At 48.4% G+C, this 57,671-nt stretch carries 53 protein-coding genes and 1 riboswitch; of the genes, 1 reads left to right on the plus strand and 52 read right to left on the minus strand.

The features are described 5' to 3' along the window. Window positions 1-120 precede the first annotated feature (120 nt). From FYJ34_RS01545 to FYJ34_RS01780, 49 genes are all read right to left on the minus strand, one after another. Window positions 121-579 carry an RrF2 family transcriptional regulator gene (locus FYJ34_RS01545; protein ID WP_154478755.1) on the minus strand — a complete coding sequence of 153 codons (459 nt, stop codon included), beginning with the start codon at window positions 577-579 and terminating at the stop codon, window positions 121-123. Window positions 580-765: 186 nt separating this feature from the next. Further along, entirely contained in the window at window positions 766-5,118 is a 4,353-nt protein-coding gene (locus FYJ34_RS01550) for a SpaA isopeptide-forming pilin-related protein (protein ID WP_154475635.1), read from the minus strand. A gap of 147 nt (window positions 5,119-5,265) precedes the next feature. Next, on the minus strand, window positions 5,266-6,009 hold the full coding sequence (locus tag FYJ34_RS01555) for a TraX family protein (RefSeq protein ID WP_154475637.1): 744 nt from the start codon (window positions 6,007-6,009) through the stop codon (window positions 5,266-5,268). A gap of 36 nt (window positions 6,010-6,045) precedes the next feature. After that, the gene (locus tag FYJ34_RS01560) at window positions 6,046-6,603 is read right to left on the minus strand and encodes an NUDIX domain-containing protein (protein ID WP_154475639.1); all 558 of its coding nucleotides are present in this window, start codon (window positions 6,601-6,603) and stop codon (window positions 6,046-6,048) included. Between the two features lie 191 nt (window positions 6,604-6,794). Beyond that, on the minus strand, window positions 6,795-8,348 hold the full coding sequence (gene rny, locus FYJ34_RS01565) for a ribonuclease Y (RefSeq protein ID WP_276960078.1): 1,554 nt from the start codon (window positions 8,346-8,348) through the stop codon (window positions 6,795-6,797). Between the two features lie 79 nt (window positions 8,349-8,427). Next, the gene (locus tag FYJ34_RS01570) at window positions 8,428-9,054 is read right to left on the minus strand and encodes a regulatory protein RecX (protein ID WP_154475641.1); all 627 of its coding nucleotides are present in this window, start codon (window positions 9,052-9,054) and stop codon (window positions 8,428-8,430) included. A 2-nt stretch (window positions 9,055-9,056) separates the two neighbouring features. Then, a complete protein-coding gene (gene recA, locus FYJ34_RS01575) occupies window positions 9,057-10,211 on the minus strand; it encodes a recombinase RecA (RefSeq protein ID WP_154475643.1) in 1,155 nt (384 codons plus the stop codon). 98 nt (window positions 10,212-10,309) lie between these two features. Beyond that, window positions 10,310-10,888, minus strand: coding sequence for an SMC-Scp complex subunit ScpB (gene scpB, locus FYJ34_RS01580; protein WP_154475645.1), 579 nt, complete (start codon window positions 10,886-10,888; stop codon window positions 10,310-10,312). A 16-nt stretch (window positions 10,889-10,904) separates the two neighbouring features. Then, window positions 10,905-11,657, minus strand: coding sequence for a segregation and condensation protein A (locus FYJ34_RS01585; protein ID WP_154475647.1), 753 nt, complete (start codon window positions 11,655-11,657; stop codon window positions 10,905-10,907). Continuing rightward, window positions 11,626-12,528, minus strand: coding sequence for a metallophosphoesterase (locus FYJ34_RS01590; protein ID WP_154475649.1), 903 nt, complete (start codon window positions 12,526-12,528; stop codon window positions 11,626-11,628). The genes FYJ34_RS01585 and FYJ34_RS01590 overlap by 32 nt, the downstream gene beginning before the upstream one ends. A 34-nt stretch (window positions 12,529-12,562) precedes the next feature. Beyond that, on the minus strand, window positions 12,563-14,578 hold the full coding sequence (recG, locus tag FYJ34_RS01595) for an ATP-dependent DNA helicase RecG (protein WP_154475651.1): 2,016 nt from the start codon (window positions 14,576-14,578) through the stop codon (window positions 12,563-12,565). A gap of 16 nt (window positions 14,579-14,594) precedes the next feature. Next, window positions 14,595-16,250 carry a DAK2 domain-containing protein gene (locus tag FYJ34_RS01600; RefSeq protein WP_330582493.1) on the minus strand — a complete coding sequence of 552 codons (1,656 nt, stop codon included), beginning with the start codon at window positions 16,248-16,250 and terminating at the stop codon, window positions 14,595-14,597. Window positions 16,251-16,263: 13 nt separating this feature from the next. Next, window positions 16,264-16,623 carry an Asp23/Gls24 family envelope stress response protein gene (locus tag FYJ34_RS01605; protein ID WP_154475653.1) on the minus strand — a complete coding sequence of 120 codons (360 nt, stop codon included), beginning with the start codon at window positions 16,621-16,623 and terminating at the stop codon, window positions 16,264-16,266. Between the two features lie 161 nt (window positions 16,624-16,784). Further along, on the minus strand, window positions 16,785-16,973 hold the full coding sequence (rpmB, locus tag FYJ34_RS01610; protein ID WP_154475655.1) for a 50S ribosomal protein L28: 189 nt from the start codon (window positions 16,971-16,973) through the stop codon (window positions 16,785-16,787). A gap of 126 nt (window positions 16,974-17,099) precedes the next feature. After that, entirely contained in the window at window positions 17,100-17,528 is a 429-nt protein-coding gene (locus tag FYJ34_RS01615; protein WP_154475657.1) for a GerW family sporulation protein, read from the minus strand. Continuing rightward, window positions 17,528-18,472 carry a DUF2953 domain-containing protein gene (locus FYJ34_RS01620; protein WP_154475659.1) on the minus strand — a complete coding sequence of 315 codons (945 nt, stop codon included), beginning with the start codon at window positions 18,470-18,472 and terminating at the stop codon, window positions 17,528-17,530. Before FYJ34_RS01620 ends, FYJ34_RS01615 begins: the two co-directional genes overlap by 1 nt. Before the next feature lie 10 nt (window positions 18,473-18,482). Further along, the gene (locus tag FYJ34_RS01625) at window positions 18,483-18,809 is read right to left on the minus strand and encodes a hypothetical protein (RefSeq protein WP_173017042.1); all 327 of its coding nucleotides are present in this window, start codon (window positions 18,807-18,809) and stop codon (window positions 18,483-18,485) included. A 19-nt stretch (window positions 18,810-18,828) separates the two neighbouring features. Then, window positions 18,829-20,160, minus strand: a complete 1,332-nt coding sequence (locus FYJ34_RS01630) for a peptidoglycan D,D-transpeptidase FtsI family protein (RefSeq protein ID WP_154478761.1) — start codon at window positions 20,158-20,160, stop codon at window positions 18,829-18,831. 52 nt (window positions 20,161-20,212) lie between these two features. Then, window positions 20,213-21,670, minus strand: coding sequence for an FtsW/RodA/SpoVE family cell cycle protein (locus FYJ34_RS01635; protein WP_154475663.1), 1,458 nt, complete (start codon window positions 21,668-21,670; stop codon window positions 20,213-20,215). A 9-nt stretch (window positions 21,671-21,679) separates the two neighbouring features. Further along, window positions 21,680-23,827, minus strand: coding sequence for a peptidase U32 family protein (locus FYJ34_RS01640; protein WP_154475665.1), 2,148 nt, complete (start codon window positions 23,825-23,827; stop codon window positions 21,680-21,682). Between the two features lie 78 nt (window positions 23,828-23,905). Beyond that, window positions 23,906-24,325: a cell division protein ZapA gene (gene zapA, locus FYJ34_RS01645; RefSeq protein ID WP_154475667.1), complete on the minus strand. Its 420-nt coding sequence runs from the start codon at window positions 24,323-24,325 to the stop codon at window positions 23,906-23,908. Window positions 24,326-24,416: 91 nt separating this feature from the next. After that, window positions 24,417-25,412, minus strand: a complete 996-nt coding sequence (gene ruvB, locus FYJ34_RS01650; RefSeq protein ID WP_154475669.1) for a Holliday junction branch migration DNA helicase RuvB — start codon at window positions 25,410-25,412, stop codon at window positions 24,417-24,419. A 14-nt stretch (window positions 25,413-25,426) separates the two neighbouring features. Further along, a complete protein-coding gene (gene ruvA, locus FYJ34_RS01655) occupies window positions 25,427-26,026 on the minus strand; it encodes a Holliday junction branch migration protein RuvA (protein WP_154475671.1) in 600 nt (199 codons plus the stop codon). 148 nt (window positions 26,027-26,174) lie between these two features. Then, entirely contained in the window at window positions 26,175-26,669 is a 495-nt protein-coding gene (locus FYJ34_RS01660; RefSeq protein ID WP_154475673.1) for a Gx transporter family protein, read from the minus strand. A gap of 22 nt (window positions 26,670-26,691) precedes the next feature. Beyond that, window positions 26,692-27,078, minus strand: coding sequence for a NusG domain II-containing protein (locus FYJ34_RS01665; protein WP_154475675.1), 387 nt, complete (start codon window positions 27,076-27,078; stop codon window positions 26,692-26,694). Window positions 27,079-27,282: 204 nt separating this feature from the next. Then, window positions 27,283-27,669: a hypothetical protein gene (locus tag FYJ34_RS13050; RefSeq protein WP_235899179.1), complete on the minus strand. Its 387-nt coding sequence runs from the start codon at window positions 27,667-27,669 to the stop codon at window positions 27,283-27,285. Between the two features lie 52 nt (window positions 27,670-27,721). Continuing rightward, window positions 27,722-28,186 carry a DUF2752 domain-containing protein gene (locus FYJ34_RS01675; RefSeq protein ID WP_330582495.1) on the minus strand — a complete coding sequence of 155 codons (465 nt, stop codon included), beginning with the start codon at window positions 28,184-28,186 and terminating at the stop codon, window positions 27,722-27,724. A gap of 3 nt (window positions 28,187-28,189) precedes the next feature. Beyond that, entirely contained in the window at window positions 28,190-29,008 is an 819-nt protein-coding gene (locus tag FYJ34_RS01680; protein WP_154475677.1) for an RnfABCDGE type electron transport complex subunit B, read from the minus strand. 12 nt (window positions 29,009-29,020) lie between these two features. Next, window positions 29,021-29,596, minus strand: coding sequence for an electron transport complex protein RnfA (locus FYJ34_RS01685; protein WP_154475679.1), 576 nt, complete (start codon window positions 29,594-29,596; stop codon window positions 29,021-29,023). Between the two features lie 13 nt (window positions 29,597-29,609). Beyond that, window positions 29,610-30,335, minus strand: a complete 726-nt coding sequence (gene rsxE / locus FYJ34_RS01690) for an electron transport complex subunit RsxE (protein WP_154475681.1) — start codon at window positions 30,333-30,335, stop codon at window positions 29,610-29,612. Window positions 30,336-30,341: 6 nt separating this feature from the next. After that, window positions 30,342-30,926 (minus strand): RnfABCDGE type electron transport complex subunit G, encoded by a 585-nt coding sequence (locus FYJ34_RS01695; RefSeq protein ID WP_154475683.1) that lies wholly within the window; start codon window positions 30,924-30,926, stop codon window positions 30,342-30,344. Continuing rightward, a complete protein-coding gene (locus tag FYJ34_RS01700) occupies window positions 30,926-31,876 on the minus strand; it encodes an RnfABCDGE type electron transport complex subunit D (protein ID WP_154475685.1) in 951 nt (316 codons plus the stop codon). Before FYJ34_RS01700 ends, FYJ34_RS01695 begins: the two co-directional genes overlap by 1 nt. Before the next feature lie 32 nt (window positions 31,877-31,908). Then, a complete protein-coding gene (gene rsxC, locus FYJ34_RS01705) occupies window positions 31,909-33,228 on the minus strand; it encodes an electron transport complex subunit RsxC (protein WP_154475687.1) in 1,320 nt (439 codons plus the stop codon). 347 nt (window positions 33,229-33,575) lie between these two features. Continuing rightward, the gene (gene rpsA / locus FYJ34_RS01710) at window positions 33,576-34,667 is read right to left on the minus strand and encodes a 30S ribosomal protein S1 (protein WP_154475689.1); all 1,092 of its coding nucleotides are present in this window, start codon (window positions 34,665-34,667) and stop codon (window positions 33,576-33,578) included. Continuing rightward, a complete protein-coding gene (gene ispH / locus FYJ34_RS01715; RefSeq protein WP_330582496.1) occupies window positions 34,648-35,505 on the minus strand; it encodes a 4-hydroxy-3-methylbut-2-enyl diphosphate reductase in 858 nt (285 codons plus the stop codon). The genes rpsA and ispH overlap by 20 nt, the downstream gene beginning before the upstream one ends. Next, window positions 35,495-37,405, minus strand: coding sequence for a (d)CMP kinase (cmk, locus tag FYJ34_RS14105; protein ID WP_154475693.1), 1,911 nt, complete (start codon window positions 37,403-37,405; stop codon window positions 35,495-35,497). Before cmk ends, ispH begins: the two co-directional genes overlap by 11 nt. A gap of 1 nt (window position 37,406) precedes the next feature. Further along, complete coding sequence (locus tag FYJ34_RS01725) at window positions 37,407-38,321, minus strand: MurR/RpiR family transcriptional regulator (RefSeq protein ID WP_154475695.1); 915 nt, start codon at window positions 38,319-38,321, stop codon at window positions 37,407-37,409. A gap of 11 nt (window positions 38,322-38,332) precedes the next feature. After that, window positions 38,333-39,748: an oxaloacetate decarboxylase subunit alpha gene (locus tag FYJ34_RS01730; protein WP_154475697.1), complete on the minus strand. Its 1,416-nt coding sequence runs from the start codon at window positions 39,746-39,748 to the stop codon at window positions 38,333-38,335. Window positions 39,749-39,774: 26 nt separating this feature from the next. Next, window positions 39,775-40,920: a sodium ion-translocating decarboxylase subunit beta gene (locus FYJ34_RS01735; protein WP_154475699.1), complete on the minus strand. Its 1,146-nt coding sequence runs from the start codon at window positions 40,918-40,920 to the stop codon at window positions 39,775-39,777. 24 nt (window positions 40,921-40,944) lie between these two features. Next, entirely contained in the window at window positions 40,945-41,328 is a 384-nt protein-coding gene (locus tag FYJ34_RS01740; protein WP_154475701.1) for a biotin/lipoyl-containing protein, read from the minus strand. A gap of 18 nt (window positions 41,329-41,346) precedes the next feature. Beyond that, window positions 41,347-42,135 (minus strand): OadG family transporter subunit, encoded by a 789-nt coding sequence (locus FYJ34_RS01745; RefSeq protein ID WP_154475703.1) that lies wholly within the window; start codon window positions 42,133-42,135, stop codon window positions 41,347-41,349. A gap of 13 nt (window positions 42,136-42,148) precedes the next feature. After that, window positions 42,149-43,585 (minus strand): acyl-CoA carboxylase subunit beta, encoded by a 1,437-nt coding sequence (locus FYJ34_RS01750; protein ID WP_154478767.1) that lies wholly within the window; start codon window positions 43,583-43,585, stop codon window positions 42,149-42,151. A 126-nt stretch (window positions 43,586-43,711) separates the two neighbouring features. Continuing rightward, entirely contained in the window at window positions 43,712-43,834 is a 123-nt protein-coding gene (locus FYJ34_RS13525) for a hypothetical protein (RefSeq protein WP_268878925.1), read from the minus strand. 78 nt (window positions 43,835-43,912) lie between these two features. Beyond that, entirely contained in the window at window positions 43,913-45,295 is a 1,383-nt protein-coding gene (locus tag FYJ34_RS01755; protein ID WP_154475705.1) for an NAD(P)/FAD-dependent oxidoreductase, read from the minus strand. 315 nt (window positions 45,296-45,610) lie between these two features. Further along, the gene (locus tag FYJ34_RS01760) at window positions 45,611-47,068 is read right to left on the minus strand and encodes a hypothetical protein (protein WP_154475707.1); all 1,458 of its coding nucleotides are present in this window, start codon (window positions 47,066-47,068) and stop codon (window positions 45,611-45,613) included. Window positions 47,069-47,095: 27 nt separating this feature from the next. Continuing rightward, the gene (locus tag FYJ34_RS01765) at window positions 47,096-48,385 is read right to left on the minus strand and encodes an MFS transporter (protein ID WP_154475709.1); all 1,290 of its coding nucleotides are present in this window, start codon (window positions 48,383-48,385) and stop codon (window positions 47,096-47,098) included. Between the two features lie 27 nt (window positions 48,386-48,412). Beyond that, window positions 48,413-49,288 (minus strand): shikimate dehydrogenase, encoded by an 876-nt coding sequence (aroE, locus tag FYJ34_RS01770; RefSeq protein WP_154475711.1) that lies wholly within the window; start codon window positions 49,286-49,288, stop codon window positions 48,413-48,415. Window positions 49,289-49,306: 18 nt separating this feature from the next. Then, entirely contained in the window at window positions 49,307-51,232 is a 1,926-nt protein-coding gene (locus FYJ34_RS01775; RefSeq protein ID WP_154475713.1) for an oxidoreductase, read from the minus strand. A gap of 55 nt (window positions 51,233-51,287) precedes the next feature. Beyond that, a complete protein-coding gene (locus FYJ34_RS01780) occupies window positions 51,288-52,124 on the minus strand; it encodes a sugar phosphate isomerase/epimerase family protein (RefSeq protein ID WP_154475715.1) in 837 nt (278 codons plus the stop codon). Between the two features lie 230 nt (window positions 52,125-52,354). Between FYJ34_RS01780 and FYJ34_RS01785 the strand changes: the two genes are divergently transcribed. After that, complete coding sequence (locus tag FYJ34_RS01785; RefSeq protein WP_154475717.1) at window positions 52,355-53,254, plus strand: LysR family transcriptional regulator; 900 nt, start codon at window positions 52,355-52,357, stop codon at window positions 53,252-53,254. Between the two features lie 85 nt (window positions 53,255-53,339). Here the strand turns inward: FYJ34_RS01785 and FYJ34_RS01790 are convergent, their stop codons facing one another. The 3 genes from FYJ34_RS01790 to FYJ34_RS01800 all read right to left on the minus strand — a co-directional run bounded on the left by FYJ34_RS01790 (window position 53,340) and on the right by FYJ34_RS01800 (window position 57,490). Beyond that, window positions 53,340-54,632, minus strand: coding sequence for a bifunctional folylpolyglutamate synthase/dihydrofolate synthase (locus tag FYJ34_RS01790; protein WP_154475719.1), 1,293 nt, complete (start codon window positions 54,630-54,632; stop codon window positions 53,340-53,342). Continuing rightward, the gene (locus FYJ34_RS01795; protein ID WP_154475721.1) at window positions 54,613-55,155 is read right to left on the minus strand and encodes a folate family ECF transporter S component; all 543 of its coding nucleotides are present in this window, start codon (window positions 55,153-55,155) and stop codon (window positions 54,613-54,615) included. The genes FYJ34_RS01790 and FYJ34_RS01795 overlap by 20 nt, the downstream gene beginning before the upstream one ends. Before the next feature lie 80 nt (window positions 55,156-55,235). Beyond that, a riboswitch (THF riboswitch) is annotated at window positions 55,236-55,338 on the minus strand. Window positions 55,339-55,483: 145 nt separating this feature from the next. Then, window positions 55,484-57,490, minus strand: coding sequence for a 2-isopropylmalate synthase (locus FYJ34_RS01800; RefSeq protein ID WP_154475723.1), 2,007 nt, complete (start codon window positions 57,488-57,490; stop codon window positions 55,484-55,486). Window positions 57,491-57,671 lie beyond the last annotated feature (181 nt).

Genomic DNA, 57,671 nt, shown 5'->3' on the forward strand with positions numbered 1-57,671 from the left:
TTTGCACTCTCCTTTTCACTGTTATGTTCTGCTGGTTTCTATGTCGCTGCACCCATATCCTGCAGCCGTCCAAAATCCTTTTCCTGTCTTTGTTTTTCTTCTGATCCCTGCCCGGACCTGTCAATTTACACATTGTGGTCCCGGAGAATTGCCCGCCGGATTTTTTACCCGGCTTTCCCATACCAGTTCGCTCAATTTGATCTCATCGACAGTTTCATTGATACTGTTATTGATCTTCTGCCAGACGTACTTGGTCACACAACTGTCTGCTCCCTGGCAGCCTTCTTCCTCGTGAAAGGCTCCGCACCGGACAGGCTCCAGATCTCCCTCCAGCGCCCGCAGCACATCTCCCACCGATACGGTATCCGCCTCTTTCGCCAGCACATAACCGCCTCCGGCTCCCCGGATGCTGGTCACCAGTCCCGCCTTTTTCAGAAGCGCCATCAATTGCTCCAGATATCGTTCGGAAATGTCCTGTCTTCCGGCAATGCTTCCTATGGATACCGGTTCCTCCTCTCCATAACGAGCCAGATCTATAATAGCTCGAAGGCCATATCTTCCTTTCGTGGAAAGTTTCATGCTTCTCACCTTCTTTTCAATTCCTACTTTTTTACTAGGGTTTGCATTCATAGAATACCACGCTCCCTCATCCCTGTCAACAACATCTGCTGTATCTATTTCCGTACACAATTTCTGCATCTAAAAAGAAACCAGCGCTTTACAGAAATCGCTTCTTTCCTGTGCGCTGGTTCTTTTTATTTCCTGTTATCTGTTTTTCCGGCGGAGGCTCATTCTCACGATCCCCAGCATACTCAGGCCACTTACAAGCAGCCATATCGCACTTCTTGCCGGAGCAGCCGCATCTCCCGTCTTTGCTGCCCTTTTTACTTTGGATGTTCCTCTGGTCGCATCTTTCTTTTCCGGTTCAGGGAGCTTCCGATTCACCACCGTCTGTTCCAGGGTTTTCCCATCTTCACGAATTTCAAAGCGATACCTCTGCTCCTCCTTCTGGTAGCCTTCCGGAGCCTTGCTTTCCACCACTTCGTAAGTTCCATAGACCAGATCCGCAAATACCGCCATTCCCGCATGATCCGTGATCTGCCTTTTCACTTCCTTTCCGTCCTGAAGCAGTGTAAATTCTGCTCCGGAAAGGGGATGTTTTTCCCCGTCCTGCTTGTATATCTTGACAGTGCCTTTGATCTTTCGATTCGTTACCGTTCCCAGATCTATCGCAGTCTCCTTGTTTTCTTTCACAGATACTTCCAGGCTGTCCTCCTTTTGTACATACCCTTCTATCGTCTGTATCTCTCTGATCTCATAATCGCCATAGGGAATATCACGAAAGAGCACCTCGCCTTTCTCGTCACTCGTTGCCTCTGCGATCGGCTTGTCGGTCTCTCCCTTTCCATAGATCGCAAAGGTGACGCCTGGCAGCTTCCTTCCCTTTTCATCCTGGTCTGCCTTTGTCAGACGAATATCTCTGCGAATCGGCCTGTTTTCAAACACCTGCACTTCTACCGGTTTTTCTTTCGTCACCTGGATCTTCCGGCCTTTGGGTTCCAGGATCTCATAGCCTTCGATTCCCTTGCTTTCTACCAGCGTATACTCTCCAAAAGGAACGGTAGAAAATACCGCTTCTCCTTTTTCGTCCGTCACTTGTGTGGCAATCAGCTTTTCTCCCTGCATCAAACGAAATTCTACGCCGGAAAGAGGGATCTCTTCTTTGTTGTCTCCTGTTTCTGTTGAGATCTTTCGGATGGAGACTTCTCTTGCCTGCGGAATGATTCCTGCATTTCTGACGGCAGACTTGGAAATGGGATTTAAGGAAAATCCATAGCTGTCTCCTCGCTGACCCGATACTGTTTCCACATTGCTTTGGTTGTTTGCCGTCCCGTTGACTTCCGTAAAGATTTCATAGGTTTCCTTTGCAAAACGGATGCGGTAGTCTCCTCTTTTGAACACTTCTATCTGGTAGTGTCCTTTTTCATCTGTTACAGCGGTAAGAGGGACTCCCTTTGGATCTTTTGCCACTTCTTTGGTGGCAGAATCCACCACCTCTATCCTTCTTCCTGCAATCCGCTCTTCTGTTTCATCCATAACGCCATCTTCATCCGTATCATCAAATAAAACGCCTTCCACCCCATACTTCTCGTAGGTTACTTTCACAGAGTTTCCCTCTGAATACGTTTTTCCATCTGTTGCGATAGCGGAAGAATTAATGGCCACTTCCCCCGGGGTCAAAGTTTTGTCATAGGGCATCCGGCAGCAAAGGAAGAAGTCCACTTCCGATTTTGATTCCATCTGTACGCCCTTTTTTAAAACAAATTTCACACTTTTTACCTGAGAAAACTCCTGTATCTGCGCTGCTGTCAGCCACTGTCCGTCCCTGACGCTTTCCAGATCTTTTCCCTGCGCCGCCACCTGATAAAAGACGTCAAATTTTTCCAGTGCCGCCTGATTTTCAGGAAGGCTTTCCAAAGACTGTACCAGCTTTGTGGAAAATTGGGATGCACGATCCAGATATTCTCCCTGATCGTTTGCTACGATGTAGTGGTCTCCTTTGTACGGCAGAACATCTATGATATATGCATTCTGCACATTGGCGATCGTATTATTGAAAATATTGATCTTATAATAAAAGGAATACCCCAGATCTCCTGTCGCAAACAAGGTGAAATTATTCCTGTCATACCCTACCTGTTTCTTTACCAGTAACTCATACGGGGGAATATAGTTGATGTAGGAACTGGTGGCAGCAAGCATCTCGTCTACGTTTCCATTTTCATTTAGATCCAGCACATCTGTATATTCATTTTCCTTATCTTGCGGCAGGATCACATCATTGTTGCCATATACCATAAAGCTTTCTATCTTGTTATTTCCTGCATTGGCAGAAGGCAGTGCCCTGATTTTCGTTTCTATTCTCGCAGAGTTATACCGATAATCACTAGGGTCCATATGAGGGATCGTGTAGATTACAGCAGTACGCCCTGTATTTTTAAAGTTCTCTACAACCTGCGGCGCTTCGATCTTGTCAAGATACCCGTAGGTTCCGGTGGTACTGTCATACTCAAATGCCGGCGGCAAAAGCTGGATCACCTTAACATGTTCCAATGGTTCATTTGCCAGTGGTCCCCAATTTCCCCGGTTATATTGGGCATAGACTTGCGTGCTGTATTTAAGAAAGCTTCCCGATGCCGAGTAAGCAACGCTTTGGTTCTCTGTATTTGTGATCTCAACTTTGGGATTAATGATCCCGATACCGGTACGCGCCCAGTAATCATTTCCCTTTACCAGGCTTCTGTCCTTTTCGGCTGTATCCATGCCTTCTCCCAGTCTGCTGGTTACCACTGATGCTGAGGCATCTCCATAGTAATATTGTCGGAGGGCATACGTGCCGTCCTGAAATTTTTTCTCTTCTTCCTTCGTCGGATAAGCCTGCGTAATTATTCGCACAGCGCTGTTATTTAGCTCTATCGGTCTGGACAGCTCCAGTTCCAGCTTCAGGTATCTGGCCTGCGTGTCCTCGATCGCCACTTTCTCCTGATATTTAATATTTTCCCGGATCAGTTCTTTCGTGCCATCCGCCCGGATCCCATATAGCTTATTGGGAGCATTAATGGCTTCTATCATAGCATTTCTGATCTCTGCCTTTCTTTCCTCTGACAATCTCGGGGAATAATCCATCACTTTGGCAACGGTAAAATACTTATAATACAACCTTCCCGTATCTCCCCGGCTGATGAGGTTATCCGTAATGCTCCATACCTTTGTCGTCTGTCCGTTGTCCGGGTTTTGGGCAGATTCTCCATTATTACTGTTTCTGACGTCCAGTGTATAGATCAAACCCTCTGCCGTCTGCTCCTGCTTCCTGTCATACAGTTTTTTTCCATAATAGGTATAGTCACCCTCACTTATGTCATAACTTATCCCATTTTCCGTGGTTCCGGCTCCGGTAAGATTATCCTTCCATATGCTGAACTCGCCGCCCGGCTTAAAATAAACCGGAATCAGATAGTAGGATGCTTTTTGGTCCGGCAATCGCCTCTCATCACTTAATCCTGCATTCACAATATAGCTTGCTTCAATAGTATAAATTTGGGGATCTCCCGTTTCATCAAAAAAAGGAGCATTAACCATGCTGATGAATTCACCCCAGGAAGTTATCCCGACTTTTCCTTCACGCCATCCTTCCCTTACATAGCTGATATCCGGATTCTCTCTGAAAAAAGTAGCGATCCTTGTCGTTTCATCGTAGGTCCAGCCCGCTCTCTTTGCATGCTCCGTCAGTTCTCCGTAGGGAGGCATTTTAAATTGCATTTTAATATTTTTAGGACGTCTGTAATCCACACGCTCTGTCAGATCTTCCGGTTCTGTCACCGTTTCTGAAAACATAGGGAAGACGGTTACTTCTGTTTCCCCCGTCGTTTTCTGATTCTCCGGAATATTTCGTGCATGGTAGAAAAAAGCCTCTTTTGCCTTATCATATCCTGACGCATACCACATATTAATGTGGCTGTCATTGATTTCCAGCCAATCAGCCTTTGCCGTGTAGATCTTTTGTGTGCTGTAAAGCACTTCCTTCCCCTGGAGATCCGCCAGGGTCACGTTCGTTCTATCCTCTCCGTCACCCTGCAGCATCTGAAAATCCACCGTTACCCGATCTCCCGTTTCTGCTTTTCCACCGATAAACTTGAACGGGAACGGAAATGTGATATTGGTGCCTCCTGCAATCGCATTTAATTTATAGACCATGTAATAATGCGTCTCATCTTCCAGATATTTTGAAAGGTATGCATTTTGTGAGTCTACAAATTGAGGCTTTGCAGCCTTACCTTCGTTTTTTTCTACCCGAAGGACCAGCCATGGGTTTTCTATTTTTACGCCATCTCCCGACACCACAAGATTTGCCGCTGCATTGACAGGGGCTTCCGCTTGGAATTCTGTTTGCTCATTCTGGCTTCCGTCTCCTTCCAGATTAAAAATACGTACAGAAACATTCTGCGTATCTGCCGCCTGAAGAGAATCTGTAAATCCTCCCGGCCAAACACTCAGCAGCACTGCGCATGCCAGCAGAAACCCGATTCCGCGCCTCTTAATTTGTGTCACTTTTTTCATAAGTATCCTCCTCACTCCTGTAGCTTCTTGCTATTATAACATATTACCCTCCTGTTCCATAGGATTTTTTCTTGTCCAGCAGGATTTTTTGTTATCTTTTTTGTTATCTGCGTTTCAGTTGGCTGCAGGGTCATAGCAGGAGGCTCCTTACAATCCCATTGCGATCCGTATGATCCCCAGAATCAACAGATGGGCGGGATAAAATATATAGAAGAACCACTTGGAAAAAATCCTGCCCCGTTCCATCCGTTTGCCGTTATACAGCCAGATGATACAGATTCCGGAAAGAAGCATCCCCGACACCTTTCCTGCCACAACAAAAAACAGAGCTGCTCCTGTGTATTCGTAAAAGCTTCCCATAGACAAAAGTCCGAACGCTCCCATGGAGATTCCGTATGCAACAGCCAGACGCTTTTTATCTTTCCCGGCCCAAAGAAACAACAGAGTAAAAACAGGCGCCAGAATGAACCAGTCGCAGAACAGACAAGGGATCAGCAGCAGGATCACATACAATACCTTCTTCCAGCGGCGAGACGCTGTGTGGATCACATCAATGATCAAAAAACAAAAAAACAGGGTAAATAACATGTTAAATCCGGTGAATCGCAGGATCTCTCCCGATGACAAGGCAAGGCCGAACGGGATCTGAGAGATGACCGCCCAGAAAAGCAGCCGGTTTCTGTAGCTGGATTTAGATCTGGTATATCCATACCCTTCCACCAGAAAATAGCACATTGTGATCGCAGTAAAATATCCGATATCCAGCAGCGCCTCATGCCAGACTGTCCCCGGCTCCAGAAAAATATTGCCAATATGGTTTAGCAGCATGGTAAACATGGCAAAATATTTGATCACATCCCTGTTGAGGCCAAAGCTTTTTTCTCTTTCCATCCTGTTCTCCTCCTCTGCTTTCCAGCCGCTTCTTCGTTAGTTTGCGGTTCTTCTGCTTTTCCCATAAGCCTCTCCATAGGCCAAAAGAGCCGCTATGGTCTTGGAATCCTGAATCTCTCCCCGAAAGATCTTCTCTTTTAATTCTTCCAGCGGATAGGCGCTTACATGAATAAATTCGTTTTCATCCAGATGCTGTCTGGATGGGATCAAATCTTCCGCTACATAGATCTCCACCTTTTCATTTGAAAAAGCTACCATCGTGCGGACGGTGATCAGCCACTTTGGTTCCTGACAAAAATATCCCGTCTCTTCTTCCAGCTCCCTCTGGGCGCAAAGTCTGGGATCCTCTCCCGGCGCATCCAGCTTGCCCGCCGGGATCTCCAATGTCTCCCGATCCAGAGCGCTTCGGTATTGCTCCACCATAAGGATCCGTCCATCCGGCAGCACCGGAACCACCGCCGCTGCCCCGTCATGATGGATATAATCCCAGTTTTCTTCGTTTCCTCCGGCAAATTGCATCTTATCCTGATATACCTTGATAACAGAGCCTTCATACATTAATTTTCTGTCTGCCCTTACCACATTCTTTTTCATGCTCTTTTCCCTTCTCTTCCGACGATCTGCTCCCTGCTGTTTTCGGATCCTTCTTTTCTCTCAGGCACACGCTTTTTATCCTCCGGCAGAAAACAATCCCCTGCTATCCCTGCTTCGGATTATTTCCCGATATATAAAATATCGCCGAATAGTCAATATGACCACTCGGCGACATCATCTCCATTTATCTTCTACTTGGCATAGTCTGTAACCCTGGATTCCCGGATCACATTGACCTTGATCTGCCCCGGATATTCCAGCTCAAACTCAATTTGCTTTGCAATATCCCTGGCCATCAGCACCATGTCTGCATCAGATACCTTATCTGGAACTACCATTACACGAATCTCTCTACCTGCCTGAATTGCAAAAGATTTATCCACTCCCTTAAACTGGTTGGTGATATCTTCTAACTGTTTTAGTCTGTTTGTGTATGTCTCCAAGGTCTCTCTTCTCGCCCCCGGTCTGGCTGCAGATATGGTATCCGCCGCCTGTACCAGACATGCGATCAAAGATTCCGGTTCAACTTCTCCGTGGTGTGACTCCACAGAATTAATAACGATCGCAGATTCTTTGTACTTTCTGCAGAGATCTACTCCGATCTGAATGTGCGATCCTTCCACATCGTGGTCGATGGACTTTCCGATATCATGCAACAGTCCTGCACGTCTGGCCATTCTGGTATCTACTCCCAGCTCGCCTGCCAAAAGTCCTGCCAGATGCGCCACCTCGATGGAATGCTTTAGTGCATTCTGTCCATAGCTGGTCCTGAACCTCATACGTCCAAGCAGACGCACCAGTTCCGGATGTACTCCATGAACTCCCACTTCCAGTGTAGCCGCTTCTCCTTCCTCACGGATCAAAGTTTCCACTTCTTTCTGGGCTTTTTCCACCATTTCTTCAATCCTTGCCGGATGGATCCGCCCGTCTACGATCAGCTTCTCCAGTGCGATCCTTGCCACTTCACGACGGATGGGATCAAATCCTGACAGAATAACCGCTTCCGGTGTATCATCAATGATCAATTCTATTCCCGTCAGCGTCTCGAGGGTCCGGATATTACGTCCTTCCCGTCCGATGATCCTTCCTTTCATCTCGTCGCTTGGAAGCTGTACCACAGAGATCGTAGTCTCTGCCACATGATCTGCCGCGCATCTTTGGATGGCAGTGACGATATACTCTTTCGCCTTTTTGTCAGCTTCTTCCTTCGCCTGCGCCTCCAGTTCCTTGATCATCTTAGCCGTATCATGCTTCACATCGTCTTCAACAGTTTTTAATAAATACTCTTTTGCTTGTTCGGAGGTAAGTCCTGAGATTCTTTCTAGTTCCTGTACTCTCTGCCTGCCCAGCTGGTCCACTTCCGCTTCCCGCTGTTTCAGCCTCTCTTCCTTTGCTGTGAATCCTGCTTCTCGCTTCTCGATGGCTTCTGCCTTCTTGTCTAAAGTCTCCTCCTTGGAAAGGACTCTTTTTTCGTAACGCTGCAGTTCTGCTCTGCGTTCCTTGCTCTCCTTTTCAAGTTCATTCTTGTTGCGGATCGACTCTTCCTTGATCTCCAACAAGGACTCCTTCTTCTTTGCTTCTGCCGTTTTAACTGCGGTATCAATAATCTCTCTCGCCTTCGTCTCTGCATTTCCGATCTTGGATTCTGCATTTTTCTTCAGGCTCGATACTGTCAAAGCTCTACTGACTATCGCCGTTATCACAATCAGCGCAACCGCCACAGCAATTCCTATTCCTACTGGCACAGGAGCACCTCCTTATTTTATTTTCATTGTACAAATACAACACCTAAATTCTATACTGTTTTCGGTATTATGTCAAGACTTACCATTCACTCCCAGTCTCTTCTTCCGTCAATTCCATCTGTCTTTGCACTTCCCGCCAAGAAAACCCTTTTCTGGCCAGATACCCTATGATCTTCTGCCTTTTTTTCTCATCCTTCTCCCGGGGATCATATCCCTTCTGGTGCAGAATGCGCCGGATGGCGTTGACGTGATCTTCCTGATCATAGACCTCCTCCATAGCCTGTCGGATCTCCTCTTTGGAAAGCCCTTTTTGAAAAAGAGCAAGCGCCATTTCCCTTTTGCTCTTTCTGTCCTTGTTCAATTCTATGTAGTCTCTGGCAAAGGCGGCATCATCCAGATAACCGAAGCTTTTCGCATATTCTACCGCTTCCCGAGCCACATCCTTGGGATATCTGTCCTGGATCAGTTTTCTTTTCAGTTGATCTTCTGTTTTTCTTCCAAAATTCAGAAGGTATAGCGCCCTTTTTTTTGCCCGCTTTACCAGGATTTCCTCTCTGATATGACGATAATCCTCCGCAGACAGTTCCATTCCGCAGAGGATTCCGAGTTTTTTTACTTCTCCCAGATAAAGACAGAAGCCTTCCTTCTCATCCGTTTCTATAAAAACCTTTTTTTCATTGACCGGTCTGATTTTGGTGATCTGCATTTTTATTCATCACCTTCAAACAGCGTGTCCAGTTCCTCATCAAAGAAATCATCCAGCTCTTCTTCCTTTGCAGCTATCCCCTCTTTCGCCGGCTCCGGGGCGGAGCTTTTGGCCTCTCCTCCCATATTGCTTACCAGGGAATGGGCGCGGACTTTCTCTTCGATTTCTTCCGCTAGTTCCGGATGCTCCATAAAGTAGTTCTTGGAGTTCTCCCTTCCTTGCCCCAGTCGGGTTCCTTCATAGGAAAACCATGCGCCGCTCTTTTTGATGATATCACACTTGACTCCCATGTCCAGGATGTCTCCCTCCTTGGAGATCCCCTTTCCATACATAATATCGAACTCTGCCTCTTTGAAAGGAGGCGCGATCTTGTTCTTTACAACTTTGGCACGCGTCCTGTTTCCTATCATCTCCCCGCTCTGCTTCAATACCTCTATCCTTCTGATATCGATGCGGACGGATGAATAGAATTTTAACGCTCTTCCTCCCGTCGTTGTCTCTCCGCCGCCGTAGCTCCCTACCTTTTCCCGCAGCTGGTTGATGAAGATCACAATACAGTTGGCTTTTCCGATAATAGGCGTCAGCTTTCTGAGCGCCTGGGACATCAATCTGGCCTGCAGTCCCACATGACTGTCTCCCATGCCGCCTTCGATCTCCTGCCGGGGAACCAGAGCTGCGACAGAGTCGATGACGATAATATCCAGCGCTCCCGATCTGGCCATCGTTTCTGCGATCTCCAGCGCCTGATCTCCGCTGTCCGGCTGCGAAATATAAAGTTCGTCAATATCTACTCCGATATTCTTGGCATACACCGGATCCAGGGCATGCTCTGCATCAATAAATCCTGCAATTCCTCCTGCCCTTTGTACGGAGGCAATGGCATGAAGCGCGATTGTTGTCTTTCCGCTGGACTCCGGTCCGTAGATCTCTATTACCCTTCCTCTGGGCAGTCCGCCAAGTCCCAGCGCCAGATCCAGACTGAGGGAGCCTGTGGGAACTGTCTCCACTGCCACCTGTGCGGCAGGATCCCCCAGCTTCATTACCGTTCCCTTTCCAAAATCCTTCTCCAGCTTTGCGATAGCCATAGAAAGAGCTTCTAATTTTTTTTCATTTTCTCTGCTCTGCTGTACTGATTCTTTCTTTGTATCTTTCTTCATCTAAGTTCTCCTTTTCAGAACAAATGTTCTATATCTTTGATCCTATGTTAGTCTACTTTTTCCATCCTGTCAATCTTTTTCTGAAAAAATGACAGTCCTTATACATTCAGCCTCAGCTGTACTTCTTCCTCTGCCTCTTCCTTAAATTCTTCCATCTGTTCCGGGTCCGGACTTGGAAGTTCTCCGGCGGAAGGCAGCCCGAACCTTCTTAAAAACTCCTGCGTCGTACCAAACAGGATGGGTTTTCCCGGAGCGTCCAGCCTTCCCATCTCCGACACCAGTTCGTATTCCACCAGCTTATTTACTGCATGATCCGATTTAACTCCTCTGATCTTCTCGATCTCCTGTTTGGTAACCGGCTGCTTATAGGCAATGATAGACAGCGTTTCCATCAACACTTCCGTCAGCACGTGCCTGCGGGGCTGACTGGCCAGCCTGATCAGATATTCGTAGGCTTCCGCCTTGGTACACAGCTGCACGGAATCTTCCAGCTCTATCAACTGGATCCCTCTGTCTTCCTCCAGATATTTTTCCTTCAGTACCTCCAGGATCTTTCGTGTTGTTTTTTCATCATGGTCAATGGCTTTCGAAAGCTTTTCGATTTCCACCGCATCTCCCATCGTAAATAGTATCGCCTCGACAATCCCTGCCAATCTGTTCATTTCCACTTCAACCATACTGCCTTTCTTCCTTTTATTTTTCATCCGCGTTCCACAGGATCCGGATCTCCTCAAACGCCTTTTCCTGCTCCACATGGATCTGTCCTTCTTTCATCAGCTGAAGCACTGCCAAAAAAGTGACGACTACCTGTATTTTGGATGTCTGGGCCTCCAGTAGCTGCCGAAAGCGGACATTTCTGTTGCGTCTGATGTAATCGGTAACATAACTCAGTTTCTCGGGAAGGGTCACTTCTTCTTTTTCTATCTTTCCGAATTTGCTTCGGACCGGATCCAGCTTGTCCGCCCTTTTTTGCATAACCTCCTGAAAGATTCCATGCAGCCTTTGCAATGTCACTCCTTCCAGCAGACGATCCATATCCACCGGCTCCTGGTATTCTTTCACTTCCGGCGGAAGAGATTCCCTCCGGCAGATCCTTCCGGCCCCACAGCTTTCCCTGTCTCTGAGCCAGGATGCCATGCATTTGTATTTTTTGTATTCCAGAAGCTGTTCCAGAAGTTCCTGTCTCGGATCCTCCCTCTCCCCTTCCTCGTTTTCCTCCGCCGGAAGAAGCATCCTGCACTTGATGTCCAGAAGCGTAGCCGCCATTACCAGGAATTCACTCATAATGTTTAGATCTTCCGATTCCATTTGCCGGATATATTCCATATACTGGCCGGTAATTTCTACGATCGGAATATCGTAGATATCTATTTTATTTTTATCGATCAGATGTAGCAGAAGATCCAGCGGACCTTCAAATACCTGCAGTTTTACGGGAATTCCCATTTCCTTTTTCTCCTTGCAATGTAATAATAACCAGCTCCGCCGGATTCCACAGTCGGAACGGCAGCGTATGAACGCCCAGACCTCTGCTGATGATGGCTGTTGCCTTCTCTGAAAGCTTGTGTTTTCCGGCTGTGTAAGGGGGAAACAGCCGGAAATCCGGAGACAGAATTCCTCTGTTTCCCGGAAATCCTACGATCCCTCCATGATAATGACCGGACAGAAAAAGATTGCCTCCCCATTTCTCGTAAACTTTCATATATTTGGGATTATGAGCCAACACGATCTCAAATCCATCCTCTTCCTTCTTTATAAGACGATCCAGATCCCTTTTGACAACCGGCTTCCCTCCCTGTTTTTTGTATCCCCAAAGCGGAATCTCCAATCCCGTCAGACAGATCTTTGCCCCGTCCCACAGGAATGCTTCCCGCCGGTTTTCCAACATACAGATCCCGTTCGTCTCCAAGGCGGATCTGTATCTGTCATATCTGCCTTCATAAAACCGGGCGTTTTCTTTCATCTTTTGCTCATGATTTCCATTTGCATAATAAACAGGACAAAGTTTTGCCAGCCGTATCAAAAAAGAGAGGGTGCCCTCATAAGAGCTGCTTCTTTTTCCCACCAGCATATCGCCTCCGATCAGGATGATATCCGGTTTTTCCTCCCGGATCGCCCGGTAGAGCCTCTGGTTTTCTTTTCCATAGGAAGCGTTGTGAAGATCGCTTAAAAAAACCACCTTCCGGCTTCTTTTCATTCCATTCAGTTCCCTTGCGGATACGGTATAATACACCTTTCGGAATGTATGCAGTTCCCGCACCGCCTCCAGTACGACGTACAGTGCGACTATTCCTAACACCACTATGATCGTTTGCAACCGTTTCTCCTTTTCTCCTTTTTCGATCCGTCCTCTAAAGCACCACCGGACCCTGCCTGAGAGTCAGACACTCCCTGTCCTGCCTCTCCAGTTCTTTCGCCACCTTTGCCGCCAATTTCAGTATCTGGGAATCCTGAAAGATATCCCCTATTTTAAAATCCATTAACCCACTTTGCCGGATCCCAAACAGGTCTCCCGGTCCTCTCAGCCGCAGATCTTCTTCGGCAATAAAAAAGCCATCGTTACTCTGATTCAGGATCTCCAGTCTGTCCCGGATCTCTTTTGATCTGGAGGCAGTCATAAAAATGCAGTAAGACTGGTGCTTTCCCCGCCCCACTCTTCCTCTTAATTGATGTAGCTGTGCCAGCCCAAACCGTTCCGCATTCTCGATCAGGATCACCGTAGCATTTGGAACATCGATCCCCACCTCAATCACTGTCGTAGACACCAGTATCTGGATCTTATTCTGGGAAAACGCCTGCATCAGCCTGTCTTTTTCAGCAGGCTTCATTTTTCCATGCAGACATTCCACACAGATCTCCTTCCCTAATGCCTCCCGCAAAACCTCCGTATAATCCGTCACGTTTTCTGCATCCAGATGTTCGCTTTCTTCCACCATCGGGCAGATCACATAACACTGCCGCCCCTCTTCCACCTGCTTCTTTAAAAAGGCGTATGCCTTTTTGCGGTAATCCGTTCCCACCACGCAGTTCTTGATCGGAATCCGGTTTAAAGGACGCTCCGCTATCACGGAAACGTCCAGATCGCCATACAAAATAATCGCCAGCGTTCTGGGAATCGGCGTTGCACTCATGACCAAAACATGCGGTTTTTTGCCTTTTTTTGCAAAATCTCCTCTCTGGTTTACGCCGAATCTATGCTGTTCATCTGTAACTACCAGAGCAAGATCATGATATTCCACCTGCTCCTGGATCAGGGCATGCGTTCCCACTACAATATCCGCCCTGCCCTCTCGAATCCTTTCATAGACTTCTTTTCTTGCCTTCCCTGTCAGGGATCCGGTTAAAAGTTCCACGGTAACGTCAAGGCCTGCAGCCGCAAACATATTCTGCAGGTTTTCGTAGTGCTGGTTTGCCAATACCTCCGTCGGCGCCATCAGCGCTCCCTGATATCCGCTTCCCACCGTCTGAAGAAGTGCCAGAACCGCCACGATCGTTTTGCCGGACCCCACGTCTCCTTGTATCAGTCTTGCCATCATTTTTCCGGATCTCAGATCTTCGGAAACCTCCCGGCACACCTGCCTTTGCGCATTTGTCAGCCGATAAGGTAAGGATTCCTCCAGTTTTTGGCTCAGCCTGGTATCCCAGGCAAGATAACTGCTTTCCTCCGCTTCCTTCTTTTCTTTCAGACCTCTGACGGCAAGGATAAATGTGAGAAATTCGTCAAACACCAGTCTTTGTCTACTATATTCAAATTCTTCTTTTGTTTTGGGAAAATGGATTCCAAGAACAGCGTCTTTCCACAGAAATAGATGATTTTCCTTCAGAATATGCTCCGGCAAGGCTTCCTCTTTGAACGTAAAATGCTCCAGAACCTGCTGGACCGCCTTTTTTACCACTTTGTTGGACAACCCTGCCGTCACACTGTAAACAGGCTGCATGGAATGCAGCCTTTCTTTATATGCCTGTAAAGAGAGAAAGATTTCAGGCTGCTCCATTCGGAACTCGCCTTTTTTTAAGACAATCCTCCCCCTTAAAATAATTTCCTGCCCTTCTTTGAAGCTATGCTTTAAAAAGGGCATACGAAACCACAGTACACGGAGACTTCCCGTATCATCCCGGATCAAAAGAGTCGTGACCTGCATTTCCCGACTGCCCGCCACCCGCACCGGTGATACGATCTTTCCCCTTATCGCCTGTATCCGTCCTTCCTCCAACTGGGAGATGAATACAGGCACTTCATAAATATCGTAAGTCCTAGGATAGAAGCGGATCAGATCTCCCACTGTAAAAAGCCCCAGCTTCTGGAAGAGTTTTTCCGTCTTTTCTCCTATCCCTTTCAGTTGATTTAATCTTGTCTCTTCTATCATATCCCTGCCTGACGGACTATTCCACTGCCATCACGTAGTAATAGATCGGCTGTCCGCCGTAATGAGCGTCTACATCCAGATCTGGATACAGCTCTTCTACCGCCTGCACAAATGCTGCCGCCGCTTCTTCGCTGACGTCTTCCCCGTAATAGAGACTGATCAGCTCGGAACTGTCATCTACCAAATGATCCAGCATCTCTCTGGCTGTCGCTTCCACTTCTTTCCCTACTGCCAGAATCCCATTATCGCCAATTCCCATAATGTCGCCTTCTTTGATCTCTTTCTCATCGATACAGGTATCCCGGACTGCGTAGGTAACCTGTCCGGTCTTCACTTTTGCGATCTCCTCCAGCATCACAGCCTCATTGGAGGGTACATCCTCCTCCGGCATGAAATTGATGACTGCCGTGATTCCCTGGGGAACCGTCTTTGTCGGGATCACTATGATCTCCTTCTCCTTCACCAGTTCCCTGGCCTGATTGGCTGCCAGTACAATGTTCTTGTTGTTTGGAAGGATGAATATAGTATCCGCATTGACCTGTTGGATAGCATTGAGCATATCCTCTGTGCTGGGGTTCATTGTCTGTCCCCCTTCGATGATGTAATCTACACCCAGTTCACGGAAAATATCATTCAGTCCCTCTCCTATGGAAACAGCGATAAAGCCCATCTTTTTCCGCTCTTTTTCTTCCTGCGCCTGCTCCCGTGCCAGTCTCTCGGAATCCCGGATCAGTTTTTCCTGGTGCTCCTCCCGCATATTGTCGATCTTGATACGGGAAAGCTGCCCATATCCCAGAGCTTTTTGCAGCGCCATACCCGGATCGTTGGTATGTACGTGGATCTTTACCACCTCTTCATCTGCTACGCAGACAATGGAATCACCAATGGAAGAAAGGTACTGTTTCAGTTCTCTTTCCTGTCCTTCTGTAAATTCCTTTTCCGTCAGGATGATAAACTCTGTACAATAGCCAAAACGAATCTCCGCCTCTTCTGTCACAGATGCTGCTTTTACTACTCTTTCCGCTGCCGGAATGATAGCCGGATAGTCTATTTCTTTCCCTAAAAATGCATCGTAAGCACCCTGGAGGATCTCGATCAGTCCCTGTCCGCCGGAATCCACCACGCCTGCCTCTTTTAAAACAGGCAGCATCTCCGGAGTCTTTGCCAGAACTTCCCGCCCATGTGCGATCACTTCGCCGAGAAAGACCTCCAGATCCTCGGTTTCTCCCGCCATCTGGGCTGCCTTGTCCGCAATCCCGCTGGCAACCGTCAAAATGGTTCCTTCCTTTGGCTTCATAACCGCCTTGTAAGCCGTGTCCCGTCCCCTGGCACATGCTGCCGCCAGTACAAAGGCGTCTACTTCTTTTTCCTGACGGATCGCTTTCGTGAATCCTCTTAACAACTGCGACAGGATAACCCCTGAATTTCCTCTTGCTCCCCGCAGAGATCCGGAGGAGATGGCTTTTGCCAGTTCCTCCATCGTCGGATTTTCCAAAGCCGCCACTTCCCTGGCAGCCGCCATGATGGTCATGGACATGTTCGTTCCCGTATCCCCGTCCGGGACGGGAAACACGTTCAGTTCGTTGATATATTCCTTTTTTGCCTCAATATTCCTTGCTCCGGCAAGAAACATTTCAGCCATCTTATCTACACTTATCGTTTTCGTAGCCACGTCTTGCCCCTCCTTAATCGATGACTCTTACGCCTTCAATGTAGACATTGATCTTATCTACCGGCATTCCGGAAAATTCTTCCACTTTATACTTTACATTGCTGCACAGATTGTCTGTGACGGCCGAGATGTTCACACCATAAGACACGATCACATGAAAATGGATCGCGATATGATTATCCTCTGAGATCCTTACCTGTATTCCTTTGGTCAGACTCTCTTTTTTCAACAGGTGAACCAGTCCGTCCTTCATATTGACCGCCGCCATCCCTACGATCCCAAAGCACTCTACCGCTACCGTTCCCGCATATTTCGCAATAACTTCCGCATCTACCGTCACGATGCCAAGTTCTGTACTCATACATCCTTTCATATCGAAACCTCCGTTCTCTTCCCCTGCTGCCTACGCAGTACTGATATTATACTCTGTTTTTTATTTGATTACAACTATTAACTCCCTGTCCCGGTTCCTTATAAAGCAAAAACTCAGATTCCAAAACGAAATCTGAGTTCCTCATTCTTCTTTCTCCTGCATTATGCACGCTCTACTCTGCCGGACTTCAGACAAGAAGTACATACATACATCTTACGTGTAGCACCGCCCTCTGTCTTTACACGAACGGACTTCACATTTGACTTCCACATTTTTGGTGTTTTTCTATTAGAATGACTTACATTATTTCCAAAGTGAGCACCCTTTTCGCAAATAGCACATTTAGCCATGACTGCACCTCCTAACGCTCAAAATAAGTTCTTACGAACTTGCAACATTGATATTCTAGCAAATCTCATCTAAAATTGCAAGACCTAATTTTTTCTTCTTGTCGGAATCCTGTCGGAAAGATTCTCCTACTCCTCTTCCGAAGCTTTCTCCAGCATATCCGCAACCTTCTGTTCTGTCATCTTCCCTTCTTTTTTGGGTGAAAAACGATCCACAAGATCCGGAACCATATCCAAAATCTTGGTCATGGTATCCTGGTTTTTAATATTGACCAGCTTGGTCTTTCCGTTTTGTATCACAAGAACTGCGCTGGGCGTCATCTTTCCGCCCATTCCTCCTGCGCCCTTTTGCTTCCTCTCTCCCTGTCTTCCGCCTGCTTCCACATTTTTCCCGCTCTGAAAGCTGCCGGCTCCGATGGCAAAAGATACATCCACCAGCGGAAGAATGATAACATCGCCGATATGGACGGGCTCTCCTACCACCGTCTTGGACGACACCACACTATCCACTCCCTGAAATAGCGCCTCTACCGTTTCCTTAAAATTCTGTTCTGCCATTATCTGTCCCTTCCTTTCCTGCGTGCCATATTGTTTTTATATTCCATGATATCCCGATAGGTCATTCGAACCGCTTTCCTGCAGCCAAGGCCCGCCAGCAGCCTGATCATCCACCACAGGTAGACTCTGCCGCAAACGCTTCCGTCCACCTCCAAAACTTCCGTCTCAAAATCGGGAAGGATCTCTATCCGATCCTCATAAACCGGATACAAAACTGCCAGTCCTGCCAGAACATACCCTGTTGTTCCGGGATCTTCAAAGCCAAATACAAATCTTCCTCTTATATCTTTCGGCTTTAGTTTTTTAAGAAGAATCCTACCTTCTTTTTTCAGTATCTGGAATGCTCTTTGATGGATGGGATCCTCCAGAAATTCTTTGAGAGCCTCCTTTTGCTCCTGCAGCCATCTGATGGTATCACGGATATTACGAAACTTTCTCTTGATCTCTTCCCATCCCTGTCGGATCCTGTTTAAAATGCTTTTTTCTGTACTTTCTTTTTCTGCCGCTTCCACTTTCCCAGGATTTTCTTCCATTTCAGGATCCGTCTGATCCACTGGATCCACTGGATCCTCTGGTTCCATTTCCTGGAAAGGAACGGGATCTGTTTCCTTTTGGTCCGCTTCGTCATCACTTTTTTCCTCACTCGTTTTCCCGCCGGACTGTCTCTCTTTTTTTTCCTGTCCCAAAAGCGAATCGCTCCCCCACTTCCAAAAAGCGACTCTGACCTTCCATTTTGCTCCTTCTTCATAATAGAAACAAGCTGAAACCAGGCCAAAACACCACCTTATCACAGCCCTGCCTCCCCGCTCTTCCTTCATCCGGTTCCAGTTTCCTTCCATCCGATAGCAGATTGGTAAAAACAGGATCCCCGATAGAATAAGAACAAGCAGTCCTGCAAAAACTCCCAGGCAGATCCCCAGTCCTTTCAATAGGATTAAAATCATATGCAACATTTTATTCGCCCTGTTCCTCCCTTGCTTTCAGATAAGAACACACGTCTGCGTTTCCGGTGTTTTGGTAAGCATCCTCCACGATCTCTACCAGAAGTTCCAGCGCCTCCTCGTAGCCGACTGCCATTCCCGCGATCTTTACCTGTTCTCTGGGATACCAGGTCTGTAAAAACATTCCGGCATGGCAGATCTCCAGCGACATTCTCTCTCCCTCTCTGCAAAGGAGCAGGTAAACCGAAAACTGGATGCTGTTATCCTCCAGCTTTCGGATGATGGTTTCCTTCTTTTCTTTTGCTCTTTCTGTCAGGTACAGATTCTTGAAATAGCGCATTCCCTTCTCCTTTTGACCGCTACTGATAATAGGCGTCAAATACCTGTTTCGCCACCTGCGTGCCACTGATGCTTCCATCGGAAGCTTCAATGATGACACTGATTGCCAGCTGCGGCTGATCCACATCACACATTCCGATAAACCAGGAATGTGTCTTTTCCTGATCATTGCTGTACTCTGCCGTTCCTGTCTTCCCTGCCGCGGTATAGCCGGCTCCTGCAAACACGGAAGCCGTACCGTAAGAGGCGACGGCCGTCATATACTCTTTCAGTTTTGCGGCCTCCTCCGGCGTCATCAGGGTTCTGTATTCTTTCGGCATCTGCTTTTCGATCACCTTTCCGGAATGGTTGGTGATCTTATCTACCAGATAAGGCTTCATCAACACGCCCCCGTTGGCGATGGAAGCCGTGATCAGCGCCATATGATAAGGGCTTACCTGGGTCTGTCCCTGTCCCATAGCCGTCATCATTTTGTCCGCGCTGCCTGACTGCCCCGTCAATGTAAAGCTGCTGCGGCTTCCCGGCAGAGGACCGGGGAGCTTACTGTCAAACAGAAGTTCCTTGGCTGTTTTTTGAAACCGGGAAACATCCAGCATCAATCCAATATTCGAAAACGAGGCGTTGCAGGAGTATGCCAGACTGTCCTGAAGATCCACCACTCCATGAGCCTGGTGATTGTAGCAGTGGATCAGCGTCCCCTCATATTCTATGTATCCCGGACAGGTGTAGGAGTAGGATTCGTAATCCGGATGTTCTCGCATATATTCCAATGCCGTTACCACCTTAAAGGTGGATCCCGGTACATAGTTTCCCTGCGTAGCCCTGTTCAGCAAAGCGCTTTCCGGATCTGCATTCAGGTACTCCCAATTTTCTTCTATCTGATTGGGATCATAGTCCGGCTTGGACACCATAGCCACAATCTTTCCGGTGGAAGGCTCTATTGCTACCACGGCTCCCCTGTAAGGCCCCAGCGCGTCCCACGCCGCTTCCTGTAGGCGGGCGTCCAGCGTCGTCACAATGTTATCTCCCGGATTTTTCTTGTTTTGGAATTCGTTTTGCAGCTTGGTAAGAAAAAATTCGTTGGATGTCAGAAGATTATAATTCTCTGCGGACTCCAACCCCGTCTTCCCTTGTTGACTGTAGCCTACTACATGCGCAAACAGATTACCGTAGGGATACTGTCTGACTTCTTTTCCGTCTGCTCCTGTGACTGTCTCCGCCAAAACGTTGCCGTTGCGGTCCTGGATCTGCCCTCTGGTGATCCGTTTGCTGTTGGCATCCTGTCTGGCATTGTAGGGACTTTTGATCAGATCCTTACTTTTTACCGCCTGAAAATAAATGATATATCCCATCAAAGCCAGAAACAGCAGGACATATACATATGTCACCTTGGCAAACTCCCTGTTACCGGATCGTTTTTTCCTTGCCTTTCTCCGGTCTTCTCTGTCTGCTTCTTTTCTCTCTTTCCGCGGCATTGCCCTTTTTTCCATTTTTCTCTCCATCTTCCGCAATGCTTCTCTTTGCTCGTAACTTCTCTCGTTGTCTTCTCTCAATATCTTCTTCCTCATCTTCCCGCAGGATATACAGTCCCTGGATAATAGCAAACAGGATCAAAGTACTGACCAGAGAACTGCCTCCATAGCTGATCAACGGCAGGGTCACTCCGGTAGAAGGGATAAATTTAGTCACGCCGCCCACCGTTAAAAACACCTGGAAAATATAACAGGTTCCCAGTCCCAAAGCCACCATCTTATAAAACATGTTGTGAAGCTGCATTGCGATATTCAGAAACATCACGTAGCAGCTGATACAGATCAGAATCACCGCAAGAGCAAAGATCAATCCCATCTCCTCTGCGATCGCCGAAAAAATAAAATCCGTGTCCGCAACCGGAATACTGTCAGGCGCTCCCTGGAATAAGCCCATCCCAAACCATCCTCCCGTTCCGATGGCAAACAAAGACTGCGCTACCTGATATCCTCCTTTGTCGTACACCGCAATGGGATCCTTCCACACCAGAACTCTGACTCTTACATGGTTGAACAGATGATACGCTCCCACTGACGCTGCGCCGCCGGACAGGACGCCCGCCGCCACATAGAGAAACTGATGCGTTGCCACATAAAGCATCGTCAGGTATACCACAAAGACGATCAGGGCAGCGCCCAAATCTGTAGAGGCCACCAGGATCAGCACGTGGAATGCCGCAAGGGTTGTGGTAACCACAATATTTTTAAATTCCATGGATTTTTTGAAGCTGGCCGCCACAAAAAATACGAAGATGATCTTTACCAGCTCCGAAGGCTGAATACTGATCCCTGCAACGGTAAATCCCAGCCTTGCCCCGTAGGATACCCTTCCTAAGACTGCCACCACGCCCAGAGACAGGATACCCAGTCCTCCATAAAAAAGCCTCCACTCGGACAACAGCTTCAGTTTTCGGATGATCACCGGGATCACAAGGCTGAGGGCAATGCTTCCCGCTGCGATGATGTACTGTTTCATCGCTTTCTCATAATTTAGTCTGGTGATCATGATCAGTCCTACACTTAAAAGCATACATAGATTATTTACCACCAAACGCGACGCTTTAGGATAAAGATTCGTATAGAGGATTATAGTGGCGCTAAACAGAACCACTTGCATTAAATAAAAAGCGATCATTTTTAAATCCGATGTTTCCAGATACATGACCAGAAACGCCGTCATGTGCATCAGAAACATCAGCACATTCTGCTGCGTCAGGATCTTTTTTTTTGCCTCCGGGCTTCGATAGGCAAATACTCCAAAACACAAATACGCATAGACGACGATCATCACGATCAAAATGTATTTGGAAAGCTCTACTATAATATTTATCATGCCTTACTCCTATTTTACGCCCCGTTTCCAATGCCCTCTGGTGAATTCCTTTTGAAACGGAACTCCCAGTTCCGGATCTCCCTGCAGGAATCCCGCCTGATAGGCTTTTAAAACCGCCTGCATCTCTTCTTTGTCTTCTGTGGAAAAGTCCAGACGGATCTCCCACATTCCAAGACGCTTCACATCTTCTGCCAGATCTGCCAGAAACAGCGGCGCGGGATTATAGATAACATTATAACAGGAATCACAATATTTTTTAACCGGTATTTTTTTCTGTTTCCTGTCGGTCAAATACAGCCAGCCTGAACGCCCGTCGCATCCGCGCACCGTCTTCTGTACGCAGTTGGCAGTGATCATAACCGGCTGACGCCCATACACGATCAGGGTGGCTCCTTCTATTTCCAGTTCTTTTAATTCTCTTTCCCGAAATTCTACCGGAGCCGTATACCCCCGGATCCCCTCTTCCCGGAAAAATACCTTTCCCTGTTGATTCCATACATAGAGATTATAGTCTGTCCGCACAGGTTTTTCAAATCCTCTGTCTCTAAGCCATTGAAGGCTGTCCCAGTTTCTTATCAGCACTTCATCGCAGTAGGCACGGATCTCTTCCCGGTATGCCTCCCACTTTTCTGCGGTATCTTCACGAAACACAGAAGGAAGTGCAAGAATGATACATTTCTTTGACAGTTTCGCCTCTCTGCAAAGTTTTGGATCCTCTACATAGATCCGGGAAACCATCTCGGCGTCCAGCGCTATTTTCATCTGTTCTCTGGTCTGCACCAGCACTCCCACCCTGTAAGTAGCGCTTCGGTCCCTGTTTTCTTCGGCAGCAGCTCCCTGTTCCGGATGTAACGCGCTTTCGTCTTCCTTCCCGTTCTCCTTCGTCCACTCTCTTCTGTAAGGCTGTAAGAGGGCTTCCGTCAGTTTTCCAAGCCCCTGTCTCCGTAACTGATTCAGGCTTTGCACCGGAAGAAAGACTCCCTCTTCCATGCAGATCTCCAGATCCTGAAAATAAAACCCGGTGCTTCCCGTTTTTTTCATCTGCTTTTCCACCTTGGAAAGTTCCAGCGGCTGGCGTACCGCCTCCTGCACCACTTCTCCCTTGCAGCTTACTTTGGCAGACCCGGCAGCTACAGAAAAGCTTACCGGACATCCGCTTTTGAGCCACAGCTTGCCGGAAACGGGCAGCAGTTCGGGAAGGTAGGCCCCTTCCTTCTTCTGCGACTCCGTCGATACGTTTTCCGGTCTTGCAAGGGAGAGCATCTCCTTTCCGTTTCGCTGATGATAATACCCTTGCGAATATCCTCTTCTCTGGTAGACTTCTTTCAGTTTTCTTTCATCCTCCGCACTTACAGAAAATCCACTTTGTCCGTTTTTTTGATAAAGATCCGTATATTTCTTGTAAAGCTTTGTTACCGTATAGACATATTCCGGCTGCTTCATTCTTCCTTCGATTTTGAAAGAATCGATCCCCGCCTCTATCAGTTCCGGGATCTTATGGATGGTACACAGATCTTTCAGACTCAAAAGGTCCTGCTCCGGCCGGCCGTCTATCTGATAGGGAAGACGGCATGGCTGGGCGCACTGTCCTCTGTTGCCGCTCCTGCCGCCGATGAGACTGCTGAACAGACACTGCCCTGAATAGCTGTAACACATTGCCCCATGAACAAAACATTCCAGCTCCAGTCCTTCTTTCTTCATTTCTGCAATCTCTTTCAAATGTAACTCTCTGGAAGGCACCACCCGAGAAACACCGTGTTTCTTCAGAAACCTGACTCCCTCCGCAGCCGAAATACTCATCTGCGTGCTGGCATGGATCTCCAGCCCGGGAAACCAGCTCCTAACTGCCCGTAGCACTCCCATATCCTGCACGATCACAGCATCCAGACCTCTTTGATAATAAGGCAGCAGGTAAGAAAACAGCTCCGCCAGTTCTTTATCTTTCAGAAGGGTATTGACCGTCATATAGATCTTTTTCCCCTGTAAATGCACTTCATCTATCGCTTCCAGAAGCTGTTCCTCGGTAAAATTCTGCGCATAGGCTCTGGCTCCGAACCTGCTCCCTCCTATATAGACTGCGTCTGCTCCCGCTGCAAGTCCGGCCCGCAGACTGTCCAAAGATCCGGCCGGCGCAAGGATCTCAACGTGTTTTCCCATAGTCTCCTCTTTCTTATGCGAAAATAGACTGTCCAGAGACAGCCTATCCTTTGCTTTTCTTTTTGTGGTACGATCCTGTTAGTTTGATCCGTTTCCTTTGTTTTTTATCTCTGTCTCCAGCTGGACGATCTTCATCTGAAGCTCTTTGTTCTCTTCCTTCAGCTTATCCATCGCCTTTTCTGCGTTTTCCAGCTTGATCTGAACAGAAATCAATTCATGCTTCAAGTCATACATCTCTTTGTCTTTTGTCTCGATATCGCTTTCCAGCGATCCTCCCTGTTTTTTCGCCTTAAAATAGTCATCGGCGATATTCAGGGCAAGTAAAATACTCCTGGTCTCGGAATTTTGTTTTCGATACCCGTCGCTGCGGCTGCATTCTTCGATTTTGTGATTCAGATAAGTGGATACCTTCTGCAGGTACTCCTCACTTTCAAAACCACTGAGGGTAAACACCTTCCCCCCAATTAATACTTCCGTGTAGTTTTTTGATGATGCCATCAGAAGCCTCCCTCATTCATCCATGTTTTCTTTATTATAAACTAAAATTTCTAAAAAACCAACTATTTTTCCTGTGTTTTCTAACACTTTCCTATTCTTTTTCCATTCCCAGATGACGGTAGGCTCTTTCCGTTACGACTCTTCCTCTCGGTGTTTTCTGAATCCAGCCATTTTTCAGCAAAAACGGCTCATAGACATCTTCTATGGTTCCGGAATCTTCTCCCACGGAAGCTGCCAGTGTATCCAGTCCCACCGGTCCGCCGGAAAAGCGCTGGATCATAGTCAGCAGTACCTCCCTGTCTGTCTGGTCCAGTCCTTCCTTATCCACATCTAGAAGATCCAGAGCATAGTTGGCTGCTTCTTTGGAAATACAGCCGTCATACTTTACCTGCGCAAAATCCCTGACTCTCTTCAGAAGCCGGTTGGCAAGTCTGGGCGTTCCCCTGGATCGCCTTGCCAATTCCATTGCCGCCTCCAGTTCCACCTCTACCTCCAGCACCTGCGCCGATCGAAGTACAATGGTCTGAAGTTCTCTTGGCGTATAAAACTCCAGGCGATGCACCACTCCAAACCGGTCTCTGAGAGGCGCCGTCAGCATCCCCGCCCGGGTCGTAGCTCCTACCAGTGTAAATTTGGGAAGCTCCAGGCGAATGGATCTGGCAGAGGATCCTTTTCCTATCATGATATCGATCACATAATCTTCCATAGCAGGATACAACACTTCCTCCACCTGTCGGTTCAGTCTGTGGATCTCATCTACGAACAGAACGTCATTTTCCTGAAGACTGTTTAAAATGGCAGCCATTTCTCCCGGCTTTTCAATAGCAGGGCCAGAAGTCACCTTCATATTGACCCCCATTTCATTGGCAATGATACCGGCAAGCGTCGTCTTGCCAAGCCCCGGCGGCCCATAAAAGAGCACATGATCCAGCGGTTCTTTTCTTGCTTTTGCCGCCTCTATATATACCTTTAGCGTCTCCTTGGCCTTTTCCTGCCCGATATAATCCTCCAATGTCTGCGGCCTTAGATGGCTTTCCAGTTTATTTTCTTCTTCCGTATATTCCGTTGTCACGATTCTTCTGTTCATATCTTCCCCTTATACTAAAACATAATATTCTTCAGAGCACGCTTCAGCAGGGATTCTGCCGTATCTCCTTCTTCCAGGCCCGAATTTCTCACTGCCCTCCACGCTTCCGTCTGGCCATAGCCTAATTCTGTCAGCGCCTCTATGACCTCTCCCTGTACTCCGGTATTTTCTATGTTTGCGGCTCCCTCCGACGTCTGTTCCAGCATCTGCTCCAGATTCAGCTTGTCCTTTAATTCCAGGATCAGCTTTTCCGCCGTTTTCTTCCCGATCCCGGGGGATTTTGCGATCGCCTTGGCATCGCCCGACACCACCGCCATCCGCAGGGCGTTGGGAGACAACGCCGACAGGATGGAAAGCCCGCCCTTGGGACCGATCCCGCTGACTCCTATAATCAGTTTAAATAGTTCTTTCTCTTCTTTTGACAAAAATCCAAACAGCTTCATTTCGTCCTCTTTTACGTGGAAATAGGTGTACAGTTCCACCATGTTTCCCGTTTTGGGCAATCGCTCCATGTCAGACTGCGGTACAAAAATCCCATATCCGATCCCTCCCGTTTCCACGATGACTCTGCTTTCTTCTTTGTCTGCCAAAACCCCTTTTATATATGCTATCATTTTCTCTCCTTATAAACGGCATGTCCTGATTTTTGTTTTCTTCTCCTCTTTTCTGTCTTTTCACACAGACAGGCAGCAGCCGGAACCTGCACTCTTCATGCGGATATCCCTGCCAAAACTTCTTTTTTGTTCCTGCCCCTCCATTTTGTCAGAAGCTGCGTAAAACCGGAAGTCGTTTCAACACTTCCCGTCCGATGATGCCGATCAGAAATCCTGTCACAAGTCCCGTCAGAAGCAGCACCGGCAGATAATACACGATCTTGAAGGTTCCGACCACCACTCCGGCTACCAGGCACTGCCCCACATTATGGAACACGCCGCCCACCATGCTGACTCCCACCTTGGTATATCCTTCCCTTTTCCTGAAAAAATACATCATAGACAGACTGAAGAGGCCCCCGGCCAGGCTGTACAAAATGCTGAAGTAATTTCCAAACAAAAATCCGGAAAGCAACACCCGCACCACTGCCAATAGATACACATCTGCCACTTTCATTTGATACAAGGCGATCAGTATCACAAGATTTGCCAGCCCCAGCTTCATTCCCGGTACTCCAAAGGGAAGGGGAATCAGACTTTCTACATAACTCAATATCAAAGCAAGAGACGTAAATACGCCAAAATATGCCACTCTGTTTTTCATGAATCCCTCTATTCTGCTCTTTCTATTCTGCAACGCTGTCAATTTCTTGTGGAGAATCCGTCTTTGCTTCTTCGCCCTCAATCTCTATGACCACCTTGTTCGGCAGACACACGATGGTCTCATGCATTCCGCTGATTCCTTTTTGATGGACGCAAAGCTGATCCGGACAGGACGCTTCCTTCATGACCGCCCTCCCATTCTTGATCTCCACAATATTTTTTCCATGATTTACACGGATCGTTCTGTCCTCCTTCAGGGAATAGATTCCCTGTATATTTCCATCTACCTTCACGACCACCCTGGCGCCTTCTTCCCTGTTCCAGAGTCCGCAGAAAAGATAGATAACCACAGACAGTATCACTACCGCCACGATCACTCTCTTATCTTTTTTTGACAAATATGTTTCCATGTTCTCTCCTGTTTTCCGCTCCTTATTCTATCACAATCCCATCCCGCCTTCAACCAGGAAGCAAGGCTGTGATCGCCGTGAATGTGGAACGATCCGGCACACCGTCTCATCCTTCCTGCAAAAAAAGAAGGATGAAAGCTTGCACTCTCACCCTTACCTTCTCTGAAAATCTTTCTGAATCCAATGCTCTTCCCGGGCTGCTTCCTAATAATAGTAGGATCCCATACCACCCAGAAGCGCTGCGCCAAACACAACGAAAATAAGAACATAGATCAAAATACATACTGCGTAAATGATCAAACCTGCCCGGCAGAAGTTTCTTCTGTTGATATTGCCGGTCTTACTAAATGCCCAAACACAATACAGGATGAATCCCACGCACGGAATTGCCAGCGCCAGGATCGTGAGCGCCCACTCTCCTACCGTAAGCGGCGTTGTGTCCATCCCATCCCCGTTCTGATTGTACTGGGAACTCTGGCCTCCGCCTACATTGTACTGATAATTATCCTGCACATTCTGCTGTGGAATCTCAGTATTGGTCTGATTGTATTGCCCCTCTGTATTGATCTGGTTATCAAACTGATTGTCCATTGATCTTCTCTCCCTTCTTTATACTCATACCCAGTATATCAGTATTGTCTCTTTATTTCAACAAAAAATATTGAAAGAGAGCCATCATCCGTCTCAGCAGATTATACCCGTAATAGCTGATAGGAGGATCTCCCGGAAAATAACGGATCATTCTCCAGATGTAAAACAGACACATGGCCGCCACCAGAAGCACCAGGCTTCCCTTCAATACCTTTCCCATCCTCCTTCCTAAAAGATAACGGTTTATGGCAAACACGGCTCCGTAGGCCGCCACGCCGTAAATAAAAGGATGGATCCGAAAGGCGCTTTGCACCTCCCCGTGCATCAGATGGATCCCCGCCCGTGTCAGGCCACAGCCGGGACAGGGAAATCCCGTCAGCGCTACCATCGGACAGGAGGCTCCCGTTGTTGCTTTCAGCAAAAGAAGGCAGGCGATCACTGCCAGGATCGCCCACCTTTGCTTCTTTACATCATTTAAAAACAAACGGATTCCCTTCTGTTCCAGTTGTCTTTCCACTTTTTATACTGCCTTTCCCGGAAGAATGATCTTTCTTGGACATTTTGCGGCACATGCCCCGCAGTTGGTACACTTATCCGTGTCGATATAGGCAATGTTATTTGTCACATGCACAGCGTCATGCTCACAAACTCGCTCGCACATCCGGCAACCGATACAGCCTACCGAGCAGGCCTTCGTTACATCCTTCCCCTTATCTCTGGAACTGCACTGTACCAGATGTTTCTGGTCATAGGGAACTAATTCAATCAGCTTTTTCGGACAGATCTCCACACATTTATTACATGCCTTGCAGGCCTCCTTGTCTACCACAGCCACTCCGTCCACCACATGAATCGCATCAAACGGGCAAACCTTCACGCAGCTTCCTTCTCCCAGACAGCCATAGCTGCAGGCCTTGGGTCCTCCATCCTGCATCATATTCATCATGACACAGTCCTTCACTCCGTGGTATTCGTATTCTTTTTTTGCATTGGTATCGCTTCCGCCGCACTTCACAAAAGCTACCCTGTGTACCTGCTCACCGGCTTCCAGTCCCATGATCTTTCCGATCTTTTCCGCCACCGGGCTGCCTCCTACCGGACATCCGCCCACCTCTGCTTCTCCCTTTACGATGGCAGACGCCAGGCCGGAACATCCTGCATATCCGCAGCCTCCGCAGTTATTCCCCGGAAGCACTTCCATGATGGCTTCCTCCCGCGGATCAACTTCTACGGCGAATTTCTTTCCGGCGACCCCTAGGAATACTCCTATAAAAAGTCCTGTTCCGCCAACGATCACTGCCGCCGCTACTACTCCTATTACAATTTCCGTCACACCCATTGTCCGCTCCTCCTATATCAATCCTGAAAATCCAAAGAATGCGATCGCCATCAGACTTGCCGTGATCAAAACGATGGGCGTTCCCTGGAAAGATTCGGATACATCGTTATATTCGATCTTTTCGCGGATCCCGGCCATAATAACGATGGCAAGTGCAAACCCTACAGAAGTTCCCACTCCATTGATCACTCCCTGGAAAACAGTATATTCTTTCTGAACGTTGGTCAGCGCCACACCCAGAACCGCACAGTTCGTAGTGATCAGCGGAAGATACACACCCAGAGCCTGATACAGAGAAGGCATCGCCTTTTTCAAAAACATCTCCACAAACTGTACCAGTGCCGCAATCACCAGAATAAATACGATGGTCTGTAAATACTCTACTTTAAACCTTGCAAGGATCCCCTTATAGATCAGTCCGGTGATAAAGGATGCGATCGTAATAACGAAAATAACCGCCCCACCCATCCCGGACGCAGTCTCAACTTTTTTGGAAACTCCCAGGAAGGGACAGATTCCAAGAAACTGGCTGAGCACAACGTTGTTCACAATGGCAGATCCAATTGCAATAATCAATAATTCTTTCATTTATGCTCCCCTCCTACTCTTCATTTCCTGTCGGAAATACTTTCCCGTCGTTTCCGCAGCCGCTGCAGGAACCACATCCGCTTCCGCAGCCACCGGATTCTTTTACCTGTTTTCCTTTTCTCTTCGCCGCATTCTTCGCCTTATTCTGAAGCGCAGTCAGTCCTGCCAGAACAAGGAAAGCTCCCGGTGCCAGAATAAAAATCGTTACCGGTACATATCCGGCCTTTCCGGCCGCCTCATCTGCCAGAGGAAGAAGCTGGTATCCAAATATCTGCCCTGCTCCGATCAGCTCTCTGACCATACCAATGGCAGTCAGCCCTACGGTAAATCCCAGTCCCATTCCGAATCCGTCCATGATAGACAACACTACCGGGTTTTTCGATGCGTAGCTTTCCGCACGTCCCAGAATGATACAGTTTACCACGATCAGAGGAATGTAAAGTCCAAGAGACGCATACAGGCTTGGCACAAAACCTTCCAGCAAAAACTGCACGATAGTAACGAAAGACGCTACCACAACGATGAATGCCGGCATTCTCACAGAATCCGGTATGATCTTCCGAAGCATGGAGATCAGCATATTAGACAACACAAGTACAACGGTAGTAGAAAGTCCCATACCCACGCCGTTTGTAGCGGATGTCGTAACCGCCAGCGTCGGACACATTCCCAGCATCAAAACAAAGGTAGGGTTTTCTTTGACCAAACCGTTATATAATCTTTCGATATATTTGTTCATTCTCCTCTACCTCCCAAACACATTCTGATAGTATGCCAGGGCTTCGTTTACCGCACCTGTCACTGCTCTTGATGTAATCGTTGCTCCGCTCAGGGCGTCGATGGGTTCCCCGTCTCCTCCATCCTTGGAAACTACAAATTTCTCTGTCTGCTTTCCCTTGTACTGCTCGTAAAACGCCGGCTCCTTTGCTTTCATACCAAGTCCTGCCGTCTCACTGATGGAAAGAATGGAAATCCCGTTTACCGTGCCGTCTGTGGTGATCCCCACTGTGATCTTGATATCTCCACCATAGCCTTCCTTGTCGGTAACGGTAACGATATAGCCTTTGTCTCCCACAACACAGACTTCACCTACTTCTGCTTTGATGCCCAGCTCTTTTGCCGCTGCTTCTGAAACTTCCGTATCCACGGGTTCTGATTTGAATTCACTCATATCTGCTTCCGGGAACACCTGCTTCCAGGCTTCCTTTTTTGCTTTTTCCTGTGCCGTCTGGATAGGCTGCTGGGTAATCTTATATACAAATCCCAGGAGGATTCCTGCGACCAGGGTGATCAGCATGAGAATTATCGTGTTTTTTATGATCTTATTCATTATTTTTCTCCTCCTTTACCAAATGGTTTGGGAAGAGTCGCCTTCTCAATCAACGGAACAAACAGGTTGCTGATGATGATTGCGTAAGAAACGCCTTCCGCAGATCCTCCGAAAAGCCTAAACAATCCTGTCAGGACTCCCAGAAGGATCCCATACACATACTGTCCCTTTTTTGTAATAGGCGAAGACACATAATCCGTCGCCATAAACCAGGCTCCCAGCATCAGTCCGCCGCCGCAAAGCTGTGCGGTGATGTACTGGGGATCAAAAAGGCCCGCCTTTGCTTCTGTAAACTGACCAAAAATCCCTACAAATATTACAAAGGTAAGGATGTATGTTCCCGGGATCCGAAGATCGATCACTCCCGTCAGGATCAGAAAGATCGCTCCGATGATAATGGCGATCACAGACGTCTCCCCTATGGTCCCCGGAATTCTTCCGATGAGCATTTCCATGGAATTTACCGCTTCTCCGGCCTTTAGCTGTGCCAAAGGAGTTGCTCCTGTCACTCCGTCATATACAAATCTGGTCATAGGACCTGTGAAGGAAATGAGAAGGAAGCATCTTGCTCCTAGAGCCGGGTTCATGAAGTTCTGTCCCAGCCCTCCAAACAACTGCTTTACGATCAGAATGCCGAACACACTTCCCAGCGCACCCATCCACAAAGGCGCCGTAGGCGGCATATTCATCCCTAAGAGCAAGCCCGTTACTACTGCACTGAAGTCCCGCACCGTCACAGGCTTGTGCATCAATTTTTGATAGATATATTCTGTCGCCACTGCGGCTGCCGTGGTCGTCACCAGCATTGCCAGCGCATAGATCCCGAAATTCCACACACCGAATGCCGCTGCCGGAAACAGCGCGATGGTCACAAGCTGCATGATCCCCTCGGTCGTACTCTTGGACCGGATATGGGGAGATGCTGAAATTTTAAATTGATTCTCACTCAACGTTATTCACCTCTTCCTCTCTTCTTGATCCCTTATTTTTTCTTGCGGTTCGCCAGCGCGATCTTGCGCATGGAACCGATCGCCTGTTTTAATGGCCTTTTTGCAGGGCACACAAAACTACAGGACCCGCATTCCATACACTCCATTCCATTTTGCGCCGTAAACGTTTCTTCTGCATGATGTTCTGCATAATCCGCCAGCCTTGAAGGGATCAATCTGCTGGGACATACCTCTACGCAGCGCCCACAGTTGATACAGGCGCTGGGAGCATGTTTCGCTACCTCATCCCTGGTGAATCCCAGGATAGAGGAAGATGTCTTTGTTACCGGTACATCTACATTGAACATGGCAAACCCCATCATCGGTCCGCCTGAGATCACCTTTTCCGGATCCTCTTTCCATCCTCCGGCCGCCTCTACAAGTTCTGCCTGGTTCATTCCAAAGGGAGCTTTAAAGTTCCCCGGTTCACAGACTGCGTCTCCACTTACGGTAACGACACGCTCCATGGAGGGTCTGCCGTTTACGACTGCCTGATAGATGTTGATCATCGTCTCCACATTGTCCACCACGCATCCTGCATCTGCCGGAAGCATGGAAGAATTGATCGCTCTTCCCGTTGCAGCAAAGATCAGCTGACGCTCTCCTCCCTGAGGATACTTGGTTTTCAGCGTCACCACTTCCATCCGGGGCTCATCTTTTGTCAGCTCTTTCAGTTTCTCAATACAGTCCAGCTTGTTGTCTTCCACGCCAAACAGTCCTTTTGCATTTTTGAATAATTTCAGGACGACCCTCATCCCGCCTACCAGCTCTTCTGTGTTTTCCAGCATACGCCGGTAATCCGCCGTGATATACGGCTCGCACTCTGCACAGTTGGCGATAATGTAATCGATCTTGTCCGGTTCCTTGGGGGAGAGCTTTACCTTGGTCGGAAATCCTGCTCCTCCCATTCCGACAACGCCTGCTTCCCCGATCGCTTCCAGGATCTCAGCTTCTGTCATCTCGTCCAGCGGCTTTGTCGATGCATACTCCACCTCTTCATATTCTTCATCATTTTCAATGACGATGCTGGTCACCCGTGCGCCTGTAGGATTCAGTCTCGGTTCTATCCCCTTTACCGTACCGGACACCGACGCATATATGGGAGCCGAAACGAACCCGCCCGCCTCTGCAATCTTCTGACCTTTCAACACTCTCTGCCCCACTTCCACTGCCGGAATCGCAGGCGCTCCAATGTGCTGTGAAAGAGGAAACACCAGTTGACCCTTTGGTTTCACTTCCACGATTGCCTTGTCCTTTGCCAGACTTTTGCCGTCATCCGGGTGGATTCCACCCTTAAATGTAAACAATGCCATCCCTTTATCCTTCCTTCCTATTTTCTCTTTTTCTACTATACAGGAAAATACCTAAATTTTCCACTGATTCCACGGAATTCTTTGTATATTTCCATAAACATTCCGTTACTTTTTTAACCATCCTTCCCCTCTTCTTTTCCTGTCCGGCTTCCCCGATACAACGGATCTTCAGGCTGCCGCAAAGTCGTTTTTTTATGAGACGAATAGAACCACGCGACTATCGCGTGGTTTTCCTAACATGAAAACAGAGAGACGTGATATCCGTCTCCCTGTCTGACCTTCGTCTTCTTCTCTATCCTGATCTTAAATCTCCTCATACGACCGGATCTCTCCGTCCCGTCTGCAGACTATTCTTCCTCGGAAGCTTCCTCGTACTCCGGCTCAGCGTCTGCCTCCAGCACTTTCATGCTCAGGCTGATCTTCTTGTCCGTCTCATTCAGATCCACAACCTTAGCTGTGATCTCCTGTCCCACTTCCAGAACGTCAGACGGCTTTTCTACGTGTGCCCTTGCGATCTGGGAAACATGCAGCAGTGCGTCCACTCCGGGAGCCAGCTCCACAAATGCACCAAAATCTGTCATTCTTGCCACAACGCCGTTTACGATAGTGCCCACGGCATACTTCTCCTGTGCATCCGCCCAGGGATTTGCCTCCGGGAACTTCAGGCTGAGCGCCACCTTCGTATCGCGGATATCCTTGATCATAACTTCCAGCTCTTCGCCTACCTTGAAAACCTTCTTCGGATTTTCCACACGTCCCCAGGACATCTCTGAAATATGGAGCAGTCCGTCCACTCCGCCAAGATCTACGAACGCACCAAAATCTGTTACGTTCTTTACAACGCCCTGGATCCTGTCTCCTACCTGGATCCTTGCAAACAGCTCTTTCTGTTTTTCTGCTCTCTCTGCAATGAGAAGTTGTCTTCTGTCTCCGATCACACGATTTCTTCTCGGATTGAACTCACTGATCACAAACTCAATCTCCTGATCCTGATACTTGCTCAGGTCTTTCTCGTAAGTATCCGATACCAGGCTTGCCGGGATGAATACCCTCGCCTCCTCGATCACTACGCTGAGACCGCCGCCCAGGATCTGTGCCACCGGCGCCTTCAGCACCTCATGGTTCTCGAAAGCTTCTTTCAGTCTTTCATTTCCCTTCTCTGCCGCAAGACGCTTGTACGTCAGAAGAACCTGACCTTCTCCGTCGTTGACTTTCAGCACCTTCACCGTCATCTCGTCTCCCGGCTGTACCAGAGTCGTCAGATCGACATTGGATTCATTGGTATATTCACTGCGTGTAATGATACCGTCAGCCTTATATCCGATGTTCAGAATGATCTCATCCGGCTTTACATCAATGACCGTACCATCTACGACTTCTCCGTTCCTTATAGTTTTAAAAGATTCCTCCAACATTTGTTCAAAAGTTTGTTCCGACATTATTTTGAACCTCCTCAATTATATTCTTGGGCGTGGATGCCCCTGCTGTAATACCTACTGTTTCCACGGACCCTAATTGATTCAAATCCAAATCGTCAAGTGTCTGTATGTAGTACGTATTCAAACATTCTTTATTACAGATTTCAAATAACTTCTGAGTGTTGGAGCTACGCTTATCGCCTATGACGATCATCGCTTCCACACTCTTTGCAATCCGCCCGGCTTCTTCCTGCCGCTTCCTGGTGGCACTGCAAATCGTATTTAAAACAAGTATATCATAACCTTTTTTTTCTATGATTTCAACTAGTTCTTGAAATTTCTTGTAATTAAATGTCGTTTGTGCTACGACGCACACTCTTCCCGCGGGTTCTTCGACCCGAAAATCTTCCGCTTCTTCTCTGGTCTGAATGATGCTCACCCTGTCTCCCGCCCATCCGCGGATCCCTTCCACCTCCGGGTGGGTTCTGTTTCCAATCACAACGATATGAGCGCCTGCCGCGCTTTCTCTGCTTACAATCGTATGGATCTTTTTTACAAAGGGACAGGTGGCGTCCACATAGGAAATCCCGGACTCTTCCATTTTCCGGTAAACCCTTTTCGGCAGGCCGTGAGAACGGATGATCACGATCCCGTCTGTGATCTTTTTCAGTTCTTCCTCTGATCGGATCACCTCCACCCCCATAGCTGCCAGTTCTTTGATCACTTCCTCGTTATGGATGATCGGTCCATATGTGTAAATTTTTTTATCCGTGTTCTTTTTTATTTCCTCGTACACCGTCTCTACTGCACGTTTGACTCCAAAACAAAATCCAGCCGTCTTTGCCAGTTTAATTTCCACTTGCATTCTCCTTTTCCCGGATGATCCGTTCCACCACCTGTGGGATCGTAAGGTCTGAACTGTCTAAAAGAACAGCGTCCTTCGCCTGCTTTAAAGGTGCGATCTCCCTGTGGGAATCTCTGTGATCCCTCTCCTGAATATCTGCCTCGATCTTCTTCAGGTCAGCCTGTTTGCCTTCTCTGGTCAACTGCTCATATCGTCTTTTGGCTCTGGTTTCCACACTGGCCGTCAAAAAGATCTTGACCCCGGCTTCCGGCAGGACGCAGGTCCCTATGTCTCTTCCATCCATTACCACATTCTTTTTCTGTGCGATCTCTCTTTGGGTCTGCAGCAACTTTTCCCGGACCACCTGCAAGGCAGAGACCCGGGACGCCAGATTTCCCACCCTTTCTTCTCTTAACAAAGATGTGATATTTTCCCCGTTCAGCAGCACCTGCTGGATCCCATTTTCATAGGCCAGGTCAATACGGGCTTTTTCACAGGCCTTCGTCAGCGCGGTTTCATCCGTCTCATCGATCCCTTCTTTCAGGAAATGAACTGCCAGTCCCCGATACAGGGCTCCTGTATCCACATACACAAAATCCAGTTTTTCTGCAACCAGCTTGGCAATGGTGCTTTTTCCGGCTCCTGCCGGTCCGTCAATGGCTATCTGATATCCCATCTTTTCCTCCTGTTTCATATGGCTTGCGGCGGCATAGGCAGTTGACCAGGCGATCTGCAGGTTGAACCCTCCCGTCACTGCATCCACATCCAAAATCTCTCCGGCAAAATACAGTCCTTCTACCAGTTTGGACTCCATTGTCTTTGGATCCACTTCTCTGGTACTGACGCCGCCCTTGGTGATCACCGCTTCCTTAAACCCTCCCAGCTGCTTCACATGCAGGCAGAGCGCTTTGATCTGTTCCGCAAACCGTTTTCTCTCCTCCTTGGTGATCAGGTTTACCTGTTTTTCTGGTGCGATCCCACTCTGCTCTACCATAACAGGGATCAATTTGTTTGGAAAGAGATTTCCCAGACAATTTTTAAATTGCCTGTTTTTCTGCTCCTCAAACTCCCGGATCAGTCTTTTATCCAATTGCTTGTGCGTCAGTGCCGGTTTCAGATCAATCAAAAGCTCCACCTCTTTTTGCATGATATCTCTTCCCGCCACACTGCTGGCTGTCAGGATCAAAGGACCGCTGACCCCCCGGTCTGTAAAAAGCATTTCTCCTGTTTCCCTGTACAGGATCCTGTTCTTTTTCTGCACCAGAAGCTCCACGTTCTTTAAGGACAGTCCCTGCACCTTTGCCGGCCAATCTTCTTCTGTTTCCAGGGAAACCAAAGAGGGGATGCACTCCACGATACTGTGCCCTTGTGCTTTCGCAAAGCGATAGCCGTCGCCTGTGCTTCCCGTAGTTCTGTAGGACAGACCTCCCGTCGCCAAAATGCAGGCATCCGCCGGTACGTTCTCTCCCCCGGCAGTCCTGATCCCTACACATCTTCCTTCTTTTACCACAATCTCCCTGATTTCCGTGTTCAAATGGATCCTCACCTGGTTCTTTTTCAATTCCCGTTCCAGCGCCTTTATCACATCAGAAGATTTGTCTGATGCCGGAAACACCCGGTTCCCTCTTTCCGTCTTGATGGAAAGTCCTATCCGTTCAAACAGCGCCATCGTATCCTGATTGCCGTGTCCGTAAAAGCTGCTGTACATGAACCTGGGATTGCTGATCACGGATCCCAGAAGCGTCTCCCTGTCACAGGCATTGGTAAGGTTGCATCGGCCTTTCCCGGTGATGTACAGCTTTTTCCCCAGCTTTTCATTTTTTTCATACAGATCGATCTGATGTCCTTTTTCTGCGCCAATGAGGGCAGCATACATTCCTGCTGCCCCGCCTCCCACAATCACTATACGGCTCATGCTATTCCTCTTTCCCGGATGCAAACTCTACTTTGTCATTGATCCGGTTTAATTCATCCTTGCTGTACACCTGGTATTCTTCCCAGATCTGTTCCAGCGTTTCCAGGGTCGTGATCACTTCCTCCTGCTTCCTCATGCAAAGAGCCACCACCAGAGCATTGATCACACTGAGGGGTGCCACCAGCGAATCCACCACTCCCGCCATATCACTCCTGGCAATCAGGTTGCAGGAGGAATACAGTGTCATGGGAGAATGGACACTATCTGTCAGCGTAATGACTCTGGCCTTCCGGTTGCTGGCAAATTCCAGTGCTTTCAGCGTCCGCATAGAATATCTGGGGAAGCTGATGCCAATGATCACATCCTCTTCCCTGATCCGAATCAGCTGCTCAAAAATTTCACTGGAGCTGTTGCTGTGGACCGCCGTCACATCCTCACACACAAGATTCAGATAGAAGCTCAAAAAACTGGCCAGAGGAGCACAGCTTCTGACTCCGATCACATAAATCTTTCTTGCATTCAGCAGCATATCCACTGCCTGTTCAAAAACATGTTCGTCGATGGCAGACAAGGTCATCTTGATTTTGTCGATGTCTGCCTGTAAAACGGAAGCGAGGATCTCTCCTCTCCCAATACGTCCGTAGGTTACTTCCATCCTCTGTATGGAATTTAACTTGGTCCGAACCAGCTCCCCCAACGCTTTCTGGAAGCCGGGATATCCTTCATATCCCAAAGCGGCGGCAAAGCGAACCACCGTCGATTCGCTTACACCCACTTCTTCTCCCATTTTGGCGGCGGTAAGAAAGGCCGCCTTGTCATATTCATTCCGAATAAACTCCGCCAGCCGTTTCTGTCCTTTGCTGAATTTGGGATATTTTTCTTCCATTTTCTTTAACAATTCATTTTTGCTTCCCATAGTCGTCTCTTCTAAACCGGATAACTACCATGTTTGACGTCGGCTTCACCATAGTCTACCTTCGTCTGCTGTGCTTCTCTGTACTTGAAAAATTCTGTAGCCACCTGTGGAAACAGGGCGTAGGTCAGCACATCCTCTTCCTGCTGCATCCATTTCTCACATTCTCCCCGCAAAGTATCCAGCTCATCTTCCAAAAGATCCGCAGGCCTGCAGGTAATGATCTCGGCCTCTTCTCCCAGAACCTTCTTCCTCACATCCTCGTTAAACGGCTTGACTGTCGCTCCGTACTTTCCGCTGAGAATGTCCTTGGTCTCCTTGGTCGCCATCTTATACCGTTCTCCCATCAGCACATTAAACACTGCCTGCGTTCCTACGATCTGGGAGGAAGGCGTCACAAGAGGCGGTTCCCCCAGATCTTTTCTGACCCTGGGTACCTCTGCCAGCACATCATAGTATTTATCCTCTGCATTCTGTTCTTTTAGCTGGGATGTCAGATTTGACAACATTCCTCCCGGAACCTGATACATCAGCGTCTTGATGTCCACACCCATATTCTTGGGATTCAAAAGGCCGCTTGCCAGCGCCTCGTCACGGATCGGCCGGAAATAATCTGCGATCTCTGCCAGGAGGCTCTGGTCAAACCCCGTGTCATACGGCGTCCCTCTGAAGGTTTCTACCATAACCTCTGTCGCAGGCTGTGACGTTCCCAAAGCAAACGGAGAAACAGCAGTGTCGATCACATCCACTCCTGCCTCCACCGCCTTTAGGTAAGTCATAGAAGCCACTCCGGAGGTATAATGGGTGTGAAGTTCGATCGGCAGACTGGTAGCCTCTTTCAACGCTTTGATCAGCCTGCTTGCTTCATACGGAACCAAAAGTCCCGCCATGTCTTTGATACAGATAGAATCCGCTCCCATATCTTCGATCCGTTTTGCGATCTCCACCCAGTATTCCAGGGTATAGGCATCCCCCAGAGTATAAGAAAGAGCCACCTGGGCCTCCGCTTTTTCTGCATTTGCCGCACTGACTGCCGTCTGCAGGTTCCTGAGATCGTTCAGACAGTCAAAGATCCTGATGATATCGATCCCGTTCGCCACAGATTTCTGCACAAAATAGGACACCACATCGTCCGCATAGGGACGGTATCCCAAAATGTTCTGTCCCCGAAACAGCATCTGGAGCTTTGTGTTCTTAAATCCGTCGCGGAACTTTCTGAGCCTCTCCCACGGATCTTCTTTCAAAAATCTAAGAGACGCGTCAAAGGTCGCTCCGCCCCAGCACTCAACTGCATGATACCCTACTTTATCCATCTTGTCTACAATCGGAAGCATTTGTTCCGTCGTCATTCTGGTTGCGATCAGGGACTGATGCGCATCTCTTAAAATGGTCTCCATGATCTTGATTGGTTTTTTTTCAATGTCTGCCATTTTTATTTCCTCCATCTACTGTTGATTTACATAACTCCAAAGATCGCCATAAAGGTACCTGCCGCCACTGCCGTTCCGATCACACCCGCCACATTGGGACCCATTGCATGCATCAGAAGGAAGTTTGTGGGATCCGCCTCCGCTCCCACCTTCTGGGACACCCGGGCTGCCATTGGAACCGCCGACACGCCTGCCGAACCGATCAGGGGATTTACCTTACCCTTTGTAACGGCGCACATCAGCTTCCCAAACAGGACGCCCGCCGCCGTCCCAAAGGCAAATGCGATCAGTCCTAAAAATACGATTTTCAATGTAGCGATATTCAGGAAAGCTTCTGCGCTGGTGGTAGCGCCTACAGACGTTCCCAACAGGATCACCACGATATACATCAATGCGTTGGACGCCGTCTCTGTCAGCTGTCTGACTACGCCGGATTCTCTGAAAAGATTTCCCAGCATCAGCATTCCTACCAGAGGCGCTGTAGAAGGAAGGATCGTACATACCACGATGGTTACGATAATAGGGAACAGGATCTTCTCCAGTTTCGAAACGGGGCGAAGCTGCTCCATTTTGATCTTTCTTTCCTTTTCTGTCGTCAAGAGTTTCATGATCGGCGGCTGTATGATAGGTACCAGCGACATATAGGAATACGCCGCTACCGCAATCGGCCCCAAAAGTCCTGTCTGCTGAAGCTTTCCCGCCAGATAGATGGAAGTCGGACCGTCCGCTCCTCCGATAATAGAGATAGCCGCTGCCGCTTTATCTGAAAATCCCCACGCCATTGCCCCCAGATAGGCCGCAAAAATACCAAACTGGGCTGCCGCCCCCAGAAGAAAGCTTTTAGGGTTGGCGATAAGGGGGCCAAAATCCGTCATGGCTCCTACTCCAAGAAAGATCAGAGACGGAAGGATCGCCCATTCGTCCAGGAGATAGAAGTAGTACAACAGTCCGCCTGACGCTCCGTCTTCCATGTGTTTCATAATATCAGGGTAAATATTCACAAGCAGCATACCAAAGGCGATCGGAACCAAAAGAAGCGGTTCAAATCCATGTCGGATCGCCAGGAATAAAAAGAAACATGCCACTCCGATCATGATGAGATTCCCTGCCGTCAGATTAAAAAACGCTGTCTGATGCACCAGGTTTCCCAATGTCGTCATTATATAGTCCATGTCTTAACCTCCTGTTTGAAGCTCTTATGCCGGATCCAACGTTGCCAGTACCGCTCCTGCCTCCACGGCATCTCCCACTGTCACTTCTATCTGCGCTACCGTTCCGTCCTCCGGAGCTACGACAGGAATCTCCATCTTCATAGCTTCTATGATGACCACAGCATCTCCCTTTTTCACCTGCTCTCCCGCAGCTTTTTCAATCTTGAATACCTTTCCTGCCGCTCCTGCCTTGACTTCGATCCCTCCTGTCGAAACTTTCTGCAAAGCAGGTTCTGTCTTTGCCGCCGGCGCTGCAGCAGCCGCAGGTGCTGCAGGAGTTGACGGCCTCTGTAGCGTACCGGCTCCCGTCTTTTCCTCTACTGTCACATCATAAACATTCCCATTTACCGTAATCGTATAATTTTTCATGGTGCGTTCTCCTTTTCTTTACTTTTTCCAGTTGTTTGCCGGTCTGCGCCGGATGCTTCTGATCACGATCCCATCTGCCGGACGATCTTCTGCCGCCGCGATCGCCGCTGCGATCACTGCCACCAATTGTGGATCTTCCTGACTGTCTGCAGACGTCTGTGACAGGACCTTCTCTCCCCCGTCTTTTGCCGTCTCCTCTGCCTTTTCTGCTTTGTGCAGGTCCCGTCTTTTCTTCCGTTTTGCTTCTAACAGGGGAATAAACCGGAAGAGGGAAATCAGGGCCGATATGAAGATCAGCACCAAAAATACCGTTCCCATTCCCAGCACTGTATTCATCCCTGCTTTTTTCAGAATCTCCCCGGTAGAATACTGGGCGTTTACCGTCAGACTCTCCAGATATTCTTCTTGATTGAACTCAAATACCAGTTCCGCCTCTCTTTTCTCAAACTGAGCCGTCGTAACCAGACGGATCCCGTCATTTTTTTCCTCCAGCGAAAAATCTCCATGCCCCTCATAGGATCCACATTCCTTTACCGCCTGATCCCAGGAATCCACAATCCCGAAAAAGTTTCTGGGCTCTACGGGAAGCTGTGCCTGTACCAGCTGTAGCTGAAGAGCAAATTCTCCCGCCTTCTTCATCTGCGCTTTGCTCTGTGCATCTGTTCCTTTACAATAATTGATCAGGACTTCCGCCACTTTTTCCAGATCCTCCTCGTTGTAGGTCACAGCCGTCTCCTTTTGGGAGCACCCTGTTACTACAAGCAAAAGAGCCAGAAGCCCTAACAGCATTTTTATTTTTTTCTTCACCCGATCCACCTCACTAAACTGTCCCGTGCTTCTTCAGCGGACGCTCTTCCCTTTTTGTAAACAGCATCTCCATCGCCCCGATCACATATTTTCTCGTCTCTTCCGGTGCGATCAGGGTATCCACATACCCTCTTCTGGCGGCGGATAGCGGACTGTTCTGCAGCTCCCTGTATGCCGCTTCCTTTTCTTTTAAGACTGCCGCCCCTTCTTCCGGATACATAATCTTTGCAGCCAGGGCCGCATCCATCATACCGATGCCTGCGTCTTCCCAGGCAAACACCATATCCGCACCCACAGATTTACTGTTCATTACCGTATAGGCGCTTCCGTAAGCTTCTTTCGTGATCACGTTGACCTTTGGAACGGTGGCATTGGACAATGCATAGACCAGTCTGGCCGTATGTTTTGCCAGGTGCCTCTCCTCTCCGGGCAAATTGGAAAATCCGGAAACATTGGTCAGCGTGCAGACCGGAATCTGGAAGGCATCGCAAAATTCCACGAATTCCGCAGCTTTTAGTGCTCCTTTTGCCGAAAGTCCCTCTTTGAATTCTTCTGTCGTGTTTCCTTCTTCATCTATAATCCTTTTTCGGTTTCCAACCACGCCTACCGTATTGCCGGCCAGTCGGATGAATCCCGTCACCATATCCTTTGCGTGTTCTTTTTTCACCTCAAAGCAGTCTCCTAGGTCCGCCATCTCCCGCATCAGCCAGGCGGCGTCATCCGCCAAAGCCTCTGCCGCATCACACCTGCGGTTCAGGTCATCCTGACAGGACTCATAGGCTGCCGTCTCTTCATTGTTGGCAGGGAGAAAAGAGATCAGTCGCCTCATCTGGGCAAGAATCTCCTCCTCCGTTCCCGTAATATCTGCCAGCCCTGTTTCTCTGCTTTGGAAAACGGCATCAGACGTATCGTTCTTTTCGATTCTGTTTTCCAGAATAGCATTGGGTGCATTTACAAACAGTCTGCCTTTGGTTTCCATAAAGGTAAAGTCTGTCAGGGCAGGGATCAAGGCCAGCCCCCCTCCACAATTTCCGAATATGCCTGTGATCTGTGGGATCACACCGGATGCCATGGCTTGCTTGTGATAGAGTCTTCCCAGCGCTTCCAATGCATCTGCAGCTTCCTGCAGCCGAAGTCCCGCACAGTCGATCAGCCCGATCACCGGAGCTCCCGTCTTCATTGCCAGCTCATAGATCCCGGCTATCTTTTTTGCATGCATTTCTCCTATCGAGCCGCCCAGCACCGATACATCCTGACTGTATACATAGACCAGGTTTCCATCTATGAGTCCATAGCCCGTCCTCACGCCGTCTGCCGGCGCTTCCTGCTGTTTTAACTGAAAATCGGTATTGCGCAAAGTCACTGCCCCGCCGATCTCAATAAAACTGCCTGCATCCAGCAAAGAGGATATTCTTCTGCCTGCTGCATTTTCCGTCTTATCATTGCCCATCATCCAGTCCTCCATTTTTTCTTTAGTCGTCGCTTCCATATTTGTAAAAGTCAAAAATCTCCGCCAATTATAGTATACCTTTTTGTTCAATTTCACGCAACACTTTTTCTGTTAATTTTTTGACATTTATATCTCTTTTTCCCCTGCCGCTCTATTTTTTCCGCCACGTTTGTTTATAGACGTTTCTTTATGGTTTCCCGCAGATACCTCTCTTCTTCTCTGCTTCAATTCCTCTCTTCTTTTTTGCATAAAATCAGCCTCCCGTCTGCTCAGAAACCTGTCTGATCCCGGGAGGCCGCTTTCACTTCAGAGTGCTTTTCTCTGAAATCATTGACACTCTGTTCTTTTTTCTGCAATGTGGCGCGCCACATAGACGCCGCTGGCAGAGGCATGGGAAAGAGAATGGGTCACGCCGCTTCCGTCTCCAATGATATAAAGTCCCTTATGCCTGCTTTCCAGGTGCTGATCGATCTCTACTTCCATGTTGTAGAATTTCACTTCCACCCCATATAAAAGCGTATCATCATTGGCCGTTCCCGGTGCGATCTTATCCAATGCGTAGATCATTTCTATAATCCCGTCCAGAATACGCTTTGGCAGCACCAGACTTAAGTCTCCCGGCGTAGCTGCCAGGGTCGGTGTTACCAGACCTTCCCGGATCCGGTCCGTATTACTCCTTCTTCCTCTTACCAGATCCCCGAAGCGCTGTACGATCACCCCTCCTCCCAGCATGTTGGAAAGCCTTGCGATACTTTCGCCATATCCGTTGCTGTCCTTAAACGGTTCCGAAAAATGTTTGGCCACCAGTAGGGCAAAGTTGGTATTTTCCGTCTGGTGTTCCGGATCCTCATAACTGTGCCCGTTTACCGTGACGATTCCGTTGGTATTCTCGTTTACTACGATCCCACAGGGGTTCATGCAGAAAGTACGGACATTGTCTTCAAATTTTTCTGTGCGGTAGACGATCTTGCTTTCGTAAAGTTCATCTGTCAGATGGGAAAAGATCACTGCCGGCAGTTCCACTCTGACACCGATGTCCACCCGGTTGGAATGGGTGGGGATCTCCAGCTTTTTGCAGACGGTCTCCATCCACTTGCTTCCGCTTCTTCCCACAGAGACGATGCAGTTTTCACAACCTGCTTCTCCTCCCTTATACAAAACACGATATCCGTTCTCCTCACGCTCCACCTGCTCTACCGGCGTATGGAAATAGAAATCCACCCGGTTCTTTAATTCCTCGTAAAGATTTTCCAGCACAATATAATTGATGTCCGTTCCCAGGTGGCGAACAGAGGCATCCAGCAGGTTCAGTTTGTTTTGAAGACAGACCTTTTTGAATCTTGTCCCTGCTGTGGAATACATCCTGGTACCTTCTCCGCCGTAAGCCAGGTTGATCTCATCCACATACCGCATAAGATTCAGCGCCTGTTCTTTCCCAATGTACTGGTAGAGAGTTCCGCCAAAATCATTGGTGATATTGTATTTCCCGTCGGAGAATGCGCCGGCTCCTCCAAATCCATTCATAATGGCGCAGGTTTTGCACTTGATACAGGATTTTACCTTTTCTCCATCAATGGGACAATGACGTTCCTGCAGCGGAAATCCCGCCTCGAACACCGCAATTTTCAGGTTCTCTGTCTTTTGCAGCAGTTCATAAGCCGAGAAGATTCCGCCCGGTCCCGCGCCGATAATGATCACATCATATTTCATAAATTTCACTCCTTCGTTCTGTCACAAAATGCGTGTATTTCTCACTTTGCTTCTCCCTGCCATCCTTATGGAAGGACAGCATGTATATTATACATACCTGCCGATAAATTGTAACCACTCTCGCAGAAATTTTGCAAACTTTTTCCTTGCCCTTTTCTTCTCTTTTTTATGGTTTTACAGGTGTTCTCTTTTAGTGCTACTAATATTCCCGCAAAGCAAAAAAAATCTTTTCAAAGCAGCATCCGAAAAGATCCTGTTGTTCTTTGAAAAGATTTTCTCTGTCGGTATCTTTATTTTCTCTCAATCCGGTTCCTTCTATCTCTGTGATCCTCTGTCTGAAACGGAGTCTTCCTTCCTTTTCATCAGAAGCTTTCGTTCTTCCTCCAGCTTTTTCTCCAGGCTCTCCAGTTCTCCCGTAGTGGGTACATCCAGCTTTTCTCTCTGGATGTCCAGATTGGACAAAATAAGATTCAGGGCGAAGCCCACCAGCAAAGCCCAGCCGGATCCCTTAAAAGCAAGGGTTGCCGCCATGATTCCTGCAATACTTTTGTCCATATTTGATTTACAGTATTCCATTCCTATTCTGGCACAGACAAACGCCTGAAACAACAGGGTGATCGCCGATCCCACTCCCATGATCGGCTTCATAAAGGACACGATGGGAACCAGGATCACACTCAGAAAGGTCGCCATACGAAAGCTGCTCATCCCTCCGATCAGGGATTTCATCGCCTTCTTTCCCTCCTTGTAGCGGACCGCCACCGAAACAGTCATCCCTACCCACAGGGGTCCTGCCAAAGGGGGAAACGGCGCAAGGATTCCCAAGATCAGGTTTCTGATCCCGCTGATCAGATTCGATCTGCTGGAATTGAAATCGATGTGTTCATCGTCCCGGCTTTCCTGTGCCTCCCGGATCAGAGTTTCTGAGGTGACAAAATCCCCAAAAGCCAGCACATAGCAGATAAACGCCAAAGGAACCGCTTTCGCAAACACGGACAAGGGCGGGATCCCCACCTGAAACACACTGACCGTGTGAAGGATTTTGGTAAAATCAGGAAGACGTATGATGGTTCCCACCTCCAGCGCCGGTCTGGACAGTTCTCCTAACAAAACTCCCAAAAGCATTGCGATCAGGTAGGGGAACAGGTTTCCGTATTTAGCCATCAGATCCAGAAACTTATACTGCTTTCTTTTCTTTTCGCAAAAAGGCGAGAAGCTGAGAAAGGCCAGAAGCAGTGTTCCTGCCAAAGTAGCTACCGGAGCTGTCAGAAGCTGGCTTCCTTCCTTTAACTGTCCCTGTATTACGGTAATAGGCGCTGCCAGAAGGATCCCTCCTTTTACCGAGGCCGGAACCCTTCTGACAAAACTGTCGGCCAGCTTTGTCACTCCCATGAACAAAAAGAGGAAGGCTACCAGAAGCTGAACGGCTATCATGGCCTGGATCCGCTCTTTTCCTTCCGGAAATCCGGTCAGAAACGCCAGGGTGAAGGGCAGGGTGGGCGTGATCCATCCGGGTACTACCGGATCCCCCAGCCATCCATGCAGCATATATAAAAACACTTCAATAATGACACAACTCCACGCCAGTTCATAAGGCAGTCCCAGAGTGTCTGTCATATAGGGGATGGAACTCAGGGCGGTTGCCCCAAGTATCAGTCCCTGAAAAAACTCCACCGTTTCGATCTTGTAATGAATTCCCGGGATCCTCCATTGAAAAGGCCCCAGCGGAATGTAGGGAAGTTCATCTGCCCTCTTTTTTCCCATTGTCCCCATTACACCTTCCTCCTACTACTTTCCCTTCTATGCGTTTCTTTTTTCTGCCAACGCACTTTCTCCGAATATTTTTTTATACTGTACCGCCAGATAAGCCATCATCAAAACTGCCACAACGGCTGCCGCCAGCAAAAGTCCCATCATGGTATAAATAGCATCCGTTTCCCCGATGGACTTGGTCATTGCCGATACGATGTACGGAAGAAAACAGCTCGCCAGTCCCATCCAGGTATAATAGATTCCTGTATTTCTTCCCTTGGGTCCCGGACACATTTTCTGTCTGACTCCCAGTCCCGTCTGAAGGGCTCCGCCCGCCGCAAAAAATCCCAGCAGTGCAATGGCGACATAAATCACGGTTACATTTTTTACCAGCAGTACGATCGCCAGTGCGATCGCGGTAAAAACAGAATCGATCAAAACCACTTTCAGAGGATTCCACCTTAATTTCCCCATCATGATCGCCCAGAACACCACCGCAACAATAGACCCTACCGTATAGATGGAAGTCATTCCCGCTGCCTGCAGCTCTGTCAGACCGCAATTGGTCATTCCGAAAGCTTTTGTGTACTGCTGTGCTCCATACATAATGAACATACACAAAAATCCGTAAAACATGGTGATAAAATTGACCAGACCGTTGGGCTTTACCAGCATGCCGGCCTTAATGGCTTCAATCTCCGCCTGTGCCGCAGTCCTAGTATTTCCATCCTGCCCTTTTACTTTCTCTTTCATGTCATCATCATAGGCAAAGGGCGCGATCACCGCCAGGATCACGCAGATCACCGAAAAGATCAGTGGGATCCACACATTGATCTTCCAGTTCCCGGAAGCGGAAAAATGTACGGCCAAAAGCGGATAGATGATTCCCGATACCGATACAAACGCTTTGATCCCGATCAGCGCCGAACCGGCATAAGCCGGTTTTACCGCCTCCTGTACCGCCGGATACAGGGAAGCATCCCAAAAGCCCGATGTAGCCACTCCCGCCAGGAACGCGCAGATGCAGGCCACCGTAAAGCTGTGAGAAAACAACAGGCCTGCAAAGCAGATAATGTACAGCACACCGCCTGCAACCGCCATCTTTTTCCGGCCGATCTTATCAGAGATCTCTCCTCCCAGCCAGACTGTCAGAAACTTTCCGAATCCTGTCGCCGTGATCGCCAGAGATACGGCCGCTGCCCCTGCGATCTCATCGGTATAACCCCACTGTGTAAAAAAATTCAATTTGTTTTGTGACAGGATGATTGCCTGAATCCCATGGGTAAAATATGCCATATAGACTACAGCCATGGATAAGATATACTTTTTCGCTCGCATACGCTCTCTCCCTCCGTCGATCTCATTTTATTTGGACTGTTCTTTTTGAAACTTTACAAATTCCTCCAAGGGCATTTCTTTTCCTACAAACAACTCATAATTGACAGCTCCCTGCTGCAGGAGCATGCCTTTCCCGGATACCACGGTACAGCCGACTGCCTCTGCTTCTTTCAGCAGCCTGGTCATCTCCGGGTTGTATACCGTATCTGCCACCACCGTCTTCGGATCCAGCCAGGATGCGTCCACCAGAGTCTCATCCTCTCTGGGCTTCATTCCGATGATCGTAGCATTCACCAGTATATCACATTCTCTCACTGCTTTCTCTAGTTTTTCTTTCTCTTCTGTTTTTTCTACCGTAACAACACAGTCCGGACAGGTTTCTTCCAATTTTTTCTTGGTTTCCAGCGCCCTCTCAAAGAATTTCCCTTCTATTTCGAAGATTTTGATCTCCTTGACTTTTTCCAGTGCAAACTGTACCTGGATTGCAGTCGCAGCGCCTCCCGCCCCTAAAACCACCGTCTTCTTTCCTGCCACCTGGCATCCGTGATTCTGAAGATTTCGGACAAATCCCACTCCGTCTGTGATATGTCCTGTAATGACTCCGTCTTCCTGCACAAAGGTATTGCATGCTCCGATGATCTTAGCTGCGTCTGACAGTCTGTCTACCAGCCTTGCTGCCACATTTTTACAGGGCATCGTAAAATTTCCTCCCCGCATTTTCAAAAGACGGATGGTTTCAAATGCTTTTTCCATCTCCTCTTCCTTCACATCAAATGCCAGATAGGCATAGTCCAGTCCATCCTTTTCAAAGCTAAAGTTATACATGGCCGGAGATCCTGAATGTCCCACCGGCGTTCCAAATAATCCCATCAATCCTGTATGTCCGGAAATCCTTTTTTCCATTGTCTTTCTCCTTTTCTCCTATAGATTCATTGCCGCCTCATAAGCTTCTCTCGTAGCGTCCAGCGCTCTTCTGGCACGGACTGCATCTCCGATCACATAGCATTCACATCCCTGCTCTTCCAGCTGCTCTGCAAACGGATTGTAGTTCCTGAATCCCATGGAAAGGATCACCGAATCATAGCCTCTTTCCGCTTTCCTGATTCCGTCGGGCGTTTCATATTCTACTCCGTCCCGGAAGAACCTGCATACCTTCGCATTGACGATCTCCCGTATTCCATACTCATCAAAATCTTTCATCACAAACTTTCTGTGTTCGGAGATCATGTCCGCTCCCATTTTGTCCCGGAATTCTATGATGGAAACTTCATGCTGCTGTTCTCCCAGGAATGCCGCGATCTCACAGCCTACCATACCGCCGCCTACTACCAGCACCTTTTTCCCTGCCGTCCGTTTTCCGTCCAGCAGATCGGATCCGTGGATGATAGCCGGATCTTCGATTCCTTCGATAGGCAGGATCAGCGTTTTGGCGCCTGTTGCGATGATAACGGCATCTGGTTTCTGCTCCCGGATAAACTCTGAAGTTACCTCCTGATTTTTCAGGATGCGTACTCCCGCTTTTTCACACCGGACAATGTAGCTTCTTACCATATTGGTAATGTCTCCCTTTCCCGGCGGATAAGCTGCCAGCCTCATGTTGCCTCCCAGTTTTTCCGTCTGCTCGCACAGAGTGACCTGATGTCCTCTTTCCGCCGCCACAAAAGCCGCGCACAATCCGCCTACGCCGCCTCCGATCACCAGCACCTTCTTTGAAGTTTCTGCCTTCTGAAATCCATTTTCCTCGTGTCCTAAAAACGGGTTGGTCAGACAGCAGATGGGCTGTCCCTGATACATGTTGGCCACACATCCCTGAAGGCATGCAATACATGGGATCATGTCATCCAGTTTCTCCTCCTGCGCCTTCCTTGGCATGTGAGGATCTGCCAGAGACTGCCGTCCAAACGCCACCAGATCCGCTCTTCCTTCCCGGATCATCAGCTCTGCAAACTGTGGTTCTGTAAAACGCCCTACCGTAATGACCGGTATGGACACCGCCCTCTTGATTTCAGAAACCAGATCTGCTGAAAATCCACCATGAACGGCTGTGGGCGCCCACATATATTCATCCTTGATGTGAACGGCTCTGGACACATGCAGTGCATCCAGTCCGCAGTCCTCCAGATAGGCAGCGATCGCTGCGCTGTCATGTACATCCAGTCCTCCGGCCACCTCATCCGAACAGTTGATTCTTGCAAGAACAGCGATCCTATCTCCTACTTCTTTCCGGATTTCCTCAATGATCAGTCTTGGAAACCGCATTCGGTTCTCAAAGCTTCCTCCGAACTCATCCACTCTCTTATTGGTTCTGGGAGAAAGAAAGGAATTTACCAGATAACCGTGCGCCATATGGATCTCCACCGCATCGGCTCCTCCTTCCATGGCACGTCTTGCTGCCTGACCGTACCCTTTTACCAGCTGGTAAACCTCCTCTGTGGGAACCTCCACCGGCATATCCTTCCCATATACAGAAGGGATCGCCGTTGCCGCCTGAATCGGAGCACCTGCATTTTTCGCATTCCCTTCCGGTCCCGCATTCTGCAGCTGCACGGAAACCTTGGCTCCTTCTGCATGACAGGCATCCGTGATTCTTCTAAGGCTTTCAATACTGTGATCCGAATACAGACAAGGTTTCCGGGGGCCGCCTTTGGCTTTGTCGTGTACCACCGTTGCCTCTATGGTGATCAGTCCAAACTGTCCCTTTGCCCGCTCCGCATAATAAGCCTTTGACTGTTCACTCCAGGTCCCGTCCGTATTGGCAAAGTTGTTCCCCATAGGGGGAACAACAAACCTGTTCTTTACCGTCATATTTCCGATCTGAATGGGTGAAAACATTTCTTGAAACTTCATATCTATCCTCCGCTTTTGTTTGTGTTCTGTCGCATAGCCGCCCGGGTCTTGTTTCCTACTCCAGGATTTCTTTCCAGGCTTCTTCCAGCACTTTTTTCGTATTGTCAAACGTATATGCGGCTGCCTCCTTCAGACCTCTGCTTAAAATCTCATCGGAGATCACTTCCACTCCCACAGCTTTGGGATTGATGCCTGCTTCCTTGATCATCTTTACGAACCCTTTTGTATCTTTTACTCCTGTGCCCGGCGCCAATCTGTCATGCATGGATTCATCCCGCAGGATAGAAGCTGCATAAGGTCTTTCGTAAGCATCATTAATCTGGATGGAAATCACTTTTTCCGCAATTTCTTTTGTCAGGATATCATAAGACTGGTTTGCTCTTACCCAGTGCCAGGTGTCCAGGATCAGCATGGCGTTGTCACAGCCGGAGGCTTTTACCACTTCATACCCCTTTTTCAGATCCGGGATCCCGCTGTATGGCATGGGCTCTACTCCAATGATGTATTTTCCCGCTCTCTGGCAAAGCTCTTTTAGCTTCTGCGCCGTGTGTTCCACGGAATAATTTTCCATCAGTCCGCAGTTGATATGGTTTACCCCAAACAGTTCACACATATGGAAACACATCTGTTCTTTGTATTTCTGTTCGTAGGAGCGCTTCTCCTCCGCCCACTGTACAATGTATTCCACCTCTGTGACCTTCATTTCATACCGGTCCAAAATGGCCAGGATATCTTCGTCGTGAAGTCCTTCGTTCAGTGCGTCTACATAGGTTTCTGCCCGAAGTCCGATTCCTTCATAGCCCGCTTCTTTCGCAGCCGCTACCCTTTCTTCAAATTTGCACTGGTCTCCCAGGGTCCAGGAACTTAATGTGATAGGATTTTGCTTTGACATACTGATAATCTCCTTCCTTCTTTACACCGGACAGATTTCGTTTCTCTGATCCGGTCTTCATCCTTTTCATTTGTTGCCTTCATTATATTTGGTCGTTAAAATAAAAACAAATTGTTAATACTATGCAAATCCATAGATTTTATTTATATGTTATGATACAATATGAACAAATGTATAAATGAAAACTATACAAATAATCTATCATCCATATAGGAAAAGGAAGGTTTTATATGAATCTGTATCATTTGCGGTATTTTATAACACTGGCGCATTTGGAGCACTATACACAGGCCGCCGAACGTCTTTCCATTACCCAGCCAAGTCTCAGCCATGCCATCTCTGCTCTGGAAGGAGAGCTGGGGGTAAAATTGTTTGAAAAAGACGGGCGAAACATCGTTCTCACCCGATGCGGCCGCGCTTTTCTTGCCGATGTGGAACAGGCTCTTCACATGCTGGATTCCTCTGTTAATAAGCTGCAGCTGACAGGGATTGGGGAAGGACGGATCGACCTGGTGCAGATCCGGGCCGTCAGCACCCTGATCGTCCCTGCTCTTGTAAAAGGATTTCTGGAAAAAAGCCAGCACAATCAGGTAGATTTTCACTTTCACAGCTCCACCGGTCTGACTCCCGATATGATCCAGGGATTAAAGGACCGAAAATATGATATTGCATTTTGCTCCTACATGGAAAACGAACCCCTGATAGATTTCGTGCCTATTGCACGCCAGGAGCTGGTTATGATCGTCCCTGAGGGACACCCTCTGGAAATCAGAGAGAGCATCGATCTGAAAGATACCCTCTCCTACACCCAGATCGGCTTTTCCAAAAGGAGCGGACTTTATCCCATCATCAAAAAGTTATTTGACAAGTGTGGAGGGCAGCCTCGTATTGCCTATACAGTGGAGGAAGATCAGTCGGTTGCCGGTCTGGTGGGCGCCGGATTCGGGATCGCCGTCGTTCCCAATATGCCTATTCTGGACTACCTGCCGGTAAAAGCGATTCCCATTACGAAACCTTCCTGGGAAAGAATTTTTTACATGGCTACTTTAAAAAATGTATATCATCCGCCTCTGGTCCATTCTTTTACCTCCTATGTCAAGCAGATATCAGAAGTCACCCTCTCTTCCTGACCGGAAAAGAACACAAAAAAGGAAGCGCCTCCTTCTCACCTGTTTCAGATGATTTCGCAGTGCTTCCTTTTTTCTTTTGTTTTTCTCATTCTTTTCTAAAGTACTTTCTGACTTCTCCCAGGTAGTACAAGGATCCAAACACACAGAGAACTTCTGTTGCTTTTGTCTCCATGATCCCTTTTTCTACCGCCGCCAGCCAGTGCTCAAAAAACTGTGCTTTCTTTCCCTGCTTCCGGATCCACTCTGCCAGAAGCTTGCCGTCCAGCCCTCTGTTCGTCGGCACGGTCAGTGTATAAAAGCATTCTCCCATTTCCAACAGGGGAGACAGCATTTCCTGCCAGTCTTTATCTTCCAGTACTCCTACAACAAACCGGATCTTTCGCCCGGGGGCCACTCTTTTCAGGCTGTCTGCCATCGCCCTGACGCCGGCTTCGTTGTGGCTTCCGTCCAGGATCACCCAGGGATCCTCCTGTACTTTCTCAAATCTTACCCTCCAGCTTGTGCGAAGCAGCCCGGATCTTATCGTCCTTTCGGAGATTCCGGGATATTCTTCCTGTAAAAGAGACGCTGCCGCAAGTGCCAGCATAGCGTTTTCTATCTGACAGCTCCCCAGCATGGAAATCTGATAGCGCTTTCCCTCCGGCGTCTCAAAGAGCTGTCCTGTTTCTGTCTGCTCTATCCTTGTCCCTTGGGAGGACCAATACAGCTTTGCTCCTGTTTCCCGGCATCTTTCCTGTAGGACCGCCTTTGCCGCTTCCTCCTGGCAGGCGGATAAGACTCTTCCCTTTTTCTTGATGATCCCCGCCTTCACAGTAGCGATTTCCCCAATGGATTCTCCCAGCATCTGTACATGATCTCTACTGATGGAGGTCAGAACCGCCAGTTTGGGAGTCGGGATTACGTTGGTGGCGTCTGAAGCGCCTCCCAGCCCTGTTTCCAACAATACCAGATCGCAGGCTTCCCTTTGAAACCACAAAAAAGCCGCTGCTGTATATAGTTCAAATTCTGAGGGAAATAAACCGGTTTCTCTCTTTAAGAGTTCAGACTCCCGGATCACTTCCGACAAGCAAAAGGCAAGCATTTCCGGCGTGATCTCCTTTTCTCCTATCCGGAACATTTCTTCTTTTCTACAAAGAAAAGGGGAAGTAAAGACTCCGGTCCGGATCCCGCTGTCAGTCAGGATACTGTTTAAAAATGCAATAACAGATCCTTTTCCGTTGGTTCCCGCCACATGAACGATCTTCAGATGTTTGTGTGGATTCCCCAGTCTTTCAAGGAGCCTTTCTAGCGCTTCCAGGGAAAAAGGCTTTTTCCCCTGTGCTTTCGGCGAAAATCCGGGAAGTTTTTCTAAATATTCTTCAACTTGTCTGGGATTCATTCGTCTTCCTTTCAAATCTGGAAAACATCCCTGTTTTCTCCAGAAGCTTTAACAATGCCAGGATCATGGCGATAAAAATCGGCAATAGGATCAGTTCTTTTGTGATCCTCCCGGCTAAAATAGGTACAAATCCCTTGTGGTACAACATGGTCAGCCAATAACTGTTCAGCAGGATGCTGACGACCACTGTCCTAATCGTCATAGCCCCGGTGACCCGTAGCCAGGTTGCTTTCTTTTTGTACAAAAGCAGTCCGAAGATTACCCCGGAAATCGCCGCACTGACGGTAAAGCCCGGAAAAAAAGGACCTGTCGGCTTTAGCAGATACCCTCCCACATCTGAGAGGATCCCCACCACCGCCGCCACCGCCGGCCCGAACATGGCGCCTGAAACAGCGATGGGCAGCACCGCAAACCGGATCTCAAGGGTGGGGGACAAGGGAATCTTGAAAAACCCCAGGATCACTGCAATTGCTGCAAGCATAGCTGCAGCGGTCAATACCTGCACATTTTTAAATTTTGACATAAACATACCTCCTTTGCAGTTCCTTCACTACATCGGAGGCAATTCCGGCAAAGCCGGTTATCTACTATGCATCGTGACGTAGCAGCGGGATGCGACTATGATACCGCAAAAGCTTTCGCCATTTTCGTCCCGGTGTCAACTCCCTGTACACCGGGCACTTAACGCATCATAATCTACTCTGCACACTTCTTTTTTTCGTTACACCTAGACAATAACAGACTTCCTCTTCTTTTTCAAGTCATTTATGTTTCGCTGGCTGTCATCTTTCTGTCCGTTGCCGAAAGAAAGGTCTCTGCCGGGATATTACGCGGTTCCACCGTATTTTCGTCTATTTCGGCTTTACCCTGCTTCTTTCGTTTCGGTACTGGATGGGTGTCATATGAAACTCCCGCCGGAACAGTCTGTTAAAATGTTCTACATTCTGATAGCCCACTGAACCGGAAATCGATTCTACCGTCATATTGCTTTCCCGGAGCATGGCCTTTGCCTGGTCCATCCGCAGCTCTCTTACCAGTTCTCCGAAGGTAGACCCTGATTTTTCCCGGATATACTTGGAAATATACGGCTTGGACAGAAAAAACCGTTCCGAAAGAGAATCCAGGCTCACCTTCTTATAATTTGCCCGGATATAATTCATCATCTCATTCATCCGCGCGTCCTGACTGATCTCTTTTCCTGCGATCCCGGAAATCTTATTGACCGCCACAGTAAGCGCCGCTTCGGAAGCCTTGATGATATCGGAATCGATACCGGTTCCCCAAAACAGCTTTCCTTGGTAGGTAATGGCAACGTAGGCCACCGCCTTGGAAGCGGAGCCCTTGGTGAGAGAATGCTCCTCGTAGAAGGTCAGCTCATAGGCCACGCCAAAATACTGCTTAAAGGCGTTGCTGATGGCATCCAGCCGCCCGTTTCCGGCCGCCGTGATCTTTTTGACGCTGCCGTCATGGTGAATGGTCACATGCGCCGTCATTCCATTTCCACTTTCAAACTCGCAATCTATCACGTGAAAGACAGGCTTTGCCGAAATATAATGCTCCTCAAAAATCTGATAGATCCATTCCGGCGACAACTCCTGATGAGCCTTGTCCGACACATCCTTGATCAGGTATCCCACCTCTTCCCGCATTGCCTTTGGAAGATTGATCCCGTAGCTTTGTTTCAGGATATAATTCACTCCGCCCTTTCCGGACTGGCTGTTGATCCGGATCACGTCAGAATCGTACTTTCTTCCCACATCCCTGGGATCTATGGGAAGGTACGGAACCGTCCACTTCTCGCTCTTGCTCTCCTCCCGGCAGACCATTCCTTTTGCAATGGCATCCTGATGCGATCCGGAAAAAGCGGTAAAGACCAGATCCCCTGCGTAGGGCTGTCTTTCATAAACGTGCATTCCCGTAAATTTTTCATAGTTTTCGCGGATCATTCTCATATCCGAAAAATCCAGTCCCGGATCTATCCCGTGCGAATACAGGTTCATAGCCAGCGTTACCAGATCTACATTTCCGGTCCGTTCTCCGTTTCCAAACAAGGTCCCTTCGATCCTGTCTGCTCCCGCCAGGATTCCCAGTTCCGCAGTGGCTACCGCGCAGCCGCGGTCATTATGGGGATGCAAAGACAACACCACATGATCTCTGTACTTCAAATGCTTATGCACATACTCCATCTGGCAGGCAAATACATGAGGGATGGCATTTTCCACCGTAGTCGGGATATTGATGATGGCAGGCTTTGTAAGGTCCGGTCTCCATACGTCCAGTACCGCATTACAGACCTCCACCGCATACTCCACCTCTGTCCCGGAAAAGCTTTCCGGACTGTATTCAAATGTAAAGCTGCCTTCTGTCTCTTTTGCCAGATCCTTCAGAAGCTTTGCCCCCTGCACTGCAATTTCCTTGATCTCCTCCTTGCTTTTTCGAAATACCTGCTCTCTTTGTGCCACTGAGGTGGAATTGTACAGATGGATCACCGCATGAGGAGCTCCTTTCACCGCTTCAAACGTTCTGCGGATAATATGCTCCCTGGCCTGGGTCAGTACCTGTACCGTCACGTCCTCCGGTATCATATCCCGTTCGATCAAAGCCCGCATAAACTGATATTCTGTCTCCGAGGCTGCCGGAAATCCCACTTCGATCTCTTTCAGCCCGATATTCACCAGCATCTGAAAGAACTCCAACTTCTCCTCCAGACTCATCGGCTCCACCAGCGCCTGATTCCCGTCCCGCAGATCGACGCTGCACCAGATGGGAGGCGTCTTGATCTGTTCCTTTTTCACCCAGTCGTAGGTTACTTTGGGAGGCATAAAGTAGGTCTTTTCGTATTTTTGAACATGCTGCATGGTATTCTCCTCCTGATAGGTCTTGTAATATTTATCAATTTTTTTTGCTTTTTTTAACAATTTTATCCTATCACAGAATATCTTAAATGGGAAGTGATATTTCATCTCTTTATTTGATTTATTTTAACTATTTTTTTCTCATTGCCTCTTATCTCCGGCAGAATCCCGCCATTTTTTATTT

Source organism: Suipraeoptans intestinalis (assembly GCF_009696485.1).
GTDB lineage: Bacteria > Bacillota > Clostridia > Lachnospirales > Lachnospiraceae > Suipraeoptans > Suipraeoptans intestinalis.

Bases quoted from the DNA above. Each gene is read 5' to 3' on its own strand.
- FYJ34_RS01545 (WP_154478755.1), bottom strand. From the start codon at position 579: ATGAAACTTTCCACGAAAGGAAGATATGGCCTTCGAGCTATTATAGAT.
- FYJ34_RS01550 (WP_154475635.1), bottom strand. From the start codon at position 5,118: ATGAAAAAAGTGACACAAATTAAGAGGCGCGGAATCGGGTTTCTGCTG.
- FYJ34_RS01555 (WP_154475637.1), bottom strand. From the start codon at position 6,009: ATGGAAAGAGAAAAAAGCTTTGGCCTCAACAGGGATGTGATCAAATAT.
- FYJ34_RS01560 (WP_154475639.1), bottom strand. From the start codon at position 6,603: ATGAAAAAGAATGTGGTAAGGGCAGACAGAAAATTAATGTATGAAGGC.
- FYJ34_RS01570 (WP_154475641.1), bottom strand. From the start codon at position 9,054: ATGCAGATCACCAAAATCAGACCGGTCAATGAAAAAAAGGTTTTTATA.
- recA (WP_154475643.1), bottom strand. From the start codon at position 10,211: ATGAAGAAAGATACAAAGAAAGAATCAGTACAGCAGAGCAGAGAAAAT.
- scpB (WP_154475645.1), bottom strand. From the start codon at position 10,888: ATGGTTGAAGTGGAAATGAACAGATTGGCAGGGATTGTCGAGGCGATA.
- FYJ34_RS01585 (WP_154475647.1), bottom strand. From the start codon at position 11,657: ATGGGAATTCCCGTAAAACTGCAGGTATTTGAAGGTCCGCTGGATCTT.
- recG (WP_154475651.1), bottom strand. From the start codon at position 14,578: ATGATAGAAGAGACAAGATTAAATCAACTGAAAGGGATAGGAGAAAAG.
- FYJ34_RS01605 (WP_154475653.1), bottom strand. From the start codon at position 16,623: ATGAAAGGATGTATGAGTACAGAACTTGGCATCGTGACGGTAGATGCG.
- rpmB (WP_154475655.1), bottom strand. From the start codon at position 16,973: ATGGCTAAATGTGCTATTTGCGAAAAGGGTGCTCACTTTGGAAATAAT.
- FYJ34_RS01615 (WP_154475657.1), bottom strand. From the start codon at position 17,528: ATGGCAGAACAGAATTTTAAGGAAACGGTAGAGGCGCTATTTCAGGGA.
- FYJ34_RS01620 (WP_154475659.1), bottom strand. From the start codon at position 18,472: ATGATTTTAATCCTATTGAAAGGACTGGGGATCTGCCTGGGAGTTTTT.
- FYJ34_RS01625 (WP_173017042.1), bottom strand. From the start codon at position 18,809: ATGCGCTATTTCAAGAATCTGTACCTGACAGAAAGAGCAAAAGAAAAG.
- FYJ34_RS01630 (WP_154478761.1), bottom strand. From the start codon at position 20,160: ATGGGATATATCATTTATTTTCAGGCGGTAAAAAGTAAGGATCTGATC.
- FYJ34_RS01635 (WP_154475663.1), bottom strand. From the start codon at position 21,670: ATGATAAATATTATAGTAGAGCTTTCCAAATACATTTTGATCGTGATG.
- FYJ34_RS01640 (WP_154475665.1), bottom strand. From the start codon at position 23,827: ATGGGAAAACACGTTGAGATCCTTGCGCCGGCCGGATCTTTGGACAGT.
- zapA (WP_154475667.1), bottom strand. From the start codon at position 24,325: ATGGCATCATCAAAAAACTACACGGAAGTATTAATTGGGGGGAAGGTG.
- ruvB (WP_154475669.1), bottom strand. From the start codon at position 25,412: ATGAACAGAAGAATCGTGACAACGGAATATACGGAAGAAGAAAATAAA.
- ruvA (WP_154475671.1), bottom strand. From the start codon at position 26,026: ATGATAGCATATATAAAAGGGGTTTTGGCAGACAAAGAAGAAAGCAGA.
- FYJ34_RS01660 (WP_154475673.1), bottom strand. From the start codon at position 26,669: ATGAAAAACAGAGTGGCATATTTTGGCGTATTTACGTCTCTTGCTTTG.
- FYJ34_RS01665 (WP_154475675.1), bottom strand. From the start codon at position 27,078: ATGGAAACATATTTGTCAAAAAAAGATAAGAGAGTGATCGTGGCGGTA.
- FYJ34_RS13050 (WP_235899179.1), bottom strand. From the start codon at position 27,669: ATGGACAATCAGTTTGATAACCAGATCAATACAGAGGGGCAATACAAT.
- FYJ34_RS01680 (WP_154475677.1), bottom strand. From the start codon at position 29,008: ATGGGTGTGACGGAAATTGTAATAGGAGTAGTAGCGGCGGCAGTGATC.
- FYJ34_RS01685 (WP_154475679.1), bottom strand. From the start codon at position 29,596: ATGAAAGAATTATTGATTATTGCAATTGGATCTGCCATTGTGAACAAC.
- rsxE (WP_154475681.1), bottom strand. From the start codon at position 30,335: ATGAACAAATATATCGAAAGATTATATAACGGTTTGGTCAAAGAAAAC.
- FYJ34_RS01695 (WP_154475683.1), bottom strand. From the start codon at position 30,926: ATGAATAAGATCATAAAAAACACGATAATTCTCATGCTGATCACCCTG.
- rsxC (WP_154475687.1), bottom strand. From the start codon at position 33,228: ATGGCATTGTTTACATTTAAGGGTGGAATCCACCCGGATGACGGCAAA.
- rpsA (WP_154475689.1), bottom strand. From the start codon at position 34,667: ATGTCGGAACAAACTTTTGAACAAATGTTGGAGGAATCTTTTAAAACT.
- cmk (WP_154475693.1), bottom strand. From the start codon at position 37,405: ATGAGCCGTATAGTGATTGTGGGAGGCGGGGCAGCAGGAATGTATGCT.
- FYJ34_RS01725 (WP_154475695.1), bottom strand. From the start codon at position 38,321: ATGGGAAGCAAAAATGAATTGTTAAAGAAAATGGAAGAAAAATATCCC.
- FYJ34_RS01730 (WP_154475697.1), bottom strand. From the start codon at position 39,748: ATGGCAGACATTGAAAAAAAACCAATCAAGATCATGGAGACCATTTTA.
- FYJ34_RS01735 (WP_154475699.1), bottom strand. From the start codon at position 40,920: ATGGACTATATAATGACGACATTGGGAAACCTGGTGCATCAGACAGCG.
- FYJ34_RS01740 (WP_154475701.1), bottom strand. From the start codon at position 41,328: ATGAAAAATTATACGATTACGGTAAATGGGAATGTTTATGATGTGACA.
- FYJ34_RS01750 (WP_154478767.1), bottom strand. From the start codon at position 43,585: ATGGGCAATGATAAGACGGAAAATGCAGCAGGCAGAAGAATATCCTCT.
- FYJ34_RS13525 (WP_268878925.1), bottom strand. From the start codon at position 43,834: ATGCAAAAAAGAAGAGAGGAATTGAAGCAGAGAAGAAGAGAGGTATCT.
- FYJ34_RS01755 (WP_154475705.1), bottom strand. From the start codon at position 45,295: ATGAAATATGATGTGATCATTATCGGCGCGGGACCGGGCGGAATCTTC.
- FYJ34_RS01760 (WP_154475707.1), bottom strand. From the start codon at position 47,068: ATGGGGACAATGGGAAAAAAGAGGGCAGATGAACTTCCCTACATTCCG.
- FYJ34_RS01765 (WP_154475709.1), bottom strand. From the start codon at position 48,385: ATGCGAGCGAAAAAGTATATCTTATCCATGGCTGTAGTCTATATGGCA.
- aroE (WP_154475711.1), bottom strand. From the start codon at position 49,288: ATGGAAAAAAGGATTTCCGGACATACAGGATTGATGGGATTATTTGGA.
- FYJ34_RS01775 (WP_154475713.1), bottom strand. From the start codon at position 51,232: ATGAAGTTTCAAGAAATGTTTTCACCCATTCAGATCGGAAATATGACG.
- FYJ34_RS01780 (WP_154475715.1), bottom strand. From the start codon at position 52,124: ATGTCAAAGCAAAATCCTATCACATTAAGTTCCTGGACCCTGGGAGAC.
- FYJ34_RS01785 (WP_154475717.1), top strand. From the start codon at position 52,355: ATGAATCTGTATCATTTGCGGTATTTTATAACACTGGCGCATTTGGAG.
- FYJ34_RS01790 (WP_154475719.1), bottom strand. From the start codon at position 54,632: ATGAATCCCAGACAAGTTGAAGAATATTTAGAAAAACTTCCCGGATTT.
- FYJ34_RS01795 (WP_154475721.1), bottom strand. From the start codon at position 55,155: ATGTCAAAATTTAAAAATGTGCAGGTATTGACCGCTGCAGCTATGCTT.
- FYJ34_RS01800 (WP_154475723.1), bottom strand. From the start codon at position 57,490: ATGCAGCATGTTCAAAAATACGAAAAGACCTACTTTATGCCTCCCAAA.